Raw genomic sequence first — 57,671 nt, 5'->3', positions numbered from 1 at the left:
TGCTTCTGCAAAAACAACTCTTTTAGGATTATTTTTTGCTCTGTTGTGTAAAAGTCTAATTTCTTTACTTCCAGAACCAGAACGTTCCATTAATTCTTCACGATACGCATCCCAATCTGTAATAGGCTCAAGCGCAACACCAGATTCCATAGCTGCTTTTGCAATTGCTGGTGGAATTTCATAAATTAATCTTGGATCAAATGGTTTTGGAATAATATATTCTCTTCCGTAAGATAAACTTACTTCATCATACACAATATTTACTTGTTCTGGTACCGATTTTTTTGCCAAATCTGCCAACGCATGTACAGCAGCCATTTTCATTTCCTCATTAATTTTAGTAGCTCTAACATCTAAAGCTCCTCTAAATATAAACGGAAATCCTAGTACATTATTAACTTGATTAGGATGGTCTGAACGACCAGTAGCCATAATAATATCTTTTCTGGTGGCAATCGCTAAATCATAATCTATTTCTGCAACTGGGTTTGCCATTGCAAATACTATTGGGTCTTTTGCCATTGATAATAGCATTTCTGGCGAAACCACATTTCCTTTAGATAAACCAATAAAAACATCTGAATTTTGCATTGCTTCTTCTAAGGTATTTAGATCTTGAGCTGTAGCAAATTCTTCTTTTTGTGAAGTAAGGTTTCCTCGGTCTTTTCTTATAACCCCTTTACTGTCGCACATTACAATGTTTTCTTTTCTTGCGCCCAACTCTACATACAAACGTGTACAAGAAATTGCAGCTGCTCCTGCCCCATTCACAACAATCTTAACGGTACTAATATCTTTATTTGTAATATCAATCGCATTTTTTAACGCAGCTGCAGAAATAATTGCGGTTCCGTGCTGGTCATCATGCATAACAGGAATATCTAATTCTTCCTTTAAACGTCTTTCTATTTCAAAAGCTTCTGGCGCTTTAATATCTTCTAGATTAATTCCTCCAAAAGTTGGTGCAATTGCTTTTACCGTTTGTATAAAAAGTTCTACATCCGTTGCATCTACTTCAATATCAAAAACATCAATATCTGCAAATATTTTAAACAACAATGCTTTTCCTTCCATTACTGGTTTTGAAGCATCCGGACCAATATCACCCAAACCTAAAACTGCAGTTCCGTTAGAAATTACAGCTACTAAATTTCCTTTAGAAGTATACTTATAGGCGTTATTTTTATCTTTTTCAATTTCTAAACAAGGTTCTGCAACACCAGGAGAATATGCCAATCCTAAATCATGTTGAGTAGCATATTTTTTGGTAGGAACAACCGCAATTTTTCCTGGTTTTGGCTTTGCATGATATAGTAAAGCCTCGTGTCTTTTTCTAGAATTGCTCATAAATTGATATTTACTTATTTTGACTTACAAATATAGCCATTTCAACCAAAAAGCAATTAAATTTTCTATTCTTTTAAGGAGTTGATATTTTTATTTACACTCGTATATTCTATGAATTTTATAACATATATAATAAAAAGTACTATTTTTTCACAATTAAGTAAGCAATACCTTAAACATCTTCAAATTAATTGTTTTTTTATTTTTATCTAACAGAAAAAATAAATTCTATTTTAATCAATTTAAAAATTATAGCTTGTTTAACAAACTTTACAATTTTTGTATTACTTTTTAATTTTATGTTTGCAATAGAAATACATTTAATGAAAAAAATTACCTGCTTACTTCTATTTTTTACTGCATTTTATGCTGCTGGCCAAATACAAGGAAAAATTACCAATACCAAAGGAGAAGCACTTTCTTTTGTGAGCGTTTATCTAAACAAAACACTTACAGGAACAACCTCTAATGACAATGGAGATTATCTTTTAAATATCAAGAAAAAAGGAAATTACACGGTAGTTTTTCAATTTATAGGCTTTAAAACAGTTAAAAAAAACGTAAATATTACTTCTTTTCCTTTTACTCTAAACGCACAACTAACTCAAGAGAATATAATTTTAGATGAAATATCTATTTCTACAAAAGACAATCCTGCCAATGCTATTATTAGAAATGTAATTGCCAATAAAGAAAAAAACACTAATAAATCAGCAAATTATGCAGCCAAATTTTATTCACGTGGATTGTATAAAATAAAAGATGCTCCAGAAAAATTTTTAGGGGAAAGTTTGGGCGATTTTGGTGGCGGATTAGATTCTACCAGAAGCGGTATTATCTACCTTTCGGAAACTGTTTCAGAAATAAAATATCAGAAAAAACCTAAAAAATTTACAGAAAAAATTATTGCTTCTAAAGTTAGCGGCCGCGATAATGGCATTAGTTTTAATAGAGCTGCAGAGGCAAATATTAACTTTTATGAAAACAGTATTAATTTTGGCAACGATTTAATTTCGCCAATTTCTAACAATGCTTTTAGCTATTACAATTATAAATTAGAAGGTGGTTTTTATGATAAAAATGGCAAACTCATCAACAAAATATTATTAATACCAAAACGTAAAAATGATAGAGTTTTTGAAGGATATTTGTACATTGTTGAAGAAGATTGGGCAATTTATGGCGCAGATGTTACCGTTAGCGGCGAACAAGTAAACTTGCCCATGGTTAAATTTTTAAAATTAAAACAAGATTTTAATTATTCTGATAAAAATGATGCCTGGGTGTTAATTAGTCAGAGTATTGGTTTTAAAGTAGATCTTTTAGGGTTTAAGGTTGATGGAAAATTCTCATCTGCTTACTCAAATTATAATTTCTCTCCTAATTATACAGAAAAAACGTTTACCAATGAGGTGTTATCCTTTGAAAAAAATGCCACACAAAAAGACAGTGTTTATTGGCACAATTTACGCCCTGTACCACTTACACAAGAAGAAAAGGCCGATTATACCGTTAAAGACAGTATAAAAGTAGTTCGAAAAACTAAAAAATATTTAGATTCGTTAGATTTAAAAACAAATAAATTTAATTTGTTATCGCCAATTACGGGGTATACTTTCAGAAATTCTCATAAAAAATGGGCTTTTTCTTTTGATGGAATAATAGGTTATTTTAATTTTAATACAGTGCAAGGTTTTAATTCTACATTGGGTTTTAATTATAGAAAAAGACAAAATGATGCTGGTAAGAAATGGAATTTGACCACAAAAATAAATTATGGCTTTTCAGACAAACGACTAAGACCTGCTTTTTTCTATACCAAAAATTGGAATAATTATTCTAGACCAAGTGTCACTATTTCTGGTGGTGTAACAACACCTCAATTTAATAATAGAAACCCAATTTCTAATTTAGACAACACCGTACAATCTTTATTAAGGCAGAAAAATTACTTAAAAATTTATGAAAAATCATTTGCTAAACTAAATTATTCAGAAGAAATAAAAAACGGAATTTATTTTAATTCTTCTTTAGAATATGCGCACAGAAAGCCGTTGTTAAACACCACAGATTACTCTTTTGTTACCAAAGACCTTCCGTACAGATCTAACAACCCGTTAAACGAAACCGACTTTACAAATACTGCATTTAATGCCCATAAAGTTTGGATTGCCAACATAGGAGCAACCATTATTTTTAATCAAAAATATTTATCTTATCCAAATCAGAAATTTAATTTAGGGAATAATAAATACCCTTCTTTAAATATACAATACAGAAAAATAATTGGAGTAGATAATTCAACATTAAGTTCAGATGCTTTTTTAGCCGTATTAAAACAAGATTTAAATGCCGGAAATTACGGAGAATTTAGCTACAATTTACGTGGTGGAAAGTTCTTAAAAAAGAAGAACATTGCTTTTATGGATAATTTTCAAGTAAAAGGAAATCAAGTTCTTTTCCCGTTAAAAAACAGTCATTTAGACAGGTTTGGTTTGTTAGATTATTATACTTTTTTCTCTAATGATGCTTATGCTGAAGCGCATTGGCAACACAATTTTAAAGGTGCTGTTTTAGGAAAAATTCCGTTATTTAATAAATTAAATCTTCATTTGGTTGCGGGTTCAAAAGCGTTGCTTGCCACCAACAGAAAACCGTATAGCGAATATTCTTTAGGTATAAAAAATATTGGTTTTGGTAAATGGCGTTTTTTACGTGTAGATTATGTACATTCTCAACAAGGAAGTAATACTAATAATGGTTTTTTGTTTGGCTTAAGCTTGTTTCAATAATACCTATAGCATAATTTTGTTTTGTATTCACAAATTAATTTTAAACGAAAAGATGTCTAAGTCTCTAATGAGCTTTAAAAAAATCTTTATTTTTGAAAAATGAAAATTCAACTACTCTTTTTTGGCATTACTACAGATTTAATGAATACCAATCAATTAAAAATAGAGGTTAACACGGCAACTTCTATCCATGATTTTAAATTGAATTTAAAAGAAAACTATCCTCAATTAGAAAACATTAACACCTATGCAATTGCTGTAAATGAAGAATATGCAACCGATCAGTTAATTTTAAGTGAAGGAGATGTTGTAGCAATTATACCACCAGTAAGTGGTGGTTAAAAAACTTCAAAAAAATTATAAATTTCAATTTTTTAAATAAAAAAACTGCTCCTGTTTTTTAACTTTTTTCCTTGCATTATTTTCAAAAGAATTTAAAAACAATTATCAAACAGACCAAATAAAAATCTATAATACGCTACCTCAAATACTTTTTATCAATATAAAAAGTACCAAAAGGTAAAATAGAAGCAACCAAAACAATTCCTAACGTTTTGTTGTCCCAATTCATTTCTTTTTTAATTAAAAAAGCCAAAACAACATACAACATAAAAAGGATTCCATGAGGCATTCCTAACATTTTTACGTAAGAAGCATCACCTTGTAAATACTTAATTGGCGTAGCAATAAAAAGCAATAATAAATAAGAAACTCCTTCTAAGAAACTTATAATTCTAAAGATATTTTTCATGTTTAATTAAATTTATTATTACGGTTGAAATAAGACAATTTGTTTATTTTAAAGATGTACTATTATTTGTAAAAATTTTAAATTGACTTTGTAAACCTTAGGTTATTTTGTTCTAAATAATAAAATGCGAAAATACAATTTTGTTTTCCTATTTTTGTTGCTAAATGCAAAGAACTTCTATTAAAATTACGTCAGAAAAATTAAACTTACAAGAATGTTACAATTTTGTAAGTGATGCTTCTTGTGGCGGCATTTCTGCCTTTATAGGAACTGTAAGAAATGACACACAAGGCAAAGAAGTACAACAATTAGATTTTTCTACCTACAAGCCAATGGCAATTAAAGAAATGCAAAAAATTGCAGATTTGGCCTTAGAAAAGTTCGATATACATAAAATTGCCATTCATCATGCAGAAGGCATGTTGCAAATTGGTGCTATTCCGGTAATAATTACAACATCATCTAAACATAGAAAAGCGGCATTTTTAGCATGTGAATTTGCTATAGACACTTTAAAAGAAACTGTTCCTATTTGGAAAAAAGAATATTTTTCTGATGGCGAAGTTTGGGTAAATGCACATCCGTAAATGTTGTTTTTGATGATAGAAATTACTGTAAAAAATCGCAACAAATTTTAGAAACTTTTTTCAAGTGATCTGAAAGCTGTTTTTCTTTCCACGGATGCGAAGTATTAAACACATGATTCGCTCCTTCAATAATCTTTAACTCACTGTTTAAATTCCAAGTATGCAATTTTTCTGCCTCTTTTATAGAAACAGAGGTGTCATTATCTCCATGAATTATTAATTGAGGAATTGTAATTTCTGAAGTTGCTTTTTGAATATGTAAACGATTTTCATTTTTTACAAAATCTGTATAAAATTGATAAAAATGTGGCATTTCTTGATGAGTTCGTCCATTTTTCACATAATAAACTCCATTTTTTTTCCAAGTATCAAAAGCTTCATTTTTCGGAAATCTACTTTTATAATCAGAAACTCCGGCTAGTGTAATTACTTTTTTAATACGGTTATCTTCATGTGCTTTTAATAAAACAATTCCTCCACCTCTACTGTGTCCTATTAATGAAATATTATTTAAATCAAGATTACTTTTAAATGCTGTATTTGTAGAAATCCAATCGATAACACTTCCTAAATCGTCTAATTCTTTGGAGTAATTATTGTTTCCAAAAGCTTCTAAGTCTGGAAAATCAATTGGGTTTTCTGAGGTTCCTCCATTATAAGAAAAATTGAATTTAACAAAGAAAAATCCTGCGTTAGCAAAAGTTGTTGCCATAACATTCCAAGCTCCCCAATCTTTAAAACCTTTGTAACCGTGACAAAAAATAACTACTTTTTTAGGTTGATGATCTTCTGTATAAAAAACATCTGTAACAATAGGTTTGTTATGTTTACCATCAACAATTATATTTTTTAATATTTTCATTATTTAAACAATTATTTTTATAAAGGTAAAAATAGCAACTAAACCTGATATAAAACCAAAGAAAATATGTGAAATTAAAATCATAATTATAAAAATAGTCTGGTTGCGTTTATTTTCTAAAATTTACAACAAAAAAAAGCGCATCCAATAAATGAATGCGCTTTTAACTATTAAAAATAAAAACAATTATTAAACAACACCTTGCGCTAACATGGCGTCTGCAACTTTTACAAACCCTGCAATATTTGCACCTTTTATATAATCTATAGAACCATCTTCATTTTCTCCGTATTGCACGCAAGAATCGTGAATATCTTCCATAATATCTTTTAATTTTTCATCTACTTCTTTACGAGACCAACTTAAGCGTAAAGAATTCTGACTCATTTCTAAACCAGAGGTTGCAACACCGCCGGCATTAGATGCTTTACCAGGCGCAAATAAGATTTTTGCTTTCTGAAATTCGTGAATAGCTTCTGGTGTAGAAGGCATATTTGCGCCTTCAGAAACACATTTACACCCGTTTTTAACTAATTCTTTAGCTTCATCACCATTTAACTCATTTTGAGTTGCACAAGGCAAAGCAATATCACACGCAACAGACCAAGGTCTTTGTCCTGCAACAAATTTTGCGTTTGGATATTTTTCTACATATTCACTAATTCTTCCACGTTTTTCATTTTTAATAAACATTACGTGTTTTAATTTTTCTTTACTAATACCTTCTTCATCTAAAATATAACCACTTGAGTCTGATAAAGTTAATATTATTGCTCCTAATTCCATCGCTTTTTCAGCTGCATATTGCGCTACGTTTCCAGATCCAGAAATTACTACTCTTTTTCCTTCAAAAGAATCGTTATTTCTTTTTAACATATTCTGAGCAAAATATACATTTCCATAACCTGTTGCTTCTGGTCTAATTAAAGAACCTCCCCAAGACGCACCTTTACCCGTTAACACACCAGTAAAAGTAGTTTTCAACTTTTTATACATACCAAACATAAACCCTATTTCTCTTGCTCCAACACCAATATCTCCAGCAGGAACATCTGTATTATGACCAATATGTCTAAACAATTCGCTCATAAAAGCATGACAGAAGCGCATAATTTCATTGTCTGATTTTCCTTTAGGATCAAAATCAGAACCTCCTTTTCCACCACCCATCGGTAAAGTTGTTAGTGAATTTTTAAACACTTGTTCAAATGCTAAAAACTTTAAAATACTCGCATTTACAGATGGATGAAAACGCAAACCACCTTTATAAGGTCCAATAGCAGAATTCATTTGAATTCTATATCCTCTATTTACTTGAATTTCATCGTTATCATCAACCCAACAAACTCTAAAAGAAATTAACCTTTCTGGTTCTACCATTCTTAATAAAATGTTTTTACCGAAATAAATATCATTTTCCATGATATAAGGAATTACAGTTTCTGCAACTTCTTGTACGGCTTGTATAAATTCTGGCTCGTGGTTATTTCTTATTTTAACCAACTCCATAAACTCTTTAATTTTTGACTCCATAATTTTTGGTATGATTTTTTACGAATATTATAAAAATATAAAGAAACAAAGATAAGTAATTTTCAATATCACAAAATTAAATTAATTAAAAAATTTTTGTTAAAAACCCTTATTTCAATCGATTTCGGTTAGAGTTGTGGTTTTCTTAATAAATTCAATCTAAAACTCTTTAAAAAAGATTAAATTTGCCTCTTAATTATCCTTTAAAATGTTAGACAAAGTAAAAGAACTGATTGGTGATGTAAAAGCATTTAATGCAACTACAAAAGAAGAAGTAGAAACTTTTAGAATTAAATACCTAGGAAGCAAAGGCTTATTGAAAGATTTATTTGCTGAATTTAAAAATGTAGATGCAGAGTTACGTAAAGATTTTGGTCAGGCATTAAATAATTTAAAAAAGTCTGCAGAAGGAAAAGTTGCTGAACTAAGTGAATCTTTAGAAGGAACTGCAAGTCAGAAATCTTTTTATGGAGATTTAACACGTCCATCAGAACCAATTAACTTGGGTTCTCGTCATCCAATTTCATTGGTAAAAAATCAAATTATTGAAGTTTTCAATAGAATTGGTTTCACGGTTTCTGAAGGTCCAGAGATTGAAGATGATTGGCATAACTTTACTGCCTTAAATTTACCAGAATATCATCCTGCAAGAGATATGCAAGACACGTTCTTTATAGAACAAGATCCAGATATTTTATTAAGAACACACACTTCTTCTGTACAAGTACGTTATATGGAAGAAAATAAACCACCAATAAGAACAATTTCTCCAGGAAGAGTTTTTAGAAATGAGGATATTTCTGCAAGAGCACATTGTATTTTTCATCAAGTAGAAGGTTTGTATATAGATACTGATGTTTCTTTTGCCGATTTAAAACAAACACTTTTATATTTTACACAAGAAATGTTTGGAAAATCTAAGATTCGATTACGTCCTTCTTATTTTCCATTTACGGAACCTAGTGCTGAAATAGATATTTATTGGGGATTAGAAACTGAAACAGACTACAAAATTACCAAAGGAACTGGTTGGTTAGAAATTGGTGGTTGTGGAATGGTAGATCCTAATGTATTAAAAAATGCAAACATAGATCCAACTAAATATTCTGGGTATGCTTTTGGTATGGGAATAGAACGTATTGCCATGTTATTATACCAAATTCCTGATATTAGAATGTTTTATGAAAACGATAAACGTTTCTTAGAACAATTTAAATCTGTTATATAATGAACTATTTTACACAATTTTGGAACGAAAATAGAGATGATGAATATGCAGATTGGGGAACCTCTACTTGGTATTTTGAAACCAATGATGCCGATGAAGTTTTAAAACAAATTACCGTTTATAAAAACGAAAAGGTTACAAAATATAATGAAGACTACCTTGAAGATGAATATGGTGGATTATGTGAAGGAACCTTAACTATAGATGATTGTGATGGCGATGTTATCTCTAAAGAAGAGTTTTACAAACTTTGGTAATTCTATAGGTAAAAAGAATACTTTTTAAAAAGCATATTTCTTGATTATTTTTTATGAAAAAAGACATTATCATACCAAAAGTTACTGATGTAGAAGTGGCAATCGTTTATGAATTTAACGATATTTATAACACCAATGATTGGAACGTTTACATCATTAACAATAAAAATGTAGACTTAGAAATGGTGGTAATTGTTTCTCAGGGTTTTTCTGATACAAAAACCACTTCTTTGCTTCGAAAAAAAATAGAAAAACTCCCTGCCAATTCGTTTGCTAAGGTTGAATTAATTCAACCAGAATTATTCACGCTAAACAACCGTTTTCAGGTTACCTTTTTTGAAGAAAATAGGTTGTTTGAAAAAACATTTACTTTTCTAGAAAATACCATAACAGAAAGTACTTTAGAATTGATTTCTGCATTAGACAAACGCGGAATTTTAGCGCAATAGATTTTAATTAGCCAACGGCACAAACTTTTTTCGGAAAGAATACACCAAAGGAATTCCTCGGGCAAGAATCCAAAATGTATAGGCAATCCAAATTGCAATTAATTTATAATCTAGCCAATCAAACACCAATAATATTGGAACAAAAATAATTGCAGTAGAAAATATTAATAGGTTTCTTAAATACTTCATTTCTCCCATTCCTTTAAACATTCCGTCATAAATAAAGGTAATAGCACAAAGTGGTTGCATGGCTAAAACTAGCCAAAAACTATTGTAAAATTGATCTAATACAAGTTGTTCTTTTGTAAATATTTTTCCAATAGTAGCATAAAAAACAAACCCAATAATTGTGATGATGATACTTACAAAAATGGCATATTTTAGTAATTTCTGACTTAGTAAAAGTAAATTCTTATACTCTTTTGCTCCTAAAAATTTTCCGGCTAAAATGTTTCCGGCGCTAGAATATCCGTCTAGCATAAAAGCACCCAAAAGCCAAAGATTTAAGCCTATTGTATATGCAGCAATGTATTCTTTTCCGTAATTTGTTGCATAAGATGTAGCAAAATATAGGGCAACATTTAAAGCAATTGTTCTTATAAAAAGGTTGCCAATCATGTTTAAAAGACGCGGAATTTCTGGATGAAGAATTCTTGAGATTTTTAAAGAAATTGACGTTTTTTTAATCAACAAAAATGCAGCCATAATTGCCATAATAATTTGAGCCAAAACACTTGCATACGCTGCACCTTCAATGTTCATTGCGGGAATAAAACCTTCAATTCCGTAGACAAAAGCGATGTCTAAAACAATGTTTAACAAAGCTCCTGCAATGGCAATTACCATTGGATAATACGTATTTTGCAATCCTCTAAAAGTACCAAAAATGGCAAATACAAAAAGTGAAAAAGGAAAACCAAAAATCCTTATTTCAAAATAACTAATACAATACTCTAATATACTTCCGGTGGCATTATAAAACTTAAAAATCTGTTCTGCAAACGGATAAGAAACCAATAAAACCAACAAACTGCAACCCACAACAATTGCAATTGCTTGTGCCGGCAAAGTATGTACTTCATCCAACTTGTTGGCACCTACATATTGAGAAATTATAGAAGAAATTGCACTTCTTATTTGTCCAAAAACCCATATTAACATAGAAATAAAAGCGCCTACAATACCTACAGCCGCTAAACTTTCTGTTGCATTCACAGTTAAATTACCAATAATAGCAGTATCTGTAATTGACAAAATGGGTTCTGCAATACCAGCAATTAATGCAGGAATAGCAAGCTTGTTAATCTGTTTAAAACTAAGGTTTGTTTTCAAAAAAAAAGATTTAATTGCAAAGGTACATATCTAAAAAAAGAGAAAATAAGTAAATCACTGAAAAATTGAGTAACTTTGCAGCACCAAAATCTTTCTTTAAATAGAAACCAAAATTACATAGATAAGGCCTTTCTAAAGTTAGATATTGATGTTACTATCATCATTAAAAAAATTTAAAACATACCAGATGAAACACGTTTTAGTACCTATTGGATCTACAAAAAATGCCCAAAACACGTTACAGTATGCCATTGATTTTGCACAAGAAATAAACGCACAACTTTATGTTTTTAGAGCGTATAGCGCAAAATCAAAAGCCGGTACTATTGTAAATATGAATGCCATTATTGCGCGTGAAACCGACTTGTATTTACGCACCTTGGTAAATTCTGTAGATGTAAAAAATGTAGATGTTAAACTTATTTCTGCCAAAGGAAATCTTGTTGATAATGTAGAAAGTATTGATGAGCAATTAGGAGTAGATTTAATAATTGTTGGTACAAGAAGCAATTCTATTAAAGAAGAAATATTTTTAGGTAAAACCGCTGGTAAATTGGTGAAACAAACAGAAATTCCTGTTTTAACTATTCCTGAAGGATACAAATTTTCGCCTATTAGTACTATTTTAATGGCTTTTAAATCTGGCGTTGTAAAAAGCAAAACGGCCTTAAAACCTTTGCATATTTTTGTTGATAAATTTAAATCTCAAGTACATTTTTTATTAGTAAAAACACCTAATTACCGCGAAGAAGATTTAGTGATTGATAAAAATTTAGTAAAAATTCAATCTACATTAACCATTACGGAAAATGCCACAACTTTTCAAGGAGTTTTAGCACATATAAACACCGTTAATCCTGATATGTTATGTGTAATTAGACGTAAAAAAGGTTTTTTCAAAAAATTATGGGAAAAGAACACTGTTCTTAAAGCAGAATTTTCTACAAGCGTACCTTTATTAATTTTGAAAGGAAAATAAACTTAAAAAGTTTTAAAATAACCGATTTTCATCGGTTATTTTAAAATTTAAACTACACTAGTATTTTAAATCTGGTGGCTCTACAAACGCAATTTCTTTGTTGTAAATTTCCTTGATATAAATTTTTACTTCTTCTAAAAACCCATCTAATTTTTCTTGTGTTATTTCTGAGTCTGGATTTCTAGAATTCTTAGAAAAATTAACTGGTAAAAAACCATTATTCAAATTTCTAAACGAATAAATACCACCAATTATAGGTTGTTTAAAATTGAAATTTTTACTATTTGTATATAAAAAAGCATACAATAAAACCTGAATAGCTTTGTGCTGATTTTTAGCACGTAAATCCTCAAAATTAAGAACTTTTAAATCAGCATTATTTACAATGCCTGTTTTGTAATCTATAATTCTTAAAACGCCATTTAACTCATCTACCCTATCAACGTTTCCGTGTATTTTTATAGGAAAGTTAATTCCCTCAATTTTTATTTCAGTATCAAATGTTTCTTCTGTTGCTATAATTTTAAGTTGATTGTTTTTATCGGAAACCAACTTCTTTTCTTTTGCCAAAAAATTATGAACAAACCTATTGGCAACTTCAAAAATTAACCTGTTTTTTCCGGTGGTAATATCTCCGTTTTTAAATTCGTTTTTAAAATATTTTACAACCAACTCTTTGGCAACCTTTTCCATTTTAGAAACTCCATCAACCGTTAAAAATTTACCAATAAACGGAATGTATAATTCTTCTAAAGTTTGATGCACCACAGTACCTAAAGTATTAAAAGCAATGGTTTCTTCTATGGTATCAAATTCTTTTATTTTTAAAACTTTTTGTTTGTAAAAAGCAATGGGATTGTACAAATAGTTTGTAAGAGAAGACGGCGAAATACCACTTATCGCTAGTTGTTTTAAACTTTCTAAAACCAAATTATTCTTTTGAACCTCTTTTAATTCTATATTTTTTGTAACAATTTTAGGCGAAACAAATTTTTGCTTAATCTCTTTATTTAATAATTCTAGTTGACTTACAAACCTACTTTTTTCTCCGTTTCCAAAAACATCATGCTCTGTATTGTACAGTAAAAAAATGTTTTTTGCACGTTGTAATAGTCTAAAAAAATGGTAAGAAAAAATGGCATCTTTCTCCCGATATGTTGGCAAACCATAAGAAATTTTTACATCAAAAGGAATAAAAGAATTTTGTTGACTATTTTTAGGCAAAACACCTTCATTTGCCGAAGTTAAAATAACATTTTCGAAATCTAAAACACGGGTTTCTAACATTCCCATTAATTGCAAACCTCTTAAAGGTTCTCCTTGAAACGATAGATTTTCTGAAGCAATTATTTGATTAAAAAACATGGATAATGTCTTTAAATCCTGAAAATAATTAAACTCATTTAATAATGTTTTTAATTGGGTAAAAGCAGTGAAAAAGCGAAATAAATATTCTTTTTCCAAATCAAGTGTATTCTCTTTTAAAAAATTAATAAGTTCAAGAATTCTTTCTATAAATTCGGTTGTTGATGTATACGAATTAAAAATACCTGCAATGGCTTCTTTTGTTTCTCCTTCTAAATTATTAATAAATGATTTTAGTGTTGTTTTTGTGATAAAAGTGGTGTTTTCTATAGCTATGTTTTTCAAAAATTCTTCAAGAGAAGCAGCATTGCCTTCTGTAATAGATTTATAAATTAAAGGTTCTTTTAAAAAACGAATTACATCTTTATAATAAAACTCATTTACTACAGATTTTTGCAGCTTTTGCTGAGAAATAAATAATTTAAAAATAGAAGAAAACAAATTGGTTGTAGGAATATCTTTTAGCGGATATCCCATGGTAATATTTATATTTTCTATATTTTTTGGCAACGAATTTAACGCAATAGGCAACAAAGTTTCATCTGCAAAAACCAAAGCTGTGTTTCTAAAGTCTGTAATTTTTTCTAAAATTTCTCCTGCGTATTTTATTTGCGTATTATTTTTAGAAGCGCCAATTACCTGAATATTTTTTGGTGATGAAAATGAATTACCAATTATTTTTAGCTCATTTTTTTCGTAATACTTCCATTCTTTTTTATACTTTCTTATAAAGTTTCCTGCTTGATGTTTAGAATGGTAAAACACGGTATCTAAATCCCAATAAATTTCAGAATTACCAGTTTCTAATACCTTTTTAAATAACAATTCTTCTGCGGTATTTAATGCATTAAAACCAATAAAAAAGAATCTAATATCAGAAGTATTTGTTGCATAAGCATCTATTTTATTACACGCTTCTCTGTATATTAATCCTTGATAACCTATGTTTTTTTTCAGTAAAAATTCATACAAAGCAGCATAATAAGTATTCAACTTTTCTAGAAAAAAATGATGATCTTTTATTAATTCCGTTTCTTTAAAAGTACCCGAAACCGACCATTTTTTTAATCGTTCAATATCTTTTATATAGTCAAAAATTTGTTCGGTATTAATTAAATATTGATCAATTTCATTAAAGTCTTGTAAAACCGTTAAGGCCCAAGATGTAAAAACATCAAAACTTGCTGGATCTTTTTCTATCTTTTTATAAATAGTATAAAAATGAAACAATAACTCAATATTGTTTGCTTTTTCAATACCAGACACCTCACTTATAAACTGTTCTATATTTACTATTTTTGGCAAAAACCCTACAGTCATTTTATCCTTAAGTGTTTGCTTTACAAACACTTTTGCCCTTTGTGTGGGTAAAACAAAAACCACGTTTTCAAAAGAAGTAGTGGTTTTTAAAATATCATTAATGGTTTCGGAAATAAAAGATTGCATAGCTTTATTAGGTCTGATCTGAATACAGTAAAACAAAAGCAAGAACAAGTCTTCTAATGAAAAACCGAGTGTTATAAAATAACCAATTTACAATTATTATCTTATTTTTGAGTATTAGTATCTTTTAATTTTTTAGAAATTATACATGCAAAACAAACTAAAAATAGTAGGAATTCAAGCAGATTTGGTTTGGGAAAATGCCACTGAAAATATTGCTTTTTTGGAAACACAAATACACAGTTTTCCTGCAGATATCGATTTAATAGTATTGCCAGAAATGTTTACCACTGGTTTTACCATGAATGCCACAAAAGTTGCAGAAAAAATGAATGGAATTTCCGTTACTTGGATGCAAAAGATTGCCCAACAAAAACAACTTGCCATTGTTGGTAGTTTGGTTATTGTTGATGAAGAAAAATATTACAATAGATTGGTATTTGTGCATCCTTCAGGAGACATTGAAACCTATAATAAGAGACATTCTTTTTCTTTGGCAGGCGAAAACAATGTGTATACTTCTGGAACCGAAAAACTAATAATTACCTATAAAGGTTGGAAAATTTGTCCGTTAATTTGTTATGATTTACGTTTTCCTGTTTGGGCAAGAAACACACAAAATTATGATCTTTTAATTTATATTGCCAATTGGCCCGTAAATAGAATACACGCATGGATAGCTTTGTTAAAAGCACGTGCCATTGAAAATATGAGTTATGTAATTGGTGTGAATAGAACAGGTAAAGATGCCAATAATTACCATTATTCTGGCAATTCTTTGACGCTAGATTTTTTAGGTGAAGAAATTGCCCATTTGCCAAAAAATAAAGTTGGTATTATAACTGCCACTTTAGACAAAAATGAACAACAAAAAACAAGAGAAAAATTGGGTTTTTTAAATGATAAAGATGATTTTAAAATAGAATTTTAGAGGGAACATTTACAGTTTTAAAATTGTTTTATCATCAACAAAAAAACTACTGATACTGTACTTTTCTAATTATTCGTAATGCTTCTTTGTATTTAATATAAGTCGTTTTATCGTCTAAACTACGAACATAATTTTTTGCTTTTTTTAAATGTTCTGCCACATCTAAATATCCGTGTAAATAACAGATTAAAAAATTAGTTGGCAATCGTAAAACATCTTCGTATTCAATTGCAGAAAGTGTGGTATTCTTTGCTATTTTTTTCACAATTTTAATACAATTATTATAAATTAAATGAATAATATTAGCATCATATTTTGGTGGTTTAAATAGAAATTCTTTCACAATATCATGCTGTCCGTTTTCCTTAAAATTAATAATTGTTTTTTCTAAAGGATAATGAGTTTCGCTTTTATCTATTCCTAAAAGAATGTATTCTGTAACAATAAAAGAATTCTTATTAATGGTAATTTGCACATCATCTAAAGAAGAAAAAAAGATTCTAACTTGTTCATTAATCAACTCTATATCTACGCGCGAAAAAAATTCTTCCTTATTTATCAATTTACGTTTTCCGGCCCAACACAACACAAATTGCTCGTTAAAAACTTTGTATTGAGGATTATTTTCTGGGTGATGATTGTTGATAAAATCAAAAACACCATTTAAGGTTAATTCTATATTGTTACTGGCATTTTTTTCTATGGCTTCAACAATTTCAGCATTGCTGTTTCTCAACTCAAAATGATCACCATAAAAAGGCATAGAATTGCTACCTCTTCTATAAAAAACAGTGCCTTTTCTATATTTCCAGGTGTTTTTTAAAAGTTCAGCAATTTTATTATTCGGGTATATTGTTACCAAACCAATTACTTTATGCCTTGGTAAACTAGGAAACGGCACGTTTTCATATTCTATTTTCGGAGGGTTTTTTACATACGCATTTACCAAATTCTGAATTTTACTATCATCAAAAAAGTCTACGCCAATAATCTTATTTTCTTCATCTTCTACACCAATAACAATGTAAGAATTATTGCTAGGGTTGGCATTAGACAATGCACAAATATGTTTTAAAAATTTTGCCTTTCCGTCTTTAGAACTCAATGATAATTTTTGCTTTTTATCGTAGAAACTATTCTCATCATTATGAGAAAGTAGGTTTTTAATAAGAAGACGTTTGTTAATCACAACTGCAAAATAGTATTATTGATAATTTGTATGATAGATTTTGTACTGCAAAAAACAGTATTAATAGCCCGTTTTATTCATAATTGTAGCACTTGCTTGTGCCGTTGGATACACCACCAAATCTTCTATATTTACATGATAAGGTCTTGAAATTACAAAATAAATAATATCTGCAATATCTTCTGCTTGTAAGGCTTTGTACCCACTATAAACGGCCGCAGCTTTTACTGTATCTCCTTTAAAACGCACTTCAGAAAACTCCGTTTCTACAGCGCCCGGATGAATTGCCGCCACACGAATGTTGTGCTTATTTAAATCTATTCTCATGGCTTTATTTAATGCATTTACAGCGTGTTTAGAAGCACAATACACATTCCCATTTGGGTACACTTCTTTACCAGCAATAGAGCCAATATTTACAATAAAACCACTATTTCTTGCTGTCATTTGAGGTATAATTGCTTTAGAAACATACAACAAACCTTTTACATTTATATCTAACATTGCGTCCCAATCATCTAAATTACCATCTTGTAAAGAAGATAAACCATGCGCATTACCGGCATTATTTATTAAAATATCTATGTTTTTAAAACTCTCTGGAATACTTTTTATAGCATTTTTAACCTCATCTTTTTTAGAAACATCAAACTGTAAAGTGGTTACTTCTGTTAGCAAACTTAATTTTTTTTGAAGGCTTTCTAAGCGTTCTACTCTTCGTCCACAAAGAATTAATCTAATTTTATGTGCTGCAAAAATTTCTGCTGTTGCTTTTCCAATTCCAGAAGTTGCACCTGTTATAAAGGCTGTTTTTCTCATGAAGTAGTTTACTTTTATTTTTCCTTAAAATTATGAAATCTAGAACGTTTTACCTCTTTTTTAATGTTATTTTTTGATGAAAACAGTCAAAATTTATAAATAATAAAAGGTTTGGCATTGGTAAAAGCTTTCGTTAATTTTAGAATCTAAATTACTTAACAAATGAAATCCCATTTTTACGTTCTTTTATGTACATTTATTTTTATTTCTTGTACGCTAAAAAATGATCAAGAAAAACTCTTAGAAAAAGGAATTTCGTTTGAATTATCGCAATACAGAAAACAACAAATTACAACTGTTGTGTATGGCTTAGATTTTAAAATTCCCAAAGAAAAAAAGTTACCTATTGCCGCTAAATTAACTTTAAATTTTTCGCTTAGCGATGTAAAAAATGATGTTATTTTAGATTTTAAAGAAGCTACCACAAAATTAAAATCGATAAAAGTAAATAACAAAAAATCGATCTTAACTCACCAAAATGAACATATTATTCTTGCTAAAAATGAACTAACTTTAGGCAAGAATACTATTGAAATATTTTTTGATGCTGGCGAAACTTCACTCAATAGAAATAACGAATTTCTGTACACCTTATTAGTACCAGACAGAGCAAGCACCTTATTTCCTTGTTTTGATCAACCAGATATAAAAGCCAATTACACCTTGCGAATTACGGCGCCAAAAGATTGGAAAGTACTCTGTGCTGCGTTTGAAGTAAGCAGTTTAGAGGTTGACGATTTTACAGAACATACTTTTGCAAAAACAGACACAATGAGTAGTTATTTGTTCTCTTTTGTAGCCGGAAAATTTACTGAAGTAACCAAAAATCCGGGTGCGTTTGACATGCGTTTTTTATACAGAGAAAATAACAAAGAAAAAATTGCAGAAAGTGTAGACGAAGTGTTTAAAATTCATCAAAATTCTATCGATTTTTTAGAAACATATACCAGTGTAAAATTTCCGTTTCAGAAGATGGATTTTGTGGCAATTCCGCCTTTTCAATATGGTGGTATGGAACATGTAGGCGCAATTCAATACAGACAATCCTCTTTATTTTTAGACAAAAATGCCACAGAAAACAGAAAATTAAATAGAGCAAAACTTATTGCACACGAAACTTCGCACATGTGGTTTGGAGATTTGGTAACCATGAAATGGTTTAATGATGTTTGGATGAAGGAAGTATTTGCCAATTTTATGGCAGATAAAATTATAAATCCTGTTTTTCCAGACATTAATCACACCTTAAGTTTTATGATGTCTCATTACCCTAGCGCCTATTCAGAAGATAGAACCAAAGGTACAAATGCCATAAGACAATATTTAGGAAATTTAAGAAATGCGGGGTCTATTTATGGAAGAATCATTTACAACAAAGCGCCAATTATGATGCGTCAGTTAGAATATTTATTAGGCAAAGAAGCTTTTCAACAAGGAATTCAAGAATATATAAAAACCTATGCAAATGAAAATGCAGATTGGAATGAACTGGTGGAAATATTAGATAAAAAATCTCCTAGAAATATTAAAAACTGGAGTGATGTTTGGGTAAATTCTGCCGGAAGACCTATTTTTTCTGAAGAAATTGAGTTGAATGAAAAAGGAAATGTTACCAAATTTATCATTCATCAAAATGCAGAAGATGGTTCTAAAAAGGTGTGGACACAATCTTTTAAAATTCAACTGAAAGATGAAAAAGGATCTGTAAAAAACATTAAAAATATGGGAAACTCTTTTGATATTACTTCGGCAACAAAAGATTTTAAACCCGGACAAGTTTTATACAATACAAACGGATTTGGTTATGGCGTTTTTCCAATCTATAAAAATGAAATTGATGCTTATAAATATATAACTGATGATGTTTCTAGAGGATATCAATATATTAATTTATATGAAAACATGTTGCTTGGAAACCTTACTGTTTTAAAAACATATCAGGTTTATTTAGACGCCATTAAGAAAGAAAGAAACGAATTAATTACCAATTATTTATCTGATAGAATACAAACCATTTTTTGGACATTTTTAACCAACGATCAACAAAAAAATAATCAACAAAAAATAGAAACTGAAATTTCTAATTTGTTAGAAACAACGTTGCCTGCAAACATTAAAAAAACATTGTTTAATTTGTATGAAAATATTGCCATTTCTACTGAAGGAAAAGAAAATTTATATCAGATTTGGAAAGAAAATAAAGCCATAGAAAACCTCTACTTAAATGAAAATAACTATACTACTTTGGCTATGAAATTGGCTATTTATGAACATCCAAAAGCAACCGAAATTTTAAAAGAACAACAACTAAGAATCTTTAATTCAGACAGGCAAGAACGTTTTAAATGGCTCTTACCTTCGCTTTCTAAAGATGTAAATGAAAGAGATCTTTTTATGAACTCTCTTTTACAAAAAGAAAACAGAGAAAAAGAATCTTGGGTACAAACTGCTTTGCAAAACATACATCATCCGCTCAGACAAAAATCTGCCACCAAACACTTGCATACTATTTTATCTACCTTAGAAGAAGTACAACTAACAGGAGATATTTTTTTCCCAAAAGGATGGTTGGCAAGTTCCTTTGGAAATTATTCTTCTAAAGAAGCTTCACTAATTTTACATACTTTTTTAGAAGAAAACCCGAACTATAATCCTATTTTACTCAAAAAAATATTGCAAACGACTGATCATTTAGAAAGAGCACAAAAAATAAAAAAATAGCATGCATTTATCCGAAGTAAAATCATCTGAAATTAAAAACCTAGACTTGCTGGCAAAACAAGTTGTAGAAGGTTTTATAACAGGTATTCATAAAAGTCCGTTTCATGGGTTTTCTGTAGAGTTTTCTGAACACAAACTATACAATAACGGCGAAAGTACCCGGCATATAGATTGGAAATTGTTTGCAAAAACAGAGAAATTATATACTAAAAAATACGAAGAAGAAACCAATTTACGTTGCCACATTATTATAGACAACTCTGCCTCAATGCATTATCCTATTTTAAAAAAACAAACGGTAAACAGTTTAAATAAAGTTGGTTTTTCTGCTGTTGCCGCAGCTTCATTAATGGAAATTTTAAAAAGACAAAGAGACGCTGTTGGTTTAAGTATTTATTCTGATTCTTATGAATATTATGCGCCAGAAAAAGGAGGAGAACGTCATAGAACTATGTTGCTACATCAATTAGAGAAACTTTTCTTACCTGCCAAAAAAACAACTACAGAAACGTATAAATATTTACATGAAATTGCAGAGAAAATACACAGACGCTCATTAATCTTTTTATTTACAGATATGTTTCAGACATCAAAAGCTGATGATGCCTTATTTGAAGCCTTAAGACATTTAAAATACAACAAACATGAGGTTATTTTGTTTCATACCTATGACGGAAAAACAGAATTCGACTTTAATTTTGATAATTCACCCAAAAAATTTATTGATGTAGAAACGGGAGAAGAAATAAATGTTTTTGCTGAAAATATTAAAGAAAAATACAAAGAATTGGTTGGTAATTATTTTAAAGAATTAAAAAACAAATGTTTACAATATAAAATTGATTATGTTCCGGTAGACATTCATAAAGGTTATAATGAGATTTTAACCTCTTATTTAATTGGTAGAAAAAAAAATAAATAATTTTTTTTATTTTATGTTTGCAGATATCAAAATACATTGTATATTTGCAACCGCTAAGAGCAACGGTCTGGTAGTTCAGCTGGTTAGAATACCTGCCTGTCACGCAGGGGGTCGCGGGTTCGAGTCCCGTCCAGACCGCAGAAATCCTTAATAATCTATAGATTATTAAGGATTTTCTTTTTTTACAACTTTTTGTTTTGAGCCCAGAAAATCAGACAATTTCCTATTTTTATCGTTTTTTTTCGACAAATAAAAAAATTATGCCTTTCTTTGCAGCTTAGTTCATAAACTTATTGATACGTTATCACGAAAGGCAGAGGGATTAGACCCAGTGAAGCCTTGGCAACCCTTATCCTGAAGCACTTCAGAGTCTTTTTTAATATTTTTGTAAAAATTAAAAGATCTTGAATTCAATTCAAGACAAAGAAGGTGCTAAATTCTACAATTTATACTGAACTTGTTTCAGAAATTAACTTGGCAGATAACAGCGAAAAAATTACCTTTCCTGATGACATATTGATAAAAATATCAAAAAATGTCGAATATATACAAAGCTTTAAAAGAACGAATTTTAGTGTTAGATGGCGCCATGGGAACCATGTTACAAGCCTATAAATTCACCGAAGAAGATTTTAGAGGAGAACGCTTTAAAGACTATCCAACTCCTTTACAAGGAAATAACGACCTGTTGTCAATTACACAACCAGCAGCCATAAAAACCATTCACGGAAAATATTTTGAAGCTGGCGCAGACATCATAGAAACCAATACCTTTTCTGGTACTACCATTGCTATGGCAGACTATCAAATGGAAGATTTGGTCTATGAATTAAATTATCAATCTGCAAAAATTGCCAAAGAAGTTGCTGATGAATATACTGCAAAAGAACCACATAAACCTCGTTTTGTTGCAGGTTCTATTGGCCCTACAAACAGAACAGCAAGCATGTCTCCGGATGTAAATGATCCTGGTTATAGAGCTGTTACTTTTAATGAATTAAGAATTGCCTATAAACAACAAATAGAGGCCTTGATTGATGGAGGTGTAGATTTATTATTGGTAGAAACCGTATTTGATACCTTAAATGCAAAAGCAGCGTTATTTGCTATTGAAGAAGTAAAAGACGAAAGAAATATAGAAATTCCAACAATGTTAAGCGGTACAATTACAGATGCCTCTGGTAGAACCTTATCCGGACAAACAGCTGAAGCTTTTCTAATTTCTGTTTCTCATATTCCGTTATTATCTGTAGGATTCAATTGCGCTTTAGGAGCCAATTTATTGCAACCACATTTAGAAGCAATTGCTAATAAAACAGATTTTGCTATTTCAGCACATCCAAATGCAGGATTACCTAATGCTTTTGGAGAATATGATGAAACTGCAGAAGAAATGGGAGAACAAATTGAAGAATATTTAAAGAAAGATTTGATTAATATTATTGGTGGTTGTTGTGGTACAAGTCCAGAACACATTAAAGAAATTGCAAGGATTGCAGCGAAGTATAAACCGAGAGCCCATCCCTCAATCCCTTCCCAAAGGGAAGGGAAGTTGGTTTAAGCATTTTTAAAACTAATTTAATAATATAAAAGGTTAGTCTTTATTAAAAAAATAGGTATGTTGCCCTGTCAGGTTTTAAAAACCTGACAGGGCTGAAAAAGCAAATATGATTTTAGAAGTTGCCATATTACATATAAAAAAAGGATTGTCTGATACGTTTGAAATTAATTTCAAAAAAGCAGAAAAGATTATTTCTTCAATGAATGGTTATATATCTCATGAATTAAAAAAATGTATTGAACAAGAAGATAAATATATTTTATTAGTGAATTGGAAAACAATAGAAGACCATGAAATAGGATTTAGAAAGTCTGATGAATATCAAAAATGGAAAGAGTTATTACATCATTTTTATAAACCTTTTCCAACAGTAGAACATTATATATGAAAGTGAAACAAACAAAATATATGAAATTGTCTGGTTTAGAACCTTTAGTTCTAAACGAAAACAGCAATTTTATAAACGTAGGAGAACGTACAAATGTAGCTGGGTCTCGTAAGTTTTTAAGATTGATAAAAAACGAACAATTTGATGAAGCGTTAGATATTGCAAGACATCAAGTAGATGGTGGCGCGCAAATTATCGATATTAATTTTGATGATGGATTAATTGACGGAAAAGAAGCAATGGTTCGTTTTCTAAATTTAATTGCTGCAGAACCAGATATTTGTAGAGTTCCCATTATGATTGATAGCTCTAAATGGGAAATTATAGAAGCCGGTTTACAAGTTGTTCAGGGAAAATGTGTGGTAAATTCTATTTCACTTAAAGAAGGAAAAGAAAAATTTATCTGGGAAGCAAAACAAATAAAACGTTACGGAGCAGCCGTAATTGTAATGGCTTTTGATTCAGAAGGACAAGCAGATAATTATGACCGTAGAATTGAAATTGCTAAAAAATCGTATGATATTTTAGTAGATGAAGTTGGTTTTCCTAGTGAAGATATCATTTTCGATTTAAACATATTTCCTGTTGCTACAGGAATGGATGAACATAGAAAAAATGCCATCGATTTTATTGAAGCAACACGTTGGGTGAGACAAAATTTACCCAATGTTTCTGTAAGTGGTGGGGTTAGTAATGTCTCTTTTTCTTTTAGAGGAAATGATGGAGTACGTGAAGCAATGCATTCTGTTTTCTTGTATTATGCTATTCAGGCAGGTATGAATATAGGAATTGTAAACCCAGCATTATTAGAAATTTATGACAATATTCCGAAAGATTTATTAGAACGTGTAGAAGATGTAATTCTTGATAGAAGAGAAGATGCAACGGAACGTTTGTTAGATTTTGCTGAAACAGTAAAAGGATCTAAAGTAGAAAAAACAGTAGATTTATCTTGGAGAGAAAACCCTTTACAAGATAGAATTACCCATGCATTAGTAAAAGGAATTGATGCTTTTATTATAGAAGATATAGAAACTGCAAGACAAGAAGCAGCAAAACCAATTGAAGTAATAGAAGGTCATTTAATGATTGGTATGAATGTGGTAGGAGATTTATTTGGAGCAGGAAAAATGTTTTTGCCACAAGTAGTAAAATCTGCCCGTGTAATGAAAAAAGCAGTAGGTTATTTAAATCCGTTTATTGAAGCCGAAAAAGGCGATAAGCAAGAACCTGTTGGTAAAATATTAATGGCAACCGTTAAAGGAGATGTACATGATATTGGTAAAAATATTGTGAGTGTTGTTTTGGCCTGTAATAACTACGAAATTGTAGATTTAGGAGTGATGGTTCCGCCAGAAAAAATTATTCAAAAAGCAATAGAAGAACGTGTAGATGCTATTGGTTTGTCTGGTTTAATTACGCCTTCTTTAGATGAAATGGTGTATTTGGCTAAAGAAATGCAACGTCAAAATTTTGTTTTACCCTTGTTAATTGGTGGTGCAACAACCTCAAAAGCGCATACAGCCGTTAAGATTGATACGCAATATAAAAATGCCGTAGTACATGTAAATGATGCCTCTAGAGCCGTAACGGTTGTTGGTGATTTGCTAAACAAAAAATCGAGCCATTTATACACTGCAAAATTAAAGAAAGACTATGATGAGTTTAGAACCAAGTTTTTAAAACGAGGAAAACAAAAAACGTATATTTCAATAAACGAAGCACGTAAAAGAAAGTATAAAATTAATTGGGAGACTTCAGAAATTGTAAAACCAAGATCATTAGGAATTCAAACTTTAGAGCAATTAAGTTTAAAAGATTTAGTTCCGTTTATAGATTGGAGTCCGTTTTTTAGAAGTTGGGATTTACACGGTAAATTTCCTGATATTTTAAAAGACGAAGTTGTGGGTGAACAAGCCACCATTATGTATAAAGAAGCCCAAGAAATGATACAAGAAATTGTTGCAAAGCAATTGTTAAAACCAAAAGCAATTTTTGGTTTGTTTGAGGCAAATTCTATTAATGATGATGATATTTCTATTCAGAAAAAAGGAAAAGAAGTAGCCGTTTTTAGAACCTTACGTCAACAATTAAAGAAACGAGATGGGATTCCGAATCATGCATTGGCAGATTTTATTGCTCCTAAAGAAAGTAATAAAACAGATTATATGGGCGCATTTTGTGTAGGTATTTTTGGTGCACAAGAGTTAGCAGAAAGCTACAGAGCAAAAGAAGATGATTATAATGCAATTATGGCGCAAGCTATTGCAGACCGTTTTGCAGAAGCCATGGCAGAATATTTACACAAACAAATTAGAACAAACCATTGGGGTTATGATGCTGCTGAAACGTTAACTAATGATGATTTAATTAAGGAAAGTTATAAAGGAATAAGACCTGCACCGGGGTATCCTGCATGTCCAGATCACTTAGAAAAAGAAACTATTTGGGAGTTGTTAGATGTTGAAAATAAAATAGGAGTAAAGCTTACAGAAAGTTTAGCTATGTGGCCAGCAGCCGCAGTTTCTGGTTATTATTTTGCCAACAAAGAAGCTAAATATTTTGGCCTAGGAAAAATTACAGATGATCAAGTAACAGATTATTCTACAAGAAAAGGAATTACAAAAGAGAAAGCTAGAAAGTGGTTGCACCCATCTTTAGCCGAAGAATAATTTTAAGGTCCTTTCGTTTTTTAAAAACTGAAGTTATATAAAATAAGAATAAAATATGGAGTTTATAACATTGCATTTAGGAAGTTATATTATTTCTCATGGTTATGATAAAACTAACAAAGAAATAATGACACACATTCCTGCAGATAAATTTGGAAAGAAATTAATTGCAGTTTCACGAATTAAATCTTTAAGCGAAAAATATATTCTAACAGATTATGTAGATGGAAGATGGATCTATTGGGAATATAAAGAGGATTTTGAAGATGTAAAAAAGTTGCTAAACACCTAGCATTAGCGATTGCAGCGGCATCCTTTTTATGTATTACTTTTTTAGTAATACATAAAAAGATATAGCGAAAAGCGCGACCCTTGTGGTAATGCCCAAAAAAATAAAAGTAGAATATTAATATAAAATAACCCGCAACAATTTTCCTGTATTAGAGGGATTTAGGGAGGCTAATGAAAGTTACAGAACACATTAAAAATGCAAACGGTAAAACGTTATTTTCTTTTGAAGTGATACCGCCAAAAAAAGGAAATAATATTCAAGAATTATATAACAACATAGACCCATTAATGGAGTTTAATCCGCCTTTTATAGACGTAACCACTTCTAGAGAAGAGTATGTTTATTTAGACAAAGGAAACGGACTTTTAGACAAGAGAATTACTAGAATGCGCCCAGGAACCGTAGGTATTTGTGCGTCTATTATGCATAAATATAAGGTAGATGCAATTCCGCATTTATTGTGTGGTGGTTTTACCAAAGAAGAAACAGAATATGTGTTGGTAGATTGCCATTATTTAGGGTTGGATAATGTGATGGCTTTGCGTGGAGATTCTATGAAAGATGAACCTTATTTTAAACCTACAAAAGGAGGAAATGCTTTTGCTAGTGATTTGGTACATCAAATTGCAAACTTAAATAGAGGGCAATATTTACATGATGATGTAAATGTAGAACATCACTCAGATTTTTGTATTGGTGTTGCCGGATATCCAGAAAAACATATGGAGGCTCCGTCTTTAGTTTCAGATTTAAGACGCTTAAAAGCTAAAGTAGATGCGGGTGCAGATTATGTAGTTACGCAAATGTTTTTTGATAATAATAAGTATTTTGAGTTTGTAAAAGCAGCTAAAGAAATGGGAATTAATATTCCTATTATTCCAGGAATTAAGCCTTTAGCAGTACAAAGACATTTACAAATATTACCACAAGTATTTAAAATTGATTTGCCACAAGATTTAATAGACGCTGTAGATAAATGTAAAGATAATAAGGCTGTAAGGCAAGTTGGTATTGAGTTTGCAATACAACAATCTAAAGAATTATTAGCGGCAGGCGTGCCTGTTTTACATTATTATTCTATGGGTAAAAGTGATAATATACAAGCAATAGCTTCAGAATTATTTTAAAAAAAATATTTTTTTGTTTCTGTAATTAGAAACATTATATTTAAGAAATCATCAAAAAGAATGCTTTAAATAGCTTTTTTTTGATGATTTAATATTTGTAAGCATAAAGACAATTTATAGACAAATAGTAAAAAGCAATTTTTTAGAAATATAGAAAGTAAATAAATTGTTTACTTTTGTAGTTCAAAATAGAAGTAACAATTTTAAAATATAAAAAAATGGCATTAGAAATAACAGACGCAAACTTTGACGAATTAGTATTAAAATCTGACAAACCAGTATTAGTAGATTTTTGGGCAGCTTGGTGTGGACCATGTAGAATGGTAGGACCAATTGTTGATGAAATTCATGAAGAATATGAAGGAAAAGCTATTGTTGGTAAAATTGATGTTGATGCAAACCAAGAATTTGCTGCTAAATACGGTGTAAGAAATATACCAACTGTTTTAATCTTTAAAAACGGAGAAGTTGTTGACAAACAAGTAGGAGTTGCTCCTAAAAATGTTTACACTGGTAAAATTGATGCTGCTATCTAGTTGATTTTTATTACGATATAATATTAAAAACCGTCTAAAATTAAATTTTTAGACGGTTTTTAATTAGAATAAATTCACCTAAATAGGTTTATGACAATTCCTTTGTAGTACTTGTATATTGGGCACTCCAAAGGTTTTTAGGGTACTTGTTACTGTTTTTTAGTGCACATATAGCGTTTACCACATTTTCTTTGTCTTCCTTGTAGGTAACACCAAACCAATTAGCGTCTGACTCTAATACTGTTATTTTTGCTTTTGCTGATGTTACTATTTCATTTACCAAACTAGGAATGTAAAATTCTGCTTTTATGTTTTCTTTATTCTCTTCTAAAAACTCTAAAAACAAGGCTTTCCCATATTCAAAACAAGTAGGAGTAAAACCCCAAAAATTCATAGAAACAATGGTTTTACCATCAATAGGTATACTATTTCCATTATTGTCTTTTCTTATATATGTATTTTCTACTTTTTGTATTTGTGTACGTTCTGTAACCCCTAATAAAAAACCATCTGAATCCACTTTACATTCACCCCTAGAAACAGATCCGTATTCAGAAACTGTATTTTCTAATAAATAGGCCATCGTTTTATATTGATACGAGTTTTTATCTGTTTCGATTAAAGATTTTGCCATCACTTTAAAAGCTTCTTTTCCGTAAAAATCATCAGCATTAATAATAGCAAAATTTTCTTTTATAACGTCTTCCAACAGCAAAAGTGCATGGCCAGTTCCCCAAGGTTTTACTCTGTTAGGGTTTATATATGCAGTTGGTACTTTGTCTAATTCTTGATACACATATACTATTTCTATTTTGTCTTTTAATTTTTTACTAAAAATTTCTTTAAATTCTACTTCAAAACTTTGTCTGATAATAAATATGATTTTTCCAAAACCCGCTTCTATGGCATCGTAAATAGAAAAATCTATAATAGTATCTCCTTCTTTAGTAAACGTATCTAGCTGTTTTAAGCCACCGTATCTACTACCCATTCCTGCTGCTAAAATTACTAAAGCTGGCTTTTTATTCATTTTCATACCTGTTTTTTTATCAAATTTTTGTTGTTAAAAATAAAAAAATAAAGCTAAAAAAAACTTTTAAAAAGCTAAAAACATTTTTTGTAACTTACAACACTAATTTTAAATATTGCTTTCTATGCCTAATTACAACTTAAATATTAACGGAATATCAAGATCTGTAGAAGTAGATTCAGATACACCTTTATTATGGGTTTTAAGAGATGAACTAAATTTAACAGGTACTAAATTTGGATGTGGTATTGCACAATGTGGTGCATGTACGGTACATATAGATGGCGTGGCCACAAGAAGTTGCCAAATGCAAGTCTCTATTTTAGATGGTGTAAAAATAACCACTATAGAAGGTTTGTCTACAGATGGTAAACACCCTGTACAACAGGCTTGGAAAGAAATAGACGTACCACAATGTGGTTATTGTCAGGCAGGTCAAATAATGACGGCATCTGCTTTTTTAAAAGAGAATAAAAACCCTACAAAAAAAGAAATTAGAGAAGCAATGAATGGTAACATTTGTAGATGTGCTTCTTATAACAGAATTGAAAAAGCTGTAAAAGTTGCTTCGGAAAAAATGTAACCTTTTTATTTTAACTTAAATTCTTATTTGTATGAAACTCTCAGAAAAAAACGATTTTAATCGTAGAAATTTTTTAAAAAACTCCTTTTTAGTTAGTGGCGGAATTTTAGCTGGCTTACACTTAATACCTACAATTGGTGAAGATGTATTCTTAGAACAAACTTCTGAAAACGTCCATTTTCATGAATTTAATGCTCGTATTAAAATAACAAATAATAAACTAGAAACTGTTTTTACCCCCAATAGAGAGATAAAAGCAAGTACTAAAAAAACAATTCCGTTACATCATGTAAAAGAAGCCCAAATAGATTGGACTACGGCTTATGAAAATTTTGATGTGATAAATACCACGGATTACGAAAACAATATCTTTGGTGAGAATAAAAATACATCTACAAAAAATACATTGATAAAGGCAGCAGCAAAAAAATGGAATGTAAAACCTACTACGTGTAGAGCATCAAACGGAGTAATTACGAACAATTACGGCGAAAAAATTAGCTACGCAGACCTAGTTACTCAAGTACATTATACAAATAATGCGTTGGTGTTTTTGGTCTAATATACCGGTCTCAAAAAATATTTATTTCCTAAAAAAATAAAAATGGAATCTAAAAGTAACCTTAATTTTAGCAGAAGAAATTTTTTAAAAACATCGGTTTTGGCTAGCGGTGGATTATTAATTGGATTCAACTTTCTGTCAGCTTGCAAACCAGAAACAGTAATGCCAGTAGATATTGAAAATTTAAATTTCAATGACTTTAATGCATTTATAAAAATTTCTGATGATGGATATGTCACTATTTTTTCTCCAAATCCAGAAATAGGGCAAGGTGTAAAAACTGCAATGCCCATGATTATTGCTGAAGAATTGGATGTTGATTGGGAAAAAGTACATGTTGTACAAGGCGCTTTAGATACCAAAAATTTTAAAAGACAAATAGCTGGCGGAAGTCAATCTATACGTTTTGGTTGGGATGCTTTAAGACAAACAGGCGCCACTGCAAAACAACTTTTGGTAAATGCTGCCGCTAGTAAATGGAAAGTAAATGCAAGTACTTGTAAAGCTTCTAAAGGAATCATAACCAACGCTAACGGAGACAAAATAGGATATGGAGATGTAGTAAAAGAAGCTGCGTTATTAGACATTCCGGAAGATGTTAAGCTAAAGGAAATTAAAGACTATACAATTATTGGTCAAGAAATTGTAAATGTAGATATTGATAAAATTATCACCGGAAAACCTCTTTTTGGCTTAGATTATAAAACAGAAGGTATGGTATACGCTTCCGTTTTAAGACCTCCGGCATTCGGGCAAAAATTAGAAAATTTTGATGCCTCTGAAGCTAAAAAAATAAAAGGAGTTATTGATGTAATTACCATAGGAGAAAAAGTAAGAAACTACGTTGCTTCTGGTAAAAAAAGCTGGACTTTTCAATTAGCTGAGTCCGATAAAGTAGTAGTAATTGCAGAAAATACTTGGGCTGCCATAAAAGGTAAAAAAGCACTTTCTGCAACTTGGGGATCAGACTCTAAAGTAGAAAGCACAGAAACTCACGATAAAATGTTAACCAACATTTTAGATGGTAAAAAATTAAACATAAGACGTGAAGACGGAAACCTTAAAAATGCTTTTGCCGCTGCAGATAAAGTAATAGAAAGAACGTATCATTCGCCCTTTTTACCACATAACTGTATGGAGCCCATGAATTTTTATGCACACGTAACTCCAGAAAAAATACATTTAGCAGGCCCTGTACAAACCCCTGAAGCTGCCGCACAAGTTGTTGCCGATTTATTAGGGTATGAATTAGATAAAATCTCTTTAGAAATGACCAGAATGGGTGGTGGTTTTGGAAGAAGATTGTATGGCGATTTTGTATATGAAGCAGCAGAAATATCAAATGCAATTCAAAAACCTGTAAAATTAATTTCTACAAGAGAAGATGATATGACAACAGGTGTTTATCGTCCTTCCATAAAATATAGAATAAAAGCATCCATCAAAGATGGAAAAGTAACCGGTTATCATTTAAAAGAAGCTGCTATAAATGGAAATATGTATGGTTTAATTGCTCACTTTTTCCCTGCGGGATGCATTCCTAATTACAAAGTAGAAACAGGAAATTATAAAAGTAATATAACAACGGGCGCTTGGAGAGCACCTTATACCAACTTTTTAGCATTTGCAGAACAAAGTTTCTTTGATGAATTGGCTTCAGAATTAAATGTAGATACTATTCAGTTACGATTAGATTTACTTCAAAATGTAAAAGGTACAACAGATAAAAACATTGAATATTCTGGACAAAGAATGGAAAACACTATTAAATTAGTGCAAGAAAAAGGCAATTGGGGAAAAACTGAAGCGGGCGTTTACCAAGGTTTTTCTGCCTATTATAGTCATAATACACATGTTGCAGAAATTGCAGAAATAGTTTTAAAAGACGGTTTTCCGGTGATTAAAAAAGTAACTGTTGCCGTAGATTGCGGAGTTGTTGTAAATCCAACAGGCGCAAGAAACCAAGTTGAAGGTGGTGTTTTAGATGGCATTGGACACGCAATGTATGCTGATTTCTCTTTTAAAGATGGTAAACCAGACTCAAAAAACTTTGATACCTATCGTTTAATTAGAATGCAAGAAACGCCAAAAGTAGACGTACATTTTGTACAAAATGATTTATCTCCAACAGGTTTAGGAGAACCAGGTTTGCCACCTGCAGGAGGCGCAGTTGCCAATGCTATAAATACAGCATTGGGTAAAAGGTTGTATCGTCAGCCATTTGCAAAAGAGTTAAAAAAAAGTAATGTTTTAGGTTAAATGTAAAACTATGTATCTTCTTAAAGAAGAGATTTATTTCAATATAAATACTTAAGCAACTACTAAAGAAATTCATTTAAATTAAAGCTGAACAATGATATCATTATTCAGCTTTTTTGTTCCTGTATATTATTCTTACATTTGTGTAAATACAAATATTCATTCCATGAAATACCATAAAATAGATTCCTCACTTTTTATAAAAAATCGTAAAAATTTTGCTTCTGCCATGAATGCAAATAGTATTGCTGTTTTTAATTCTAACGATATTTATCCGATTAGTGCAGACAGCACAATGCCTTTTGAGCAGCATAGAGATATTTTCTTTTTAAGTGGTGTAGATCAAGAGGAAAGTGTATTATTTTTGTTTCCAGATTGCCCAAATGAAGCGTATAGAGAAGTTTTATTTGTTAGAGAAACAAACGATCATATTGCGGTTTGGGAAGGAGAAAAACTCACCAAAGAGGCTGCCTTTGAAACAAGCGGCATTAAAACGGTTTTGTGGTTGCAAAATTTAGAAAAGGTGTTGTTTGAAATGTCTACCTACGCAAATACTTTTTACATAAATACCAACGAGCATTACAGAGCAAATGTAGAAACAGAAACTAGAGAAGACCGTTTTACAAAATGGTTGTTGGCAAAATATCCGGCACATTCTGTAGCTAAAAGTAATCCTATTTTACAGCGTTTACGTTCTGTAAAAGATAAAATTGAGTTAGATTTAATTCAGCATGCTTGTAATATTACCGAAAAAGGATTCCGTAGAATTTTACCTTTTATTAAACCAGGGGTTTGGGAATATGAAATTGAAGCAGAATTGTTGCACGAGTTTGTAAGAAATAGATCTAAAGGTTTTGCGTATACACCAATTATTGCTAGCGGAAATAATGCCAATGTTTTACACTATATAGAAAATAATAAAGAGTGTAAAGCAGGTGATTTAATTTTGTTTGATATTGCTGCGGAATACTCTAATTATAAAAGTGATTTGTCTAGAACAGTGCCTGTTTCTGGGAAATTTACAGACAGACAAAAAGCGGTTTACAATGCGGTACATTACGTTAAAAAAGAAGCTACAAAATTATTAGTACCAGGAACTTTATGGAAAGAATACCATGTTGAAGTTGGTAATATTATGACTTCTGAATTGTTAAAACTTGGTTTGTTAGACAAAGCAGATGTACAAAATGAAGATAAAAACTGGCCTGCATATAAAAAATATTTTATGCATGGAACAAGTCATCATATGGGGTTAGATACACATGATTATGGTTTATTACACAAACCAATGGAAGCCAATATGGTGTTTACCGTAGAGCCAGGAATTTACATTCCGGATGAAGGTTTTGGAATTCGTTTAGAAGATGATGTTGTTGTAAAAGAAAAGGGAGAGCCGTTTAATTTAATGGGAAATATACCAATTGACGCGGAAGAAATTGAGGATTTGATGCAAGGTTAAATCTTATCATAAATATAAAAAGCGGGTTTTAGAACTCGCTTTTTTTGTGCTTTGAATTCTTTATATTTGTGAATATGAAAGAAAAAGAATTATTAAAAATTATCACAAATTATTTTGAAGAAAAAATATTTGATAATCATAAAATCAATGCTTTAAAAACACATTCCAAATTAAAATCTTACAAGATAAACCCTATTATTGTTAAGTATTTATCTAAAATTTTAGAAGACGATTTTACGCCTTTAGGTATTGCAAAAGCATTGTATTACCCAAGAATTTTAGGAACTTCTATAAATACTTCTTTTGGAACAAGAATTCAAAATATGTTTGTTGAATTAGGTTTAGCAAGTGGTTCTTTAATTAAAGGAATGGATATAGAATTTATTGATAAAATAGATGGAAGAAAGAAATGGTGTCAACTAAAATCTGGCCCTAATACTATTAATTCGGAAGATGTAAATCCATTATTAAAAAAGTTTTCTTCAGTTACAAATTTAGCCAGAACAAACGCCATCAACTTAAATAATTCTGATTTAATTTTAGGCGTTTTATATGGAGAAGACTTGCAACTAAGTCAACATTATAAAAAGATTGATGCACAATTTCCTGTAATAATTGGTAAAGAATTTTGGCATAGAATTACTGGTTTTCCAAATTTCTACAACAAATTGGTTTTAAATTTAGATGAAATGATTTTAACTTTAGATACTGAAGATTTTTTCGAAAGAGGTTACAAAGAACTGGCTAAAGAAATTGAATCTTCCGATTTATTTGATTTCAAATCATAATACTTGTTCAAAAATTTAACAATAGAATATCCTATTTCTTGTCCTAAATTACATGGAACAGCATTTCCTATTTGTTTGTATTGTTGCGAAATGGAACCAGCAAATTTCCAAGAGTCTGGAAATGTTTGAATTCTTGCGTATTCTCTAACTGTAAAAGGTCTTGTTTCATCTGGATGACAACGTTCGGTTTGTTTTTGAGCAGGACTACAAGTAAGTGTTAAACTTGGTTCATCCCAACCAATTCTTCTAGCCATTCCTGTTTTTCCACCACCTAAATAAAAACTTTTGCCCATGTATTCTTTTTGAATTTCAATTGGTAAATCTCTCCAATATCCCTTTGGTGGAATTAAATCTAAAATAAGTTTTTTATGTTCTGGGTATTTAGAACCTTCTGATTTTGGCACATCAGAAGAAAATAAATCTCCTTTTTTTAATGCGTCTTTTAAGTTGTAAATAGTTTGATGTGGTTTTGGATATTCGTATTTTATATCAATATCTTTTCGAATTCCAACAACAATTATACGTTCTCTTTTTTGTGGAACTTTATAGTTTATTGCTTTTAATACTTCTACAGGAACTACATTATAGCCAATTTCATCTAAAATAGAAATCATTCCTTTTAAGGTTGCTCCTTTTTCATGAGAGCGCAATCCTTTTACATTTTCACCAATACAAATTGGTGGTTTTACTTCCTGTACAGCTCTTGCAAATTCGTAAAATAAAGTTCCTCTTGCATCTTCTAAACCTAATCTTTTTCCTGCGTAACTAAATGCTTGACAAGGAAAACCTCCAGTAATAATATCTATTTTGTTCTTATATTTTTTGAAACTAATATTTCTTATATCCCCTTCAATAACATTCCAATTTGGTCTATTATTTCTTAATGTTTGGCAAGCCCATTTGTCTATTTCATTTAAAGCTTCACACTTAATACCGGCTTTTTCTAAACCAATTGCCAAACCTCCTGCTCCTGCAAAAAGTTCTAAAACTTTATACTCATAATTTGGGAATTCAGTATTATCAACAACATCATCAACTTCACCATCAAAAAGATTTAATAAAGAATTTATCCCTTCTTTTTTATATATTCTATATTTGCTGATTGGTTCTCTTGATGCAATTAATTTGCCATCTCTATCCCATCTTCTTAAAGTTTCTTTACTTTTGCCTAAAATTTCTGAAGCTTCAGCCAAAGAATAATACTTTTTTATAACCACGTTAGTCAACATTAAACATTGGTTACAAATGTAATAAAAAATATCTATGAAACCTATCGATTACTTAGGACTTGATATTTTAATTACTGCCCAACAAAATCAGTATCACTTAACGTTTTTAGAAATGAAATAAGGTTGCTTTTTTCCTCTTCCGTTAGTGGGATTCTATTATTATTCTCTTTAAGAATAGGATCTAGATTGTCTACATCTAAAACACCATTATCTAAATAATCTAAAACTTCTTTTAAGGTGGCAAACTGACCAAAACTACCATAAGGCGCTGTATATGCTATGTTACGTAAAGAAGGTACTCTAAAACGCATAAAATCGTCCCATTCTCCTGTAATTCTTCCGCGTCCGGCTTCATCTTTATTTGGGTTGTATGGAAAACCAATATTTCTAAAACTTTGGTCTGTAAATAATTCTGAACTATGACAACTACTGCATTTATTCTTAAAAACAGCATAACCTTGTGCTTCTTCTTCTGTAAAAGTTGCTCCTTTATTCTGTTTTACTTTGTCATATTTACTGTTTGCTGAAATTAGAGTGTATTCAAATTGGGCAATACTGTTAAAAATTCTATCAGGTGTAATCTCAGTATCACCAAAAGTTTTGTAAAATAAGTTTATGTAGTCTTCTTCTTGTTCAATTTTACCAATTACTTCTAAAATAGAAGAGTCCATTTCTTCGTGGGTGATAATAGGTACAAGTGGCTGACTTTCTAACTGACGTTTGTTTCCGTCCCAATTATAAAACTGCATAAATGCCATATTTTGAATTGAAGGCACATTTCTAAGTCCAACTCTTTCTTCAATACCAATACCTATTTTGTTATGATCTGAAAAAGCATTTTCTTGAATGTGGCAACTAGCACAAGCAATAGTATTGTTTGCACTTAATTTTTTATCATTAAATAGTTTTTTACCTAATTCAATACCATATTTTGTAGGAACATTAGCGTAAAAAGCATTGTTTAGTTCTGGAAAATCAGCAGGAATATTAATCGCTATTTCCGGATTATTATAAGAAATAACCTCATAATCATCATTCTTATTACAAGATGATATTAACAATAAAACAAAGAGATTTCTTATTACTTTTTTCATTATTATAAGTTTTAATTAAACCTTTTAAAAAGAGCTGGTTCATTTAAAATGAACCAGCTCTATAAATTTAATTTTCTACACTTGTTATAGAGAACATTCCTTTTAAGTCTGAATCTCCATTACCACCAATATTTTCTACAAACTTCATCATTTCTGTAGCAGTATGCACACTTGGCGTTGCATTGTTAGTAATATTTGCAGCGGTTATTAAAGTTACTTTATTTGTGTTTCCACTTAAAAAATTATTAAAATCTGCTTGAATCATAATTTTAGGAGCATTGTTACCAACAATAGCATTTGTAGGTAAGTCTAAAGTAATATCTCTATACGCATCTACACCTTGTACATATTCCGTTCCTCCGTTAGGATCTTCATCTAAAGTGCTACCAGAATGGAAAGACAATTCTTTGTGATCTGTATCGTAAAAACCTTCAATTTTTGTAAAACGGTATCCTGTACCCCATTCCCAGTGCATTTGTGTGTCATTTTCTCCTGCTGCTTCGTAAAACTCAGGAAAACTTACTTGATCTAAAGTATTTAAACCTGTTTTTACACCCAAACCAAATTTTATTTGTGTGTATTCTGTAGACGGAATATTGCTTAAAACATACTGTAAAGTTGCTGCTTTAGATTGATTAACAACCGTTGCTCCTTCATCTAAATTATTTACGTTATAAGGAAATTCTACTCCTTCTGCATTTATAAGACGTATATTACTTATCACGTATTTTAACTCTTGAAAATGATGTACTTGGCCATTTGTAGAAGTATTTACGGTTGCATCTGTAGAAGTTGCATCACCCAAAACAATAGTAGTATTACCAAAAGTGTTGTTAAATTCTAATGTTACATTGTTTGCAACAGGTATACTATCATCACTACAAGATACAATTGCTAGAGAAATCATTAATACTAAAAGGTACTTTTTTAAATTTTTTATTTGTTTTATTTTAAGAATCATTTTGTTATTATTTAAAAATTAATTTTTAAAGACGTAAAAATATTACGTCCCATTCTTGGGATGTTTCCCCAATCTGCATAGGTGCTATAATATTCATTAAACAGGTTTTCCGCACCTACTTGAAAAACCGTTTTGTAATTATTAATGTAAAAAGTGTAATCTGCAGAAACATTCCAGTTTTTGTAAGATGGTGTTTCATCTTCTCCGAATTCCGGACTGTAATGACGCTGTTTAAAATCGCCATTTAGTGATGTTCCTAAACCAAATTTTTTATGAGAAAAATGCACGGAAGTTTGATAACTTAACGGTCGGATAAATGGCAAATTATTTTGATTATCATCTAAACCTCTTGCATAGGTTAACGTTCCTTTCCAATGTAATTTCTGTAAAAAAGTGTACTTGGCATTTAGTGAGAAATTAAATAATGTGGCATAATCTAGAGAGGTATATCCTTTTACACCCACAGATTGATAGTTCATAGGGCTTCCTAAACTTAAAATTCTTCCAATTATATAATTCTGAATATAGAAATAGTTTACTTTGGCGTTTATGCTTCCATGTTGATTTTTAAAACCAGCACTTGCATTTACTTCATAAGAAATTTCATTTTTTAAATCTGGATTTCCGATGTAATCATACCTATCAAAACTGTTATAAATATAATATCCATATCCTTCTGAAACAGAAGGTGCTCTATGACCGTAACCACCACCAACAGAAAAATTAAAATCACTTACATTTACAAGATACCCTAAATGTAAACTTGGTAAAAACCTTGTTTTTTCTTGTGGAGTTCCAGGGTGAAAAATCCAGTTAAACTCGACATATTTAGAATGATTGTAATTGACACCTAAAGTTCCCCCAAAATTTAGCTGACTGTCATTAGAAATATCCCATAAATTACTTATTGAAAGTCCTGCGTATGTTGTTGTAACCCAAGGCCAACTGTAAGCAAACATAGTTCGCTCGCTTCGGTCTTGTGGGTACATGCGCATTTCTGCAATAGATAAATTATTATAAGCATTTAACTGGATTTCAGAAGAATAATTCTCCTTTTTTAAATTCACCTTAGAAACTACCCCATAAGTGGTACTCCAACCTGGCATATCCATATGAACCAGGTTTTCCGGACGAGTTGTATCATCCATATAATGTTCTGTAGCATTAAAATAGACTTTAGTATCCCATACTTTTACAATTCCTTTTTCAAAAAATTGCTTGTATGCCACCGATGTAATTAAGGCTCTAGAAAGCCACAAATCCATAGGAAGTGCAGGGAAACCAACATCTTTTGCTCTATCAAAAATAGCATCTACCCTTACAGAGGACAAATCACTAGTTTTGTAAGCAACTCCTAAAGAAGCATTTAATTTTTCGAACTGAGAATGTTGTACTTCCTCATTATTACCGTCTGAATAATTTGCTGCTTTTCTATTAGAAATACTACCATCAATTACTAATTTATCAGAAGAAAAAGAGGCGTTTGCAAGGTTAAAAAACTGTTTGTTATTTAACTCAAAGCCAGTTTGGAAAGCACCTTTATAATTTTCCCCTAATGTAAATGCGGTACTTTTCCTTTTCAAATTGATGCTACCCGCTACTGTTGCTCCGTGCAAACTACCTTCTTGTCCTGATTTTATATCAATATCTGATAAATTATTACTTTCTACATAAGATGTTATCGGATCCATTTTATCCGTACAAGCGCCAAAAACATGCATGCCATCTATGGTTACTAAAGAACGTTCTGTACTCATGTTATTCAACAAAGGTTCCCAAGCATAAGCACCACGTTTAATAAAACTGATGTTGTCTGACGAGGCTAAAAATTCATCCACAGAAACAGCCATTTTCATAGCCGTTTCTATTTTCTTTTTTTTAGCCGCTATAATTATTACTTCCTCCAAGACACCTCCTAAACTATCTCTTTTTTTCTCAACAGTTTGTGCATTTGCCAAAGTTGCTAGGAATAGAATTGCTATCGTTATTTTTTTCATCTTCTTAAAATAAGATATCAATAAAAAGTTCTCCTTTTTCTCCTTCAATTCCTGGGGTAAATTCAGTAGATACTTCTGTCCCTTTTAGTATTTGTTGATTTTCATCTTTAAAGATAAAATTCAACGTCCAATTACCCGTCATTGTATAATTTACTACTCCAAGATACAAACCGTTGTCTTGTTGCGTTAAATCTGTATTATTTGGCGATGAATGATTTCCCATTGAAGGTTCTGGCATTCTAGGGTCTAATAACAAAGTATGATTTTCTACCACTGAATACGAAAATTGTGAAACATCAGGAAAAACACCTGCAACCGTAGTTGGTTTGTTGTACTTGTAAATACCTGCAACCAAATTGTTTTGGGCAACACGCGGACTTTGAGGAGCAACTAAAGCAATAAAATATTGTTCAGTATCATTTCCTGTAAAAGCCGTCATGTTAAGGTTCTTGTTGGTTTGCGCTTCTACAGAAATAATTTGATGTACAGCATGAGTTTGATTATTATCTGTAAAATTGATGTACAACTGCCAATCTATTACAGAATCACTATCATTTGTAAAAACCACATAACCCACGTAATACGCTTCCGTATCATTGTACACTAAATTATATTCATGCGGACAAGAAGATTTATTTCCATTTGTATCGGTCATTATTGGTAAAAAAGTAACATCTGAACTCTCTAAATTTTCATCCGTTTTTGTGTTGATGACTTTTAGATGAATTTCATTATAACCTTTATAAAAAGTACCATTTAAAGCTTCTATGCTAATGCTGTAATCTCCACTATTTATGATCGTTACCTCTTCAAATGTACTATATTCTGTTGTTTCTATATTTAATTCGGCTTCATAATCCGTTTTATCTAACGTACAAGAAGATATTACAACAAAAATTGCCATTACAATTACCTGTAAATGTTTCATTATTCTTTGACTGTTTTGTTAAAAACTGTTGAAAAACTAGTAGTCCTAAAAACAAGAACAAGTACCTTTTTTTAAGAAGGTTTATTGCGCATTATTAGGTTGTTACAATTGTTAAAATTGCAATTTTACTACTAAAAAGAAATGGTTAAGAAACCCGTTTACCAAGAACAAAACAAAAGCTTTAATAATAAAAAACTTAAAATACTTGCTCTTAGGTACTACACATTATTTCTAATTGATAGTACATAGATAAATACCTAACTAATTTAAATTAAGTACCCATTAATTGGGGTGTTGAGTTTCTTAGTATGAAGAAATTAAACGAGCGGTGGGTGAAAAACAACATCTGTATAATCAAATTTATACGTGTTATTATAAGAAATATTTATTTTTAAATTTTCTTCTTTAGACAAAAGAAATGCATAATTATGAATTGTTTCTTGGTAATAAACAATAGACATTTCTATTTTAAACGATTGATTTTTTTCATTGCCACTATCAGAATCTCCGGCCTTTACAATTTGCTTTGCCAAATGACATTTTCCGTTACATTGTAATTCTGGAGCATCTTTGTTTTCACAAAGTTCGTTTTTAATATAATCGTAAAAAGCAGCATATTCCAACAATGGAAGCAAGGGCTTAGAAAGCAAGAATAACGATAAAAAGATTGCTGCAATTTTCACGGCGCAAATATCTTGTTTTTTTTTAATTTTTCCTAACCTTAAATTGTGAATAAATTAAGATTTAAACGGTCTTATCAATTCTAAAAAAAACTATAAAGAATGTATAAACTTAATAGTTTGGTTGTTAAAAGTTTCTGGTTGTTCTACATTAACCACATGGCCGCAGTTATCAACAACAAACAAAGAAGAAGTTACATGTTTAGAAACAATATTTTTTATGGATGGTAAAAAAAGATGATCTTCTGCACCCATCACATATAAAGTGGGTATTTTAATATCTTTTGCTCTAAAAAAACGCAACAACGGATTAATTTCTGATGTTAATTTAAACCAACGTAAAAACTCTTTTTGGTATAATTTTTTTGCTTCGTTAACAAAAAGTAATCGAGACTTTTTATGATTTTTCTTCGGCATAATAATAAATGCAAAGAGTTTGTACAATAGCATATAAGGCACTACAGATTTAAAGATATTGCCAACCTTCATTAACACTTGAGAGCGAAAATTTAGTTTTATAATAGCGCCGCCCATAATCATACTTTGCACCAATTCTGGTTTTTTCTCTGCTAAATTTCTAATCAAAATTGTGCCCAAAGAAATACCTATAAAATGCGATTTTTTTATTTTTAAATGCTCTATAACTTCAACAATATCAGTAGTAATAGAATCAAAAGTATATTTAGGATTAAAGGTGTCTTTTAATTTTGGTTTGCTATTTCCATGACCACGTAAGTCTAAAATTAACACATTAAAATGTTTTTTAAAATCGCGTACTTGCTTAAACCAAATAGAACTACTTCCTCCTGCTCCGTGAACAAAAGTTACCCATTCTTTAGAATCTTTATGTGGATAAGAGTAGTAGTTTAACAATGAATTTTTAGCTTAAATTATATAAAATCGAAAAACAAAAATAACTTTTTTAATTTTAATAAAAACGGAATGTGAAACCTTTCAGGCATTTATTATTTATAATTAATTTAAAATAGCCGTAGAATGCTATTTTTAACTGAATCTTTTTTTGATTTTTTGTAAATTGCACGTATGGGAAAAAGTACTACAGATAAAGACAATTCTAAAGATTTTAATTACGATAAAGAATTGGCAAAATTGCACATAGAATTAGTGCACATGCAAGAATGGGTTAAAAGTCAAAAACTAAAAGTAGTCATCCTTTTTGAAGGAAGAGATGCATCTGGTAAAGGCGGAACTATTAAACGGTTTACAGAGCCTTTAAATCCTCGAATTTGTAAAGTAGTAGCATTGGGTGTGCCTACAGAAAGAGAAAAATCTCAATGGTATTTTCAAAGATATGTACAATATTTACCGGCAGGAGGTGAAATTGTTTTATTTGATAGAAGTTGGTACAATAGAGCAGGTGTAGAAAAAGTGATGGGCTTTTGTACCAATGATGAATATGAAGAGTTTTTACGTTCTTCTCCAGAGTTTGAACGTATGTTAGTGAGATCTGGAATTATTGTCTTAAAATATTGGTTTTCTGTAAATGATGAAGAACAAGAAAGACGTTTTAAAAATCGTATTTCTAACCCTTTAAAACGATGGAAATTTAGTCCTATGGATTTAGAATCTCGTGCTAGATGGTTAGAGTATTCTAAAGCTAAAGATCAAATGTTTGCACATACAGATACCAAACAAGTTCCTTGGTTTGTGGTAAATTCTGACAATAAAAAGAAAGCAAGATTAAATTGTATTAGCCACGTTTTAAGTAAGATTCCTTATAAAAAAATGGATATAAAACCTATTGAACTTCCACCATTACCAGATTATAAAGCATACGTAAGACCACCTATGAATTATCAAACTTTTGTACCAGAAAAGTTTTAATTTATAACAATAGTCTTATTTTTAATTAAATAGTAGTTGTTAATCTTAAAGTTATGAATGATAATTCTAACACAACCATTTATATAGTAGCCGCAGTAATTATTTTACACTTTGTTATTGGTTTTGGTTACTTAATTTACAAGATGACAAAAAAAAGAGAAAAATAGTTATTTTTCTCTTTTTTTATATTGATTTATCTTAAAATTCAAATGCTAAATACAGTTGCCAAACTCTATTTTTAGGCTTGTCTTCATCATAAATATCACGTTGTCCTAAATGGTATCTGGCTCCAATACTTACTCCTGCATCACTTTTAAAACCGGCTCCTAAATTTACGCCCCAATCAAAGTTTTTTGGTTCAAATTCTTTTGAAGTATCATATAAAACAAAACCAGCATCAAAGGTTTCTTTGTGTGTTATTGAAAAACCAATTTGTGGACCCGCTTCTAAAAAGAAACTTTTTACCGGATACAATTTTAACATCACAGGAATGTTTATATAATCTAACTTTTGAGTGTACGTACCGCTACCATCTTTAATTTTATAACCTTGTTGCGAGTATAAAATTTCTGGTTGTATAGCAAGTAATTCGCCAATAAAAGATTCTCCATAAAAACCAATATGGAAACCGTGTAATTGTGACGTTTCAGAATTACCATCAAAACTTACGGATGATAAATTATAACCTGCTTTAAAACCTGCGGTTGATGCATTATTTTGCCCTTGGGTGTTTATCGATATAAATGCTAAAAAAATTATTGAAATTGTACTATATAGTGTTTTCATTTTTGTTGATTTTAAAAATTATTTTCCTCCGTTGGCTTTTAAATCTGCCAAACATTGTGCATCTAAAGTGGGTACTTTACCACCTGTAAGTACACTGCCAATTCCTTGGCTGGTTTCTGCAGCCCAATACATTAAACAATCTTCTTCATTACAATGTTTTGGATGCTCGGCATCTTCATGATTGCTTTGCAAATTAGAACCTAAATTTGTTAATCCTAAAATATGCCCAAATTCATGATTTATTACAGATGCTTCTAACAAACTTCTTTCTGGCTCAAAAGTACCATCACTTAAACCTTGTATTGTTTCTTCATAAATAACAAAAGAAGTATTCCAATATGCCGAACCTAGAATGGCACTTGAATTAGTATCATTAGAAGATTTTCCGTTGATAAATAATACCCAAACTGCAATTGTTGTACTAGAATTGTATTGTGTTCTATGTAATTTTTCTAACGCTACAACTTCATCTAAAGTGTACGTATTCTTGCCTGTAGTTGGTATTATTTTGGTAATAAATTCTATTCCTTCTGCTTTGTTAACTCTAGTATTAATAAAATCTTTAAAATTGTTTAAAGCATTTTCTGTTGGTTTAAAACCGTCTATATATCCTACTTCAACAATCATTTTTTTAAAAATACCATCAGAAAGTAAATCATTTGCAGAAGAACCTGTTGCTTGTCTATTTAAATTTACATTAACAGGGTTTCCAGATTCATTATCAATACTATTTTCGGATTCAGATGAACAAGAAAAGAGAATACTACAAACTAAAACTGTTCTTAAAAAAATATATTTCATGTTCCTTTTATTTAAAACTTTACAACTAAAAACTGAAGGGCTATTAATAGCTGTAAAGTTATCATTAGCTAACTATTTCTTTTAAATTTTCTTAAAAGTTAAGGTTATAGAAGCGTCTATTTTACTTTTTAAAGTAATTAAAGTGTTACTGTATGCACTAACAACCCAATCATTACCTAAAGCACTAACGGCTGTATTATTAGCAAAATCAATATTTACAAAAGCTTCTGTTTCTGAGCTTACGCCATAGGTTCCAGAAATTTCTCCTAAAGTTGCATTCACAGTATTTTTAGCAACCACTTTTAAATCATTTGTAAATTCAATAGACCAATCTGCATAATCATTTGCAGTGTCAACACCTGCTGTAATAAAGCTTTCTACTTTAAATTTAGAATTACTTAAAACTACTTCTACCTCAGAAGCTAAATTAGCAGCTTCTTCTTTTTCATCTTCAACTTGTACACAATCTGAAATGGCACTTTGAAATTCAGCATCACTTGTAATTTGTACAGTTGTTCCGCTGCTTAACGTAGCATTTATTGGATAGTTTACAGAAAATAACTCATCAGATTGTAAACCTGTCATAAACGTATATAGTTGTTGTTCTGATTGAATAACCAAACTACCTGTTTGTTCTAAACTAATATCATAGGTTAACATAGTTACCGGAAAATCTATTTGTATACAAGAAATTGCATCTTTTCCTTGCGCTTCTGCATCTTCACATTCTTGTTTTAAAGCATCAAATTCCGATTGAGAATTAATAGTTGCTTCTGTATAATTACTAGCTCTAACACTAATAGGAAAATTAAAAGTTACGGCATCACTATCATCATTAAATTGCCCCATAATTTCTAAAACTACAGCTAAATCTAATTTACTTAATAAGGTAATTTGTTGGCCGTTTACAGTTGCCGTTAATGGAAATAATAATTCTGTACAAGCGTTTCCATCTAAAAAATCATCATCAGAACCATCATTCATGGCCGCTCTTTCATAATTAGATGCCGTTGTTGATGTTGCCGAATTTGCATTTGGGTTTGTTCCTACTTCTGTATTTTCTTCTGATTGACAAGAAGTAAATCCTAAAACTGCAGTAAAAGCGATTACTGTAAATAATTTTAAAGTTTTCATAATACTATTTTTAAATAATTAATGTTATTGTATGTATGAGTAAAACAATCTTGAACTATTTTACCCTACCTACTTTTTTAAAATGGGAAATATTTATGTTTCTATAAGTAAAACAACTAAACATTTATTTACCCTACCTTTGTTATCAAAAATTTTATATTTTATTTTTTAAATTCCCTCTATGACTGATAAATCTCTTTGTAACGAAATTTATTTTAATGAGTTTTATACCTCTCATATACAGTCTGCTACTAATTTTGCATACTATAAAAGTGGTAATAAAAATACCTCCTTAGATTTGGCACAAGAGGCCTTTATAAAAATTTGGGAAAATTGTGCTAAAATTGATTTTACCAAAGCAAAGTCTTACTTATTTACCGTTGTTAACAATCTTTTTTTAAATAAAGTAAAACATGAAAAAGTTGTGTTTGAATATGCAAAAAGCGCTCCTTATTTAGATGTTAATAACCAAAATCCTGAATATTTATTAGAAGAAGAAGAGTTTAAAGAGAAACTTAAAAATGCCATTGCTGGTTTAACAGAAGCAGAACGAGAAGTTTTTTTGATGAATAGAATTGATGCAAAAAAATACCGTGAAATTGCAGAAATCTTAGAAATCTCTCAAAAAGCAGTAGAAAAAAGAATGTCATCAGCATTAAAAAAATTAAGAGCTAAAATTGATGGAATTTAAGGTAGGGTAAACCACTTGTTAGTTGTTACTTATATAGAAGCATAAAAAAATGAATAAAGAAAAAGACATCTTAAAATGGCTAAACAGAGAAACTTCTGATGAAGAGTTTATGCGTTTAAAAGAAACAGACAATTTTAAAACATTAGAAAAAATTGCGCATTATTCTTCTCAAATAGAAACCCCAAAAGTTGATGCTAAAAAGGCCCTTGCAGATTTTAAATTAAAAACACAACAGACCACCAAAAAAGGAAAAGTTGTACCATTTAATAATTATAAAAAATGGTATAAATATGCAGCTGCAATTGTTATTTTACTAACAACTTCTTATTTCTTTCTTTTAAATAATACGTCTCGTTTTAAAACAACATTTGCACAAACAAAAAACTTTAATTTACCAGATAAATCTGAAGTTGTTTTAAACGCCAATTCAGAAATTTCATTTTCTAAAAAAGAGTGGAAAAACAATAGAAACTTAACCTTAGATGGAGAAGCTTTTTTTAAGGTTCAAAAAGGAAAAAATTTTACGGTAAATACTGATATTGGGCAAGTTACCGTTCTTGGAACACAATTTAATGTAAAAGAAAGAACCAACTATTTTGAAGTAAAAACCTATGAAGGTTTGGTAAGTGTTGCTTATAAAGATACACTTATTAAATTGCCAAAAGGAACCATTTTTAAAGTGGTAAACGGTGTTATTGATACCAACAATACCTTTGATGTAAACGAGAAATCTTGGTTGCAAAAAGAATCGAATTTTAAAAGTATTCCTTTACGTTATGTTTTAGCGGAAATAGAAAATCAGTTTGATTGTAAAATTGAAACAAAAGACATAGATTTAGAAACCCTATATTCTGGTGGTTTTACACATACCGATCTAAATATTGCGCTAAAATCGGTTACTATTCCGTTGCAACTATCTTTTAAAATTGATGGCAAAAAAATTACTATATTTAATTATGGTAACTAAAATACAACTACTTTTAATTGGTTTTTTATTGATTATAAGTAGTACTTATAGTCAAAATTTAACAGAAAAAGTAGCCTTATCTTCCTTGTTATTAAAACTTGAAAAAACATACAATATTAAATTTTCTTATTCTGATAAGGACGTAAAAAATATTTTTATAGACCCACCAAAAAAAGGAATTTCTATTGATGAACTTTTAACTTTTTTAAACGAAAAAACATTTTTACAATTTAAAACTTTAGACAATAGATATATAACCATTTCTTTTTTAAATAAGTCTATTTCTATTTGCGGAAAAGTTTTAAATTCTAAATCTTTAGAACCGCTATTCTTGGCATCTGTAAAAGTAAATGGTTATAAATTAGGCACCACAACCAATAGTAAAGGTCTTTTTTATTTAAAAAATGTTCCGGTAAATGCTACGTTAAAAATTTCTTTTATCAGCTTTAAAACCAAAATAATAACAGCAAAAGAGTTGTTTTTTAATGCCAATTGTAAAGAGTTGTTTTTAGAAGAAGATGCAGAAGAGTTATCAGAAATTACAATGCCTAAGTTTTTAACTTCCGGTTTGCAAAAAAGTGTAGATGGTAGTGTTGTTTTAAACACAGAAAAATTCGGAATTCTACCTGGTTTAATAGAACCAGATATATTAAAAACCATTAAAATTTTGCCAGGTATAGAGAGTGCAAGTGAAAGTATTTCTAATATTAATGTTAGAGGTGGCACAAATGATCAAAATTTAATGCTTTGGGATGGCATAAAAATGTATCATTCTGGTCATTTTTTTGGTTTAATTTCTGCTTATAATCCGTATTTAACAAAGAAAGTAAAAGTTACAAAAAACGGAACAAGTAGTGCTTTTTCAGACGGAGTTTCATCAACCATAAACATGGAAACTTCTAACAGAATTACCAACAAATTTTCTGGCGGTGGCGGTTTTAATTTAATAAGTACAGATGCTTTTTTACAAGTTCCTATACAAAAGAATTTAGCCTTAAATATTTCTGCAAGAAGATCTTTTACAGACCTTGTAAATACACCAACCTATAACAATTATTTTAATAGAAGTTTTCAAGATAACACCATCTCATCTAATACAATAAACAAGGCAGAAACCGATTTTTATTTTTATGATTATTCTTTTAAAATTTTATACGATATTAATTATAATCACACTATTAGAAGTAGTTTTATTCACATAAAAAATAATTTAGAATACCTAGAAAAATATACTTTTAACAACACAATAATAACAGAAAATAGTGCATTAAAACAAGAAAATTTGGGTGCAAATATTAATTGGGAAGCAAATTGGAATGCTAATTTTTCTACTAACTTATCTGCTTTTATTTCTGATTATAAAATAAATTCTTCAGATTATAATAAAGATACAGATCAATATCAAACGCAACTAAATAATGTTTTAGAAACAGAAATAAAACTAATTAGTACCTATGATTTGTCTAACAATTTACATTTTTATAACGGATTAGATTTTAATGAAATTGGCATTAGAAATACCACCACAGTAAATGCGCCAACCTATTCTAAAACAGTGAATAATGTACTTGTAAAAAGTGCGCTGTTTTCTGAAATAGAATATCATAAAAAAAATACATACGCTAGGTTTGGAGTTCGTGCAAACTATTTTCATAAGTTTCAAAAAGTTATAATAGAACCTAGAATTAATATCCGTCAGCAATTAAATTCTGAATTCTTTTTAAAGTTAGAAGGCGAATTTAAAAACCAAACTACCGCTCAGAAAATAGATTTTGAAGATAATTTTTTAGGAATAGAAAAACGAAGATGGATTCTTTCTGATAATAAAAATACACCTATCGTAAAAAGTAAACAAGCTTCTTTTGGTGTAGAATATTCTAAAGACAAATTGTACATAGATATTACCGCTTTTTACAAAAAAGTAAATGGAATTACAGCTGCAAACCAAGGTTTTTACAACAATACGCAAACCATAAATTCTATTGGAAATTATAAAACAAAAGGTGTTGAATTTTTAGTGAATAAACAAACCAAAAATATTAGTAGTTGGGTAAGTTATACCTATGCAAAAAACAATTATACTTTTGATATTTTTAACCCAACAACCTTTTCTAATAGTTTAGACATTTCGCATTCTTTAAGTGCCGCTTTTAATTATAATTTTACTAATTTTTTAAAAGTTTCTTTGGGTGGTGTTTTACGTTCTGGAAAACCGTTTACAAAACCTATTGTAGGAAATGAAACCATACAAAACGGCAATAGAATTATTGTAAATTATGACAATCCTAACAAAGAAAGATTAGATAATTTCTTTAGAATTGATGTTTCTGGAAGTTATTATTTTAATTTTTCTGATGCCCTAACTGCTACCATACGTTTGGGTTTTACAAATATTACGGACAGACAAAATATCATAGATTCTTATTATGTTGTAGATAATTCTACTACCAACAATGTAAGAAGAGTAAATAATTATTCTTTACCTTTTACACCTAATTTAAGTTTTAGAGTGCGTTTTTAATCTATAAAAATGCAAAATATTTTACTATTTATCTCCAATGATAACAAAGAAACTGTAAATAAAATTATTCTTATATTTTACCATACTTGTCATAAAAAATTACAGAAAACTAATTAATTTCTATCCATTCTAATATGCGGAATTCCATCTTCTAAATAAGCTTCTCCTTTTTGAATAAAATGATGAGATTCGTAGAATTTTTTTAAATATACTTGGGCAGAAATGGTAATTTTATCAACTTTAAAATGCTTTTTAATAGCCAATATTGATGCTTTCAGAAGATCATGTCCATAACCATATTTACGTTCTTTAGCTGCAACTACAACCCGGCCAATACTTGCATTTTTAAAATAATCTGTTGGTTTAAAAATACGTGAATAGGCAACTATTGTATCATTTTTAATTCCAAAAACATGCAAAGCTTTTTGATCTTTAAAATCTACATCTTGGTATACACAATCTTGTTCTACCACAAAAACTTCTGAACGTAATTGTAGTATTTGATACAATTCTGTGGTACTTAATTCTGAAAATCTTTTTATGGTAAAAATCATCAATTTAAAATCTTAATATGGTCTCTATAAAGTAGCTAAAAAAGTAAAATCACTCGAAAAACAACAGTTATTAACATATTGTCACTTCAAGTGATTTTTTATGAAATTCTGTATCGAAAAGTTATTTATCCGGCGCAAGAAATTTTACCAACTCTATTTTGGTGTCTTCCACCTTCAAATTCTGTAGAAAGAAAAATATCTACAAAACCTAATGCTTGTTGTAAAGACACAAAACGTGCAGGAATTGTAAGAATATTTGCATTATTATGTTGTCTTGTTAATGCTACTAATTCATTATTCCAACAAAGTGCAGCTCTTATACCTTGGTGTTTGTTTGCCGTCATTTGCGCACCGTTACCAGAACCACATAAAATAATACCCATTTCTGCTTTACCAGTTTCTACAGCATCTGCTGTTGGATGTATTGCATCCGGATAATCCATAGAAGCGTCTGTGTCGGTTCCAAAATTTAGCATTTTATAACCTTTTTCTTCTAAATGTTTTATAATTTCGAATTTATATTCTGTACCTGCGTGATCGTTACCAATGGCAATTGTCATAATAGATTGATTTTAATTTAGTTGTATTCCGCAAAAATACAGAAACTAGCGGTTATTAACAGTTATAAACAATCAAAAAATAGCCATTTTTAATAACAGTTTAATTTTTAACTCTTTACCTATGTTACCTTATTGTTAAGAAGTATCTGTAAAGTTTTACAAGTTTTTTTGGTGATTTCAAAAATTATTACAATACAGCGAGTGTTAGCATATACACAACTTTTTTTATGAGTTTTTAATAAAAGTTTATCAACACAAAATTTACAATTTGTTTACATAGATTTGGTTGTTAACTATTAAGAATTTTAAGTTCATTACTGTTTATAACTATTGTTAATAACTCTAATTTTAAATTGATTTTTAAGCTTTTACCTAGCTAATAAGTTGTCAATGATTTTTAATAACTCAAATTAAAAAATAAAAAGAGGTTTTTTTATAGTAGCTATTCACACACTATTATAACCATTATTGTTTTTTTAAAATTTATAAAAGAAAAATAATTATAATATAGAATGTTCATAACTGTTGAAAAGGTTAAAATCAAAAAAATGAAAATAGTTTGAAATAAAGATTCCTTTAATAGTGATGTAATTTTTTAAATACAATACTCCAGCAATTTATTAAAAACCAAACAAATTTTGACTTCACTAGCTACTATATAAAACGCTTTTAGAAAATTTAGATACTTTTACATTCAACTCTAAATTCATTTTTTTAAATATAGCTTATTTAAATAATTTTAAAATTAAATTTTAAACAAAGTTTTTTAACCAAAATAGAATGGGGTAGAGGATATGCTATAAAATAAAATAATAATTTAAACTTAAACAGTTTCTTTTTCTGCTTTTAAAAGATAAAGTGTGTCTTTCTTAATTTCTACAGTTTCGGTTGTAATTTCACTTTTATTCAAAGAAGTATTTACCGTTATTACAGTTGCCAAAATGCCTGTAATAAAGATAAAAACGAATAAAGCAATAATTTTATGTAGATTTTTCATCCTAATAGTTTGATCCTCTTTCTATAAAGACGAAATAATTGTTAAAACGTTACAATTTATTTAACATTTTATTAAGAAAAATCTATTTTACTACAAAATTGACTGCTTTTTCTATGATTTTTACAGATACTTCTCCGGTTCCTATCAATTCTCCATCGGCCTGAATAAAAGGTTTAGAAGTTTGTGGAATTACTTTTATTTCTCTGGTTTTATAAGTTGCTACCTTTTTATGATGAACAATTTCACCAGAATATAATTTTTTAATATTAAAAATTAAATCAAAGATATTCAGGTTTTTAGCAATGGTAATATCTAAGAATCCATCTGTACTATCAACATCTTTTGTAAACTGCATGCCACCGCCAGAAAATTTACAAATTCCAAAAAGAGTCATTAAACAGTTGGTTTCTATTGTTTTATCATCAAAAATAATTTTAAAAACAGATTTTTTATAAAAGATTAAACCCGCTAATCCACTTAATAAATAGGCAATAGCACCAAAACGTTTTAATTTTTTTAATTTGTTAACAATGTAACCATCATAGCCTAAACCTGCTACGTTATTAAAAAAAGTTCTTTTATATTTGGTTTCTAAAACACCAATATCTTGTAAAATTGTTTTTTTATTATGAATGATTTCAACTGCTTTTTCTAGGTTATTAGGTATGTTGTATGTTTTAATCCAATCATTTCCTGTTCCAAAAGGAATCACAGCAATAGTTATATCAGAAGTTTTTGTATACCTTTGCAGCATTATTCCGTTAACTACATGATGTAGTGTTCCATCTCCACCAATCGAAATAATATTTCTAAAGCCTTGTTGAATTGCTTTATCTACCAGTTCAATTTCGTGTTTAGAAAATTGTGTAAAAACAAAAGAATACACTATATTCTTGTTGTTTAATAATTGTTGAATTTCCTTCCATTGTTTAGAAAAATTCCGATTTCCAGAAGTAGGATTTGCAATTATAAACCAAGAATTTACAACACTTTGTTTGTTGAAGTGAGACATAAATAACGTTTAAATAATAGCCAAAATACAATAATAGATTCATAACTATATTTTAACAGATAGTTAGTTAAATATGTGTAATTTGGTAGTATATAATTAGAAGTAAGAATTAATGACAAGAAATAAAAAAAGAATATTTAAAAAGAAAGGGAATGTTGTAAAAGACTTAACCAAAAACATATTTAAAATATTAAATGCAGACAGCGAAAAGTTTTATAATTACAAACAAATTGCTGCAAAATTAAAAATTTCTGATACCGATGGTAAAACCCAAATAATAAGGAAATTAGCAGAATTAACGGCAACAAAAAAGATAAAAGAAGTAGACAGAGGTAAATTTCAAATTAATGTAGATAGAAAATATTCTATTGGTACTTTAGATGTAACTTCTAACGGAAATGGATATTTTATTACAGATGATTATGAAGATGATATCTTTATACCAAATATAAATCTTGGTAAAGGTTTACATAATGATACCGTAAAAGCATACGTTTATAAAAAACGTAGCGGAAAGAAAATGGAAGCCGATGTTGTAGAAATTATAGAACGCGCAAAAACCGAGTTTGTTGGTGTATTACAAAAGAACAAAAATTTTGGTTTTGTAGTTCCTGATAATAATAAAATGTACGCAGATATTTTTATTTCAGAAAATAAAATGAACGGTGCAGAAGACGGAGATAAAGTACAAGCTAAAATTATAGATTGGCCAGAAAACTCTAAAAATCCGTTTGGAAAAATTACTACAGTTCTTGGTAAACCAGGAGATCATAATACAGAAATGCATTCTATTTTATTAGAATATGATTTGCCTTATGAATTTGAACCAGAAGTAGAAAAAGAAGCAGAAAATCTTCCATTAGAAATTACCGAAAAGGAAATTTCTGCGCGTAGAGATATGCGTAAAGATTTAACGTTTACTATAGATCCTAAAGATGCAAAAGATTTTGATGATGCTTTGTCATTCACAAAATTAGAAAATGGTAATTATGAAATAGGAATTCATATTGCAGATGTTTCGCATTATTTACAACCCAAAACTATTTTAGATGATGAAGCTTTTAAAAGAGCAACTTCTGTTTATTTAGTAGATAGAGTAGTACCAATGTTGCCAGAAATGCTTTCTAACGGAGTTTGTTCTTTAAGACCAAATGAAGAAAAACTAACCTTTTCTGCCGTGTTTGAAATCAATGAAAAAGCACAAATTATAAACGAGTGGTTTGGTAGAACTGTAACGTATTCAGACCAACGTTTTGCCTATGAAGAAGCACAATCTATTATAGAAAATGTAAAATTATCTGATGCTATTCAGCCGTATACAATGCCAAAAGATATTTCTATTATAGATAAGGAATACACAGTAACGCCAGCAATTGTAGAAGCCACTTTAAAATTAGACGAATTGGCAAAAATTCTTCGTAAAAAAAGAATGAAATCTGGTGCCATTTCTTTTGATAGAGTAGAGGTAAAATTTAATTTAGATGAACAAGCAAACCCAGTAGGTGTTTTCTTTAAAGAATCTCAAGATGCTAATAAATTAATTGAAGAATTTATGTTGTTGGCAAACAGAAAAGTTGCTGAATTTGTTGGTTTTGCAAAAGGAAAAGCAACCAATAAAACATTTATTTATAGAGTGCATGATGAACCAGATGTAGAAAAACTAGCTTCCTTAGAAAACATGGTTCGTAAGTTTGGTTATAAAATTAATACAGATACAAAACAAGCTACTTCAGATTCTTTAAATCAGTTATTAAGTGATGTACATGGCAAAGCCGAATCTAATATGATAGAGACGTTAACCATTAGAACCATGTCTAAAGCAGTGTATACAACTCAAAATATTGGTCATTATGGTTTGGCTTTTGATTATTACAGTCATTTTACGTCGCCAATTAGACGTTATCCAGACGTTATGACACATAGATTGCTACAACACTATTTAGATGGCGGAGAAAGCCCTAAAGCAGACAAATACGAAGAAAAGTGTAAACATTCTTCAAATAGAGAAGAATTAGCTTCTAAAGCAGAAAGATCATCTATTAAATACATGCAAGTAAAATACATGCAAGATCATAAAGATGAGGTATTTGAAGGCGTAATTACCGGTGTTACAGAATGGGGAATTTATGTAGAAATAAAATCTAATAAATGTGAAGGAATGGTGAGAATTAGAGATATAAAAAGTGATTTTTATATTTTTGATGAAAAACAATATGCTATTGTAGGCCAATCTACCAAACACATTTATCAATTAGGAGATGATGTAAAAGTACAGGTTAAAAAAACAGATTTAGAACGCAAACATTTAGATTTTAATTTGATTGAAGAATAAAATATGATTTTAACAACAACAAATAACATAGAAAATTTTAAAATAGTAGATTATTTAGGGATTGTAACAGGAGCTGCTTATAACTCTAGTTATTCATACAAAGGCAGTAAAATGTCTTTTAAAGATATGTTTAGTACAGCTAAATATTATGAAAATTATACAGCTGGTTTAGAATCTTTAAAGGAAAATGCTTTTCAAAAATTAAAAGAAAATGCCAGTAAGTTAGGAGCAAATGCAGTAGTTGGAATTCAATTAGATATAGAACCGGTTGCTAATACTTCTACTTTATTAGTTTCTATAACCGGAACCGCCGTAAAAGTGAAATAATCTTTAGGATTTTCATAATTAATTTTAATATTTGCGGCAATAAATACCAGAATAAAACTTTATAATGGTATACTTATTGCTTTTAGTAGATTAATCAAAAAATAAAAAGATGAAAAAAATAGTAACACTTTGCGCATTAATGTTGGTTTTAACCATTTCTGCACAAGAAACAATTACTACAAATTTAGGAGATTTTACAATCTTAAAAGTCTATAACGGTATAGAAGTAGAACTTATTAAATCTGATGAACAAAAGTTAGAAATAACAGGAGAAAAATCAGAAAAAACAAAAATTAAAAATGTAAATAATACCTTAAAGATTTCATTACCTTTTTCTTTAAAACCAGCAAATAATTCTGCTGACGGACAAGTAATTGTAAAACTTTATTACAATAAAAATATTGAAATTATAGATGCCAATGAAGGTGCAACAATTACAGGAAAAGACTTTAATCAAGATAAAGTAGAAGTAAATGCACAAGAAAGAGGTTTTATTACTTTATCAACAAGTACCAAGTATTTAACGGTAAAAACTTCTTCTGGTGGTATTATAAAATTAAACGGAACAGCAAAAAACCAAGAAGTAAGTGTAGATTTGTATGGTGTTTATCATGGCTTTGATTTAAAAGTATCTGGAAATTCTACTGTAAATGCAGGAACAGGTGCTAAAGCAGAAATTATGGCAGGTGAAACTTTAAATGCTAAAGTTAGTTTTGGAGGCTCTATCTTTTATAAAGGAAATCCGGAAGTTGTAAAAGATAAAAAAGTAATAGGAGGAATTATTCAAAAAAGAGATTAATTTTTAATTCTTATATTTTCAAAAATAGAGTAGGTCTATTTATAAAACCTTTTTTGTACCTTTGTTTTATTAAAAATTAAAAAAATGAACAGTTTAGCTATATATTTTGGAATGATAGGAGGCCCACAAATTATTATAATTGTTGTGGTAGTTTTATTATTATTCGGTGGAAAAAAAATACCCGAATTAATGCGTGGTTTAGGAAGTGGAATTAAAGAGTTTAAAAACGCTGCCAAAGAAGAAAAACCTGAAGAAAAATTAGAAGAGAAAAAGTAATTTTTTTACTTCTATTACCATAAAAAAAGCTCAATTTGATATATTCAAATTGAGCTTTTTTTGTATCATTTTAAAAAAGTAATTTATTCACTCTTCTTTTTAGGTTTTGCATTTTTCATAGCTTCACCAATTTGGTTACTTGCTGTAAAACTTGCCACCATGTCATTTAACATTTGACTTCCAGCTTGTGGTGAATTAGGTAACAATATTAAATTACTGTTAGTTTCGCTACCAATAGATTGTAAAGTATCATAATGCTGGGTTACAACGATTAATGCAGATGCTTCTTGACTGTTGATACCAACTCTGTTTAAAACGTCTACAGACTCTTCTAAACCACGTGCAATTTCACGTCTTTGGTCTGCAATACCTTGTCCTTGTAAACGTTTACTTTCTGCTTCTGCTTTTGCTTTTTC

General features: G+C 29.9%; 52 protein-coding genes, 1 tRNA gene, 1 pseudogene and 1 riboswitch (1 of these 55 running past the window's edge). Of the genes and pseudogenes, 30 read left to right on the top strand and 24 right to left on the bottom strand.

The genetic code is table 11. From position 1 onward, the window contains the following. Positions 1-1,347 carry the 5' portion of an NADP-dependent malic enzyme gene (locus ACSHW5_RS02415; protein ID WP_435674512.1) on the bottom strand. It extends 939 nt beyond the left edge of the window, so 1,347 of the gene's 2,286 nt are visible here — the first part of the coding sequence; the start codon lies at positions 1,345-1,347; its stop codon lies off the left edge, out of view. Positions 1,348-1,670: 323 nt separating this feature from the next. Between ACSHW5_RS02415 and ACSHW5_RS02410 the strand changes: the two genes are divergently transcribed. Next, positions 1,671-4,139: a DUF5686 and carboxypeptidase regulatory-like domain-containing protein gene (locus ACSHW5_RS02410; protein WP_435674511.1), complete on the top strand. Its 2,469-nt coding sequence runs from the start codon at positions 1,671-1,673 to the stop codon at positions 4,137-4,139. Positions 4,140-4,238: 99 nt separating this feature from the next. Then, positions 4,239-4,481 carry a molybdopterin converting factor subunit 1 gene (gene moaD, locus ACSHW5_RS02405; RefSeq protein WP_435674510.1) on the top strand — a complete coding sequence of 81 codons (243 nt, stop codon included), beginning with the start codon at positions 4,239-4,241 and terminating at the stop codon, positions 4,479-4,481. Positions 4,482-4,617: 136 nt separating this feature from the next. Here the strand turns inward: moaD and ACSHW5_RS02400 are convergent, their stop codons facing one another. After that, positions 4,618-4,890: a DUF3817 domain-containing protein gene (locus tag ACSHW5_RS02400; protein WP_435674509.1), complete on the bottom strand. Its 273-nt coding sequence runs from the start codon at positions 4,888-4,890 to the stop codon at positions 4,618-4,620. 164 nt (positions 4,891-5,054) lie between these two features. Between ACSHW5_RS02400 and ACSHW5_RS02395 the strand changes: the two genes are divergently transcribed. Further along, on the top strand, positions 5,055-5,477 hold the full coding sequence (locus ACSHW5_RS02395) for a molybdenum cofactor biosynthesis protein MoaE (RefSeq protein ID WP_435674508.1): 423 nt from the start codon (positions 5,055-5,057) through the stop codon (positions 5,475-5,477). Between the two features lie 22 nt (positions 5,478-5,499). Here ACSHW5_RS02395 and ACSHW5_RS02390 read toward each other — a convergent pair whose 3' ends face one another. Then, positions 5,500-6,339 (bottom strand): alpha/beta hydrolase family protein, encoded by an 840-nt coding sequence (locus tag ACSHW5_RS02390; protein ID WP_435674507.1) that lies wholly within the window; start codon positions 6,337-6,339, stop codon positions 5,500-5,502. A 189-nt stretch (positions 6,340-6,528) separates the two neighbouring features. Further along, entirely contained in the window at positions 6,529-7,872 is a 1,344-nt protein-coding gene (gene gdhA / locus ACSHW5_RS02385; protein ID WP_435674506.1) for an NADP-specific glutamate dehydrogenase, read from the bottom strand. A gap of 208 nt (positions 7,873-8,080) precedes the next feature. On the opposite strand from gdhA, the gene pheS reads away from it, so the two are divergent. Genes pheS through ACSHW5_RS02370 form a run of 3 tightly spaced genes read left to right on the top strand, consistent with a single transcriptional unit; the run spans position 8,081 to position 9,806 of the window. Continuing rightward, a complete protein-coding gene (gene pheS, locus ACSHW5_RS02380; protein ID WP_435674505.1) occupies positions 8,081-9,100 on the top strand; it encodes a phenylalanine--tRNA ligase subunit alpha in 1,020 nt (339 codons plus the stop codon). Then, complete coding sequence (locus ACSHW5_RS02375) at positions 9,100-9,357, top strand: hypothetical protein (protein ID WP_435674504.1); 258 nt, start codon at positions 9,100-9,102, stop codon at positions 9,355-9,357. Before pheS ends, ACSHW5_RS02375 begins: the two co-directional genes overlap by 1 nt. A gap of 53 nt (positions 9,358-9,410) precedes the next feature. Next, the gene (locus tag ACSHW5_RS02370) at positions 9,411-9,806 is read left to right on the top strand and encodes a hypothetical protein (RefSeq protein WP_435674503.1); all 396 of its coding nucleotides are present in this window, start codon (positions 9,411-9,413) and stop codon (positions 9,804-9,806) included. Positions 9,807-9,809: 3 nt separating this feature from the next. Here the strand turns inward: ACSHW5_RS02370 and ACSHW5_RS02365 are convergent, their stop codons facing one another. Beyond that, positions 9,810-11,138, bottom strand: coding sequence for an MATE family efflux transporter (locus ACSHW5_RS02365; RefSeq protein WP_435674502.1), 1,329 nt, complete (start codon positions 11,136-11,138; stop codon positions 9,810-9,812). A 187-nt stretch (positions 11,139-11,325) separates the two neighbouring features. On the opposite strand from ACSHW5_RS02365, the gene ACSHW5_RS02360 reads away from it, so the two are divergent. Then, positions 11,326-12,117 carry a universal stress protein gene (locus ACSHW5_RS02360; RefSeq protein WP_435674501.1) on the top strand — a complete coding sequence of 264 codons (792 nt, stop codon included), beginning with the start codon at positions 11,326-11,328 and terminating at the stop codon, positions 12,115-12,117. Positions 12,118-12,174: 57 nt separating this feature from the next. On the opposite strand, the gene ACSHW5_RS02355 is transcribed toward ACSHW5_RS02360, so the two are convergent. Continuing rightward, on the bottom strand, positions 12,175-14,928 hold the full coding sequence (locus ACSHW5_RS02355) for a PD-(D/E)XK nuclease family protein (protein WP_435674500.1): 2,754 nt from the start codon (positions 14,926-14,928) through the stop codon (positions 12,175-12,177). Positions 14,929-15,073: 145 nt separating this feature from the next. Between ACSHW5_RS02355 and ACSHW5_RS02350 the strand changes: the two genes are divergently transcribed. Beyond that, positions 15,074-15,856, top strand: a complete 783-nt coding sequence (locus ACSHW5_RS02350) for an amidohydrolase (RefSeq protein ID WP_435674499.1) — start codon at positions 15,074-15,076, stop codon at positions 15,854-15,856. Between the two features lie 46 nt (positions 15,857-15,902). Here the strand turns inward: ACSHW5_RS02350 and ACSHW5_RS02345 are convergent, their stop codons facing one another. Further along, positions 15,903-17,045 (bottom strand): ATP-binding protein, encoded by a 1,143-nt coding sequence (locus tag ACSHW5_RS02345; RefSeq protein WP_435674498.1) that lies wholly within the window; start codon positions 17,043-17,045, stop codon positions 15,903-15,905. A 60-nt stretch (positions 17,046-17,105) separates the two neighbouring features. Continuing rightward, a complete protein-coding gene (locus ACSHW5_RS02340; protein WP_435674497.1) occupies positions 17,106-17,864 on the bottom strand; it encodes an SDR family NAD(P)-dependent oxidoreductase in 759 nt (252 codons plus the stop codon). A gap of 162 nt (positions 17,865-18,026) precedes the next feature. On the opposite strand from ACSHW5_RS02340, the gene ACSHW5_RS02335 reads away from it, so the two are divergent. From ACSHW5_RS02335 to trxA, 9 genes are all read left to right on the top strand, one after another. After that, the gene (locus tag ACSHW5_RS02335) at positions 18,027-20,585 is read left to right on the top strand and encodes a M1 family metallopeptidase (RefSeq protein ID WP_435674496.1); all 2,559 of its coding nucleotides are present in this window, start codon (positions 18,027-18,029) and stop codon (positions 20,583-20,585) included. A gap of 1 nt (position 20,586) precedes the next feature. Then, entirely contained in the window at positions 20,587-21,507 is a 921-nt protein-coding gene (locus tag ACSHW5_RS02330) for a DUF58 domain-containing protein (protein WP_435674495.1), read from the top strand. A gap of 64 nt (positions 21,508-21,571) precedes the next feature. Then, a tRNA-Asp gene (locus ACSHW5_RS02325) sits at positions 21,572-21,645 on the top strand. 160 nt (positions 21,646-21,805) lie between these two features. After that, positions 21,806-21,995: riboswitch (SAM riboswitch) on the top strand. 47 nt (positions 21,996-22,042) lie between these two features. Then, on the top strand, positions 22,043-23,068 hold the full coding sequence (locus tag ACSHW5_RS02320) for a homocysteine S-methyltransferase family protein (protein WP_435674494.1): 1,026 nt from the start codon (positions 22,043-22,045) through the stop codon (positions 23,066-23,068). Positions 23,069-23,174: 106 nt separating this feature from the next. Next, on the top strand, positions 23,175-23,456 hold the full coding sequence (locus tag ACSHW5_RS02315) for an antibiotic biosynthesis monooxygenase family protein (protein WP_435674493.1): 282 nt from the start codon (positions 23,175-23,177) through the stop codon (positions 23,454-23,456). Continuing rightward, on the top strand, positions 23,453-26,128 hold the full coding sequence (metH, locus tag ACSHW5_RS02310) for a methionine synthase (RefSeq protein WP_435674492.1): 2,676 nt from the start codon (positions 23,453-23,455) through the stop codon (positions 26,126-26,128). Before ACSHW5_RS02315 ends, metH begins: the two co-directional genes overlap by 4 nt. A 55-nt stretch (positions 26,129-26,183) precedes the next feature. Next, positions 26,184-26,420 (top strand): hypothetical protein, encoded by a 237-nt coding sequence (locus ACSHW5_RS02305; protein WP_435674491.1) that lies wholly within the window; start codon positions 26,184-26,186, stop codon positions 26,418-26,420. Between the two features lie 170 nt (positions 26,421-26,590). After that, positions 26,591-27,547, top strand: coding sequence for a methylenetetrahydrofolate reductase [NAD(P)H] (gene metF, locus ACSHW5_RS02300; protein ID WP_435674490.1), 957 nt, complete (start codon positions 26,591-26,593; stop codon positions 27,545-27,547). 218 nt (positions 27,548-27,765) lie between these two features. Beyond that, entirely contained in the window at positions 27,766-28,083 is a 318-nt protein-coding gene (gene trxA, locus ACSHW5_RS02295; protein ID WP_435674489.1) for a thioredoxin, read from the top strand. Between the two features lie 88 nt (positions 28,084-28,171). Here the strand turns inward: trxA and ACSHW5_RS02290 are convergent, their stop codons facing one another. Then, on the bottom strand, positions 28,172-29,113 hold the full coding sequence (locus tag ACSHW5_RS02290; RefSeq protein ID WP_435674488.1) for a sugar phosphate nucleotidyltransferase: 942 nt from the start codon (positions 29,111-29,113) through the stop codon (positions 28,172-28,174). Positions 29,114-29,237: 124 nt separating this feature from the next. Here ACSHW5_RS02290 and ACSHW5_RS02285 point away from each other — a divergent pair, with 124 nt between their 5' ends. The 5 genes from ACSHW5_RS02285 to ACSHW5_RS02265 all read left to right on the top strand — a co-directional run bounded on the left by ACSHW5_RS02285 (position 29,238) and on the right by ACSHW5_RS02265 (position 34,764). Next, complete coding sequence (locus ACSHW5_RS02285; RefSeq protein ID WP_435674487.1) at positions 29,238-29,696, top strand: (2Fe-2S)-binding protein; 459 nt, start codon at positions 29,238-29,240, stop codon at positions 29,694-29,696. Positions 29,697-29,727: 31 nt separating this feature from the next. After that, a complete protein-coding gene (locus ACSHW5_RS02280) occupies positions 29,728-30,258 on the top strand; it encodes a hypothetical protein (protein ID WP_435674486.1) in 531 nt (176 codons plus the stop codon). Between the two features lie 42 nt (positions 30,259-30,300). Further along, positions 30,301-32,517 carry a molybdopterin cofactor-binding domain-containing protein gene (locus ACSHW5_RS02275; RefSeq protein WP_435674485.1) on the top strand — a complete coding sequence of 739 codons (2,217 nt, stop codon included), beginning with the start codon at positions 30,301-30,303 and terminating at the stop codon, positions 32,515-32,517. A gap of 166 nt (positions 32,518-32,683) precedes the next feature. Continuing rightward, positions 32,684-33,976, top strand: coding sequence for an aminopeptidase P family protein (locus ACSHW5_RS02270; protein ID WP_435674484.1), 1,293 nt, complete (start codon positions 32,684-32,686; stop codon positions 33,974-33,976). A 74-nt stretch (positions 33,977-34,050) separates the two neighbouring features. After that, positions 34,051-34,764: a PmeII family type II restriction endonuclease gene (locus tag ACSHW5_RS02265; protein WP_435674483.1), complete on the top strand. Its 714-nt coding sequence runs from the start codon at positions 34,051-34,053 to the stop codon at positions 34,762-34,764. Here ACSHW5_RS02265 and dcm read toward each other — a convergent pair. From dcm to ACSHW5_RS02230, 7 genes are all read right to left on the bottom strand, one after another. After that, positions 34,707-35,981 carry a DNA (cytosine-5-)-methyltransferase gene (gene dcm, locus ACSHW5_RS02260; RefSeq protein WP_435674634.1) on the bottom strand — a complete coding sequence of 425 codons (1,275 nt, stop codon included), beginning with the start codon at positions 35,979-35,981 and terminating at the stop codon, positions 34,707-34,709. The genes ACSHW5_RS02265 and dcm overlap by 58 nt on opposite strands. A gap of 83 nt (positions 35,982-36,064) precedes the next feature. After that, entirely contained in the window at positions 36,065-37,087 is a 1,023-nt protein-coding gene (locus tag ACSHW5_RS02255; protein ID WP_435674482.1) for a cytochrome-c peroxidase, read from the bottom strand. 67 nt (positions 37,088-37,154) lie between these two features. Beyond that, positions 37,155-38,048: an MbnP family protein gene (locus tag ACSHW5_RS02250; RefSeq protein WP_435674481.1), complete on the bottom strand. Its 894-nt coding sequence runs from the start codon at positions 38,046-38,048 to the stop codon at positions 37,155-37,157. Positions 38,049-38,059: 11 nt separating this feature from the next. Beyond that, positions 38,060-40,045: a TonB-dependent receptor plug domain-containing protein gene (locus ACSHW5_RS02245; protein WP_435674480.1), complete on the bottom strand. Its 1,986-nt coding sequence runs from the start codon at positions 40,043-40,045 to the stop codon at positions 38,060-38,062. 4 nt (positions 40,046-40,049) lie between these two features. Further along, positions 40,050-40,973 (bottom strand): hypothetical protein, encoded by a 924-nt coding sequence (locus ACSHW5_RS02240; protein WP_435674479.1) that lies wholly within the window; start codon positions 40,971-40,973, stop codon positions 40,050-40,052. Between the two features lie 317 nt (positions 40,974-41,290). Beyond that, on the bottom strand, positions 41,291-41,656 hold the full coding sequence (locus tag ACSHW5_RS02235) for a hypothetical protein (RefSeq protein ID WP_435674478.1): 366 nt from the start codon (positions 41,654-41,656) through the stop codon (positions 41,291-41,293). A 90-nt stretch (positions 41,657-41,746) separates the two neighbouring features. Further along, a complete protein-coding gene (locus ACSHW5_RS02230) occupies positions 41,747-42,526 on the bottom strand; it encodes an alpha/beta fold hydrolase (protein WP_435674477.1) in 780 nt (259 codons plus the stop codon). 171 nt (positions 42,527-42,697) lie between these two features. Here ACSHW5_RS02230 and ppk2 point away from each other — a divergent pair, with 171 nt between their 5' ends. Further along, on the top strand, positions 42,698-43,498 hold the full coding sequence (gene ppk2 / locus ACSHW5_RS02225; RefSeq protein ID WP_435674476.1) for a polyphosphate kinase 2: 801 nt from the start codon (positions 42,698-42,700) through the stop codon (positions 43,496-43,498). A gap of 198 nt (positions 43,499-43,696) precedes the next feature. Here the strand turns inward: ppk2 and ACSHW5_RS02220 are convergent, their stop codons facing one another. From ACSHW5_RS02220 to ACSHW5_RS02210, 3 genes are all read right to left on the bottom strand, one after another. Continuing rightward, positions 43,697-44,284, bottom strand: coding sequence for a porin family protein (locus ACSHW5_RS02220; RefSeq protein ID WP_435674475.1), 588 nt, complete (start codon positions 44,282-44,284; stop codon positions 43,697-43,699). An 18-nt stretch (positions 44,285-44,302) separates the two neighbouring features. Then, positions 44,303-45,085 (bottom strand): membrane metalloprotease, encoded by a 783-nt coding sequence (locus ACSHW5_RS02215; RefSeq protein WP_435674474.1) that lies wholly within the window; start codon positions 45,083-45,085, stop codon positions 44,303-44,305. Between the two features lie 81 nt (positions 45,086-45,166). Then, positions 45,167-46,219, bottom strand: coding sequence for a hypothetical protein (locus ACSHW5_RS02210; RefSeq protein ID WP_435674473.1), 1,053 nt, complete (start codon positions 46,217-46,219; stop codon positions 45,167-45,169). 181 nt (positions 46,220-46,400) lie between these two features. On the opposite strand from ACSHW5_RS02210, the gene ACSHW5_RS02205 reads away from it, so the two are divergent. From ACSHW5_RS02205 to ACSHW5_RS02195, 3 genes are read left to right on the top strand one after another with little or no spacing between them, the layout of a single operon-like run. Then, positions 46,401-46,910 (top strand): RNA polymerase sigma factor, encoded by a 510-nt coding sequence (locus ACSHW5_RS02205; protein WP_435674472.1) that lies wholly within the window; start codon positions 46,401-46,403, stop codon positions 46,908-46,910. Positions 46,911-46,959: 49 nt separating this feature from the next. Further along, positions 46,960-47,877 (top strand): FecR family protein, encoded by a 918-nt coding sequence (locus tag ACSHW5_RS02200; RefSeq protein WP_435674471.1) that lies wholly within the window; start codon positions 46,960-46,962, stop codon positions 47,875-47,877. Then, positions 47,840-50,398 (top strand): TonB-dependent receptor, encoded by a 2,559-nt coding sequence (locus ACSHW5_RS02195; protein WP_435674470.1) that lies wholly within the window; start codon positions 47,840-47,842, stop codon positions 50,396-50,398. Before ACSHW5_RS02200 ends, ACSHW5_RS02195 begins: the two co-directional genes overlap by 38 nt. A 113-nt stretch (positions 50,399-50,511) precedes the next feature. On the opposite strand, the gene ACSHW5_RS02190 is transcribed toward ACSHW5_RS02195, so the two are convergent. The 4 genes from ACSHW5_RS02190 to ACSHW5_RS02175 form a co-directional block, all read right to left on the bottom strand. Further along, complete coding sequence (locus tag ACSHW5_RS02190) at positions 50,512-50,952, bottom strand: GNAT family N-acetyltransferase (protein WP_435674469.1); 441 nt, start codon at positions 50,950-50,952, stop codon at positions 50,512-50,514. Between the two features lie 125 nt (positions 50,953-51,077). After that, positions 51,078-51,512: a ribose 5-phosphate isomerase B gene (gene rpiB / locus ACSHW5_RS02185; protein ID WP_435674468.1), complete on the bottom strand. Its 435-nt coding sequence runs from the start codon at positions 51,510-51,512 to the stop codon at positions 51,078-51,080. An 823-nt stretch (positions 51,513-52,335) separates the two neighbouring features. Continuing rightward, positions 52,336-52,509: a hypothetical protein gene (locus ACSHW5_RS02180; RefSeq protein ID WP_435674467.1), complete on the bottom strand. Its 174-nt coding sequence runs from the start codon at positions 52,507-52,509 to the stop codon at positions 52,336-52,338. 82 nt (positions 52,510-52,591) lie between these two features. Then, entirely contained in the window at positions 52,592-53,521 is a 930-nt protein-coding gene (locus ACSHW5_RS02175) for a diacylglycerol/lipid kinase family protein (protein ID WP_435674466.1), read from the bottom strand. Between the two features lie 112 nt (positions 53,522-53,633). Between ACSHW5_RS02175 and rnr the strand changes: the two genes are divergently transcribed. From rnr to ACSHW5_RS02155, 4 genes are all read left to right on the top strand, one after another. Next, positions 53,634-55,853 carry a ribonuclease R gene (gene rnr / locus ACSHW5_RS02170; RefSeq protein ID WP_435674465.1) on the top strand — a complete coding sequence of 740 codons (2,220 nt, stop codon included), beginning with the start codon at positions 53,634-53,636 and terminating at the stop codon, positions 55,851-55,853. A 3-nt stretch (positions 55,854-55,856) separates the two neighbouring features. Next, a complete protein-coding gene (locus tag ACSHW5_RS02165; protein WP_435674464.1) occupies positions 55,857-56,180 on the top strand; it encodes a YbjQ family protein in 324 nt (107 codons plus the stop codon). A gap of 109 nt (positions 56,181-56,289) precedes the next feature. Then, on the top strand, positions 56,290-56,979 hold the full coding sequence (locus ACSHW5_RS02160) for a head GIN domain-containing protein (protein ID WP_435674463.1): 690 nt from the start codon (positions 56,290-56,292) through the stop codon (positions 56,977-56,979). Positions 56,980-57,063: 84 nt separating this feature from the next. Further along, positions 57,064-57,255 (top strand): Sec-independent protein translocase subunit TatA/TatB, encoded by a 192-nt coding sequence (locus ACSHW5_RS02155; protein WP_435674462.1) that lies wholly within the window; start codon positions 57,064-57,066, stop codon positions 57,253-57,255. 83 nt (positions 57,256-57,338) lie between these two features. Here the strand turns inward: ACSHW5_RS02155 and ACSHW5_RS02150 are convergent. Beyond that, a pseudogene (locus ACSHW5_RS02150) lies at positions 57,339-57,671 on the bottom strand (SPFH domain-containing protein); the annotation flags it as partial.

It is taken from the genome of Polaribacter sp. (assembly GCF_051251875.1).
In the GTDB taxonomy this organism is placed as follows: domain Bacteria; phylum Bacteroidota; class Bacteroidia; order Flavobacteriales; family Flavobacteriaceae; genus Polaribacter.
This window is presented reverse-complemented; position numbering and strand designations above follow the sequence as displayed.

Coding starts and splice junctions, on each gene's coding strand:
- ACSHW5_RS02410 (WP_435674511.1), top strand. CDS start 1,671: ATGAAAAAAATTACCTGCTTACTTCTATTTTTTACTGCATTTTATGCT.
- moaD (WP_435674510.1), top strand. CDS start 4,239: ATGAAAATTCAACTACTCTTTTTTGGCATTACTACAGATTTAATGAAT.
- ACSHW5_RS02400 (WP_435674509.1), bottom strand. CDS start 4,890: ATGAAAAATATCTTTAGAATTATAAGTTTCTTAGAAGGAGTTTCTTAT.
- ACSHW5_RS02395 (WP_435674508.1), top strand. CDS start 5,055: ATGCAAAGAACTTCTATTAAAATTACGTCAGAAAAATTAAACTTACAA.
- ACSHW5_RS02390 (WP_435674507.1), bottom strand. CDS start 6,339: ATGAAAATATTAAAAAATATAATTGTTGATGGTAAACATAACAAACCT.
- gdhA (WP_435674506.1), bottom strand. CDS start 7,872: ATGGAGTCAAAAATTAAAGAGTTTATGGAGTTGGTTAAAATAAGAAAT.
- pheS (WP_435674505.1), top strand. CDS start 8,081: ATGTTAGACAAAGTAAAAGAACTGATTGGTGATGTAAAAGCATTTAAT.
- ACSHW5_RS02375 (WP_435674504.1), top strand. CDS start 9,100: ATGAACTATTTTACACAATTTTGGAACGAAAATAGAGATGATGAATAT.
- ACSHW5_RS02370 (WP_435674503.1), top strand. CDS start 9,411: ATGAAAAAAGACATTATCATACCAAAAGTTACTGATGTAGAAGTGGCA.
- ACSHW5_RS02360 (WP_435674501.1), top strand. CDS start 11,326: ATGAAACACGTTTTAGTACCTATTGGATCTACAAAAAATGCCCAAAAC.
- ACSHW5_RS02355 (WP_435674500.1), bottom strand. CDS start 14,928: ATGCAATCTTTTATTTCCGAAACCATTAATGATATTTTAAAAACCACT.
- ACSHW5_RS02350 (WP_435674499.1), top strand. CDS start 15,074: ATGCAAAACAAACTAAAAATAGTAGGAATTCAAGCAGATTTGGTTTGG.
- ACSHW5_RS02340 (WP_435674497.1), bottom strand. CDS start 17,864: ATGAGAAAAACAGCCTTTATAACAGGTGCAACTTCTGGAATTGGAAAA.
- ACSHW5_RS02335 (WP_435674496.1), top strand. CDS start 18,027: ATGAAATCCCATTTTTACGTTCTTTTATGTACATTTATTTTTATTTCT.
- ACSHW5_RS02330 (WP_435674495.1), top strand. CDS start 20,587: ATGCATTTATCCGAAGTAAAATCATCTGAAATTAAAAACCTAGACTTG.
- ACSHW5_RS02320 (WP_435674494.1), top strand. CDS start 22,043: ATGTCGAATATATACAAAGCTTTAAAAGAACGAATTTTAGTGTTAGAT.
- ACSHW5_RS02315 (WP_435674493.1), top strand. CDS start 23,175: ATGATTTTAGAAGTTGCCATATTACATATAAAAAAAGGATTGTCTGAT.
- metH (WP_435674492.1), top strand. CDS start 23,453: ATGAAAGTGAAACAAACAAAATATATGAAATTGTCTGGTTTAGAACCT.
- ACSHW5_RS02305 (WP_435674491.1), top strand. CDS start 26,184: ATGGAGTTTATAACATTGCATTTAGGAAGTTATATTATTTCTCATGGT.
- metF (WP_435674490.1), top strand. CDS start 26,591: ATGAAAGTTACAGAACACATTAAAAATGCAAACGGTAAAACGTTATTT.
- trxA (WP_435674489.1), top strand. CDS start 27,766: ATGGCATTAGAAATAACAGACGCAAACTTTGACGAATTAGTATTAAAA.
- ACSHW5_RS02290 (WP_435674488.1), bottom strand. CDS start 29,113: ATGAATAAAAAGCCAGCTTTAGTAATTTTAGCAGCAGGAATGGGTAGT.
- ACSHW5_RS02285 (WP_435674487.1), top strand. CDS start 29,238: ATGCCTAATTACAACTTAAATATTAACGGAATATCAAGATCTGTAGAA.
- ACSHW5_RS02280 (WP_435674486.1), top strand. CDS start 29,728: ATGAAACTCTCAGAAAAAAACGATTTTAATCGTAGAAATTTTTTAAAA.
- ACSHW5_RS02275 (WP_435674485.1), top strand. CDS start 30,301: ATGGAATCTAAAAGTAACCTTAATTTTAGCAGAAGAAATTTTTTAAAA.
- ACSHW5_RS02270 (WP_435674484.1), top strand. CDS start 32,684: ATGAAATACCATAAAATAGATTCCTCACTTTTTATAAAAAATCGTAAA.
- ACSHW5_RS02265 (WP_435674483.1), top strand. CDS start 34,051: ATGAAAGAAAAAGAATTATTAAAAATTATCACAAATTATTTTGAAGAA.
- ACSHW5_RS02255 (WP_435674482.1), bottom strand. CDS start 37,087: ATGAAAAAAGTAATAAGAAATCTCTTTGTTTTATTGTTAATATCATCT.
- ACSHW5_RS02250 (WP_435674481.1), bottom strand. CDS start 38,048: ATGATTCTTAAAATAAAACAAATAAAAAATTTAAAAAAGTACCTTTTA.
- ACSHW5_RS02245 (WP_435674480.1), bottom strand. CDS start 40,045: ATGAAAAAAATAACGATAGCAATTCTATTCCTAGCAACTTTGGCAAAT.
- ACSHW5_RS02240 (WP_435674479.1), bottom strand. CDS start 40,973: ATGAAACATTTACAGGTAATTGTAATGGCAATTTTTGTTGTAATATCT.
- ppk2 (WP_435674476.1), top strand. CDS start 42,698: ATGGGAAAAAGTACTACAGATAAAGACAATTCTAAAGATTTTAATTAC.
- ACSHW5_RS02220 (WP_435674475.1), bottom strand. CDS start 44,284: ATGAAAACACTATATAGTACAATTTCAATAATTTTTTTAGCATTTATA.
- ACSHW5_RS02215 (WP_435674474.1), bottom strand. CDS start 45,085: ATGAAATATATTTTTTTAAGAACAGTTTTAGTTTGTAGTATTCTCTTT.
- ACSHW5_RS02210 (WP_435674473.1), bottom strand. CDS start 46,219: ATGAAAACTTTAAAATTATTTACAGTAATCGCTTTTACTGCAGTTTTA.
- ACSHW5_RS02205 (WP_435674472.1), top strand. CDS start 46,401: ATGACTGATAAATCTCTTTGTAACGAAATTTATTTTAATGAGTTTTAT.
- ACSHW5_RS02200 (WP_435674471.1), top strand. CDS start 46,960: ATGAATAAAGAAAAAGACATCTTAAAATGGCTAAACAGAGAAACTTCT.
- ACSHW5_RS02195 (WP_435674470.1), top strand. CDS start 47,840: ATGGCAAAAAAATTACTATATTTAATTATGGTAACTAAAATACAACTA.
- ACSHW5_RS02190 (WP_435674469.1), bottom strand. CDS start 50,952: ATGATTTTTACCATAAAAAGATTTTCAGAATTAAGTACCACAGAATTG.
- rpiB (WP_435674468.1), bottom strand. CDS start 51,512: ATGACAATTGCCATTGGTAACGATCACGCAGGTACAGAATATAAATTC.
- ACSHW5_RS02180 (WP_435674467.1), bottom strand. CDS start 52,509: ATGAAAAATCTACATAAAATTATTGCTTTATTCGTTTTTATCTTTATT.
- ACSHW5_RS02175 (WP_435674466.1), bottom strand. CDS start 53,521: ATGTCTCACTTCAACAAACAAAGTGTTGTAAATTCTTGGTTTATAATT.
- rnr (WP_435674465.1), top strand. CDS start 53,634: ATGACAAGAAATAAAAAAAGAATATTTAAAAAGAAAGGGAATGTTGTA.
- ACSHW5_RS02165 (WP_435674464.1), top strand. CDS start 55,857: ATGATTTTAACAACAACAAATAACATAGAAAATTTTAAAATAGTAGAT.
- ACSHW5_RS02160 (WP_435674463.1), top strand. CDS start 56,290: ATGAAAAAAATAGTAACACTTTGCGCATTAATGTTGGTTTTAACCATT.
- ACSHW5_RS02155 (WP_435674462.1), top strand. CDS start 57,064: ATGAACAGTTTAGCTATATATTTTGGAATGATAGGAGGCCCACAAATT.